This is a genomic window from Thauera mechernichensis (assembly GCF_029588855.1).
GTDB lineage: Bacteria > Pseudomonadota > Gammaproteobacteria > Burkholderiales > Rhodocyclaceae > Thauera > Thauera mechernichensis.
Map to the genome: position 1 here is coordinate 1 of NZ_JARQZE010000002.1, position 57,671 is coordinate 57,671.

40 protein-coding genes are annotated in these 57,671 nt (G+C 66.8%); 25 read left to right on the forward strand and 15 right to left on the reverse strand.

Translation table 11 applies throughout. The features are described from left to right. Window positions 1–277, reverse strand: a 277-nt coding sequence (locus P7F68_RS02915) for a transposase (protein ID WP_277830576.1), incomplete at its 3' end; no start/stop codon positions are given. A 217-nt stretch (window positions 278–494) separates the two neighbouring features. Between P7F68_RS02915 and P7F68_RS02920 the strand changes: the two genes are divergently transcribed. The 19 genes from P7F68_RS02920 to P7F68_RS03010 all read left to right on the forward strand — a co-directional run bounded on the left by P7F68_RS02920 (window position 495) and on the right by P7F68_RS03010 (window position 18,900). Beyond that, entirely contained in the window at window positions 495–1,928 is a 1,434-nt protein-coding gene (locus P7F68_RS02920) for a hypothetical protein (RefSeq protein WP_277830579.1), read from the forward strand. A 71-nt stretch (window positions 1,929–1,999) separates the two neighbouring features. After that, window positions 2,000–2,662, forward strand: coding sequence for a hypothetical protein (locus P7F68_RS02925; RefSeq protein ID WP_277830581.1), 663 nt, complete (start codon window positions 2,000–2,002; stop codon window positions 2,660–2,662). Window positions 2,663–2,806: 144 nt separating this feature from the next. Beyond that, window positions 2,807–4,075 (forward strand): transposase, encoded by a 1,269-nt coding sequence (locus tag P7F68_RS02930; protein WP_277830582.1) that lies wholly within the window; start codon window positions 2,807–2,809, stop codon window positions 4,073–4,075. 249 nt (window positions 4,076–4,324) lie between these two features. Continuing rightward, on the forward strand, window positions 4,325–5,374 hold the full coding sequence (locus P7F68_RS02935; protein WP_277830584.1) for a serine hydrolase domain-containing protein: 1,050 nt from the start codon (window positions 4,325–4,327) through the stop codon (window positions 5,372–5,374). Between the two features lie 169 nt (window positions 5,375–5,543). Then, on the forward strand, window positions 5,544–5,834 hold the full coding sequence (locus tag P7F68_RS02940) for a transposase (RefSeq protein WP_277830587.1): 291 nt from the start codon (window positions 5,544–5,546) through the stop codon (window positions 5,832–5,834). Further along, entirely contained in the window at window positions 5,831–6,217 is a 387-nt protein-coding gene (locus P7F68_RS02945; RefSeq protein WP_277830589.1) for a VOC family protein, read from the forward strand. The genes P7F68_RS02940 and P7F68_RS02945 overlap by 4 nt, the downstream gene beginning before the upstream one ends. 90 nt (window positions 6,218–6,307) lie before the next feature. Continuing rightward, entirely contained in the window at window positions 6,308–6,688 is a 381-nt protein-coding gene (locus P7F68_RS02950) for a hypothetical protein (RefSeq protein WP_004248678.1), read from the forward strand. A gap of 120 nt (window positions 6,689–6,808) precedes the next feature. Beyond that, window positions 6,809–7,387: an NAD(P)H-dependent oxidoreductase gene (locus P7F68_RS02955; protein WP_277830593.1), complete on the forward strand. Its 579-nt coding sequence runs from the start codon at window positions 6,809–6,811 to the stop codon at window positions 7,385–7,387. A gap of 98 nt (window positions 7,388–7,485) precedes the next feature. Beyond that, on the forward strand, window positions 7,486–8,232 hold the full coding sequence (locus P7F68_RS02960; RefSeq protein ID WP_277831211.1) for an SAM-dependent methyltransferase: 747 nt from the start codon (window positions 7,486–7,488) through the stop codon (window positions 8,230–8,232). A gap of 148 nt (window positions 8,233–8,380) precedes the next feature. Continuing rightward, entirely contained in the window at window positions 8,381–8,821 is a 441-nt protein-coding gene (locus tag P7F68_RS02965; RefSeq protein ID WP_277830595.1) for a hypothetical protein, read from the forward strand. A gap of 450 nt (window positions 8,822–9,271) precedes the next feature. Beyond that, window positions 9,272–10,063, forward strand: coding sequence for a class I SAM-dependent methyltransferase (locus tag P7F68_RS02970; protein ID WP_277830597.1), 792 nt, complete (start codon window positions 9,272–9,274; stop codon window positions 10,061–10,063). Between the two features lie 56 nt (window positions 10,064–10,119). After that, window positions 10,120–10,638, forward strand: coding sequence for a CIA30 family protein (locus tag P7F68_RS02975; protein ID WP_004248667.1), 519 nt, complete (start codon window positions 10,120–10,122; stop codon window positions 10,636–10,638). Window positions 10,639–10,786: 148 nt separating this feature from the next. Continuing rightward, the gene (locus P7F68_RS02980; RefSeq protein WP_277830601.1) at window positions 10,787–12,097 is read left to right on the forward strand and encodes a molybdopterin-binding domain-containing protein; all 1,311 of its coding nucleotides are present in this window, start codon (window positions 10,787–10,789) and stop codon (window positions 12,095–12,097) included. Next, window positions 12,094–13,770, forward strand: a complete 1,677-nt coding sequence (locus P7F68_RS02985; RefSeq protein WP_277830603.1) for a formylmethanofuran dehydrogenase subunit A — start codon at window positions 12,094–12,096, stop codon at window positions 13,768–13,770. Before P7F68_RS02980 ends, P7F68_RS02985 begins: the two co-directional genes overlap by 4 nt. Continuing rightward, window positions 13,767–14,744: a formylmethanofuran--tetrahydromethanopterin N-formyltransferase gene (fhcD, locus tag P7F68_RS02990; protein ID WP_277830605.1), complete on the forward strand. Its 978-nt coding sequence runs from the start codon at window positions 13,767–13,769 to the stop codon at window positions 14,742–14,744. The genes P7F68_RS02985 and fhcD overlap by 4 nt, the downstream gene beginning before the upstream one ends. Continuing rightward, window positions 14,741–15,604: a formylmethanofuran dehydrogenase subunit C gene (locus tag P7F68_RS02995; protein ID WP_277830607.1), complete on the forward strand. Its 864-nt coding sequence runs from the start codon at window positions 14,741–14,743 to the stop codon at window positions 15,602–15,604. Before fhcD ends, P7F68_RS02995 begins: the two co-directional genes overlap by 4 nt. Before the next feature lie 45 nt (window positions 15,605–15,649). After that, window positions 15,650–16,183 (forward strand): formaldehyde-activating enzyme, encoded by a 534-nt coding sequence (gene fae / locus P7F68_RS03000; protein ID WP_002923488.1) that lies wholly within the window; start codon window positions 15,650–15,652, stop codon window positions 16,181–16,183. 10 nt (window positions 16,184–16,193) lie between these two features. Further along, window positions 16,194–18,161, forward strand: coding sequence for an aminodeoxychorismate synthase component I (pabB, locus tag P7F68_RS03005; protein ID WP_277830614.1), 1,968 nt, complete (start codon window positions 16,194–16,196; stop codon window positions 18,159–18,161). Next, on the forward strand, window positions 18,124–18,900 hold the full coding sequence (locus tag P7F68_RS03010; RefSeq protein ID WP_277830616.1) for an HAD family hydrolase: 777 nt from the start codon (window positions 18,124–18,126) through the stop codon (window positions 18,898–18,900). The genes pabB and P7F68_RS03010 overlap by 38 nt, the downstream gene beginning before the upstream one ends. Window positions 18,901–18,909: 9 nt before the next feature. Here the strand turns inward: P7F68_RS03010 and P7F68_RS03015 are convergent, their stop codons facing one another. From P7F68_RS03015 to P7F68_RS03035, 5 genes are all read right to left on the reverse strand, one after another. Next, window positions 18,910–20,565 carry a ShlB/FhaC/HecB family hemolysin secretion/activation protein gene (locus P7F68_RS03015; RefSeq protein ID WP_277830618.1) on the reverse strand — a complete coding sequence of 552 codons (1,656 nt, stop codon included), beginning with the start codon at window positions 20,563–20,565 and terminating at the stop codon, window positions 18,910–18,912. Between the two features lie 41 nt (window positions 20,566–20,606). After that, window positions 20,607–36,653, reverse strand: a complete 16,047-nt coding sequence (locus tag P7F68_RS03020) for a leukotoxin LktA family filamentous adhesin (protein WP_277830620.1) — start codon at window positions 36,651–36,653, stop codon at window positions 20,607–20,609. Window positions 36,654–36,870: 217 nt separating this feature from the next. Beyond that, window positions 36,871–39,720: a formate dehydrogenase subunit alpha gene (gene fdhF, locus P7F68_RS03025; RefSeq protein WP_277830622.1), complete on the reverse strand. Its 2,850-nt coding sequence runs from the start codon at window positions 39,718–39,720 to the stop codon at window positions 36,871–36,873. Beyond that, a complete protein-coding gene (locus P7F68_RS03030) occupies window positions 39,717–41,474 on the reverse strand; it encodes an NADH-ubiquinone oxidoreductase-F iron-sulfur binding region domain-containing protein (RefSeq protein WP_277830625.1) in 1,758 nt (585 codons plus the stop codon). Before P7F68_RS03030 ends, fdhF begins: the two co-directional genes overlap by 4 nt. Window positions 41,475–41,514: 40 nt before the next feature. After that, complete coding sequence (locus P7F68_RS03035; protein ID WP_277830627.1) at window positions 41,515–41,847, reverse strand: hypothetical protein; 333 nt, start codon at window positions 41,845–41,847, stop codon at window positions 41,515–41,517. A gap of 284 nt (window positions 41,848–42,131) precedes the next feature. Between P7F68_RS03035 and P7F68_RS03040 the strand changes: the two genes are divergently transcribed. Continuing rightward, window positions 42,132–44,180: a sigma-54-dependent Fis family transcriptional regulator gene (locus tag P7F68_RS03040; protein WP_277830628.1), complete on the forward strand. Its 2,049-nt coding sequence runs from the start codon at window positions 42,132–42,134 to the stop codon at window positions 44,178–44,180. Window positions 44,181–44,213: 33 nt separating this feature from the next. Here the strand turns inward: P7F68_RS03040 and P7F68_RS03045 are convergent, their stop codons facing one another. Continuing rightward, window positions 44,214–44,783, reverse strand: a complete 570-nt coding sequence (locus P7F68_RS03045; RefSeq protein ID WP_277830630.1) for a cytochrome b — start codon at window positions 44,781–44,783, stop codon at window positions 44,214–44,216. A 58-nt stretch (window positions 44,784–44,841) separates the two neighbouring features. Continuing rightward, complete coding sequence (locus tag P7F68_RS03050; RefSeq protein ID WP_277830632.1) at window positions 44,842–45,369, reverse strand: DUF302 domain-containing protein; 528 nt, start codon at window positions 45,367–45,369, stop codon at window positions 44,842–44,844. Window positions 45,370–45,435: 66 nt separating this feature from the next. On the opposite strand from P7F68_RS03050, the gene P7F68_RS03055 reads away from it, so the two are divergent. Further along, window positions 45,436–45,894, forward strand: coding sequence for a tetratricopeptide repeat protein (locus P7F68_RS03055; RefSeq protein WP_277830634.1), 459 nt, complete (start codon window positions 45,436–45,438; stop codon window positions 45,892–45,894). A 10-nt stretch (window positions 45,895–45,904) separates the two neighbouring features. On the opposite strand, the gene P7F68_RS03060 is transcribed toward P7F68_RS03055, so the two are convergent. Continuing rightward, entirely contained in the window at window positions 45,905–46,858 is a 954-nt protein-coding gene (locus P7F68_RS03060; protein ID WP_277830636.1) for a quinoprotein relay system zinc metallohydrolase 1, read from the reverse strand. Then, complete coding sequence (locus tag P7F68_RS03065) at window positions 46,855–47,652, reverse strand: quinoprotein dehydrogenase-associated SoxYZ-like carrier (protein WP_277830638.1); 798 nt, start codon at window positions 47,650–47,652, stop codon at window positions 46,855–46,857. Before P7F68_RS03065 ends, P7F68_RS03060 begins: the two co-directional genes overlap by 4 nt. A gap of 373 nt (window positions 47,653–48,025) precedes the next feature. On the opposite strand from P7F68_RS03065, the gene P7F68_RS03070 reads away from it, so the two are divergent. Continuing rightward, window positions 48,026–49,819: a methanol/ethanol family PQQ-dependent dehydrogenase gene (locus tag P7F68_RS03070; protein ID WP_002935949.1), complete on the forward strand. Its 1,794-nt coding sequence runs from the start codon at window positions 48,026–48,028 to the stop codon at window positions 49,817–49,819. Window positions 49,820–49,941: 122 nt separating this feature from the next. On the opposite strand, the gene P7F68_RS03075 is transcribed toward P7F68_RS03070, so the two are convergent. From P7F68_RS03075 to P7F68_RS03085, 3 genes are all read right to left on the reverse strand, one after another. Further along, a complete protein-coding gene (locus P7F68_RS03075; protein WP_277830642.1) occupies window positions 49,942–50,397 on the reverse strand; it encodes a c-type cytochrome in 456 nt (151 codons plus the stop codon). After that, entirely contained in the window at window positions 50,379–50,984 is a 606-nt protein-coding gene (locus P7F68_RS03080; protein WP_002923542.1) for a pentapeptide repeat-containing protein, read from the reverse strand. The genes P7F68_RS03075 and P7F68_RS03080 overlap by 19 nt, the downstream gene beginning before the upstream one ends. Before the next feature lie 72 nt (window positions 50,985–51,056). After that, a complete protein-coding gene (locus P7F68_RS03085) occupies window positions 51,057–52,952 on the reverse strand; it encodes a methanol/ethanol family PQQ-dependent dehydrogenase (protein ID WP_277830644.1) in 1,896 nt (631 codons plus the stop codon). A gap of 182 nt (window positions 52,953–53,134) precedes the next feature. Here P7F68_RS03085 and P7F68_RS03090 point away from each other — a divergent pair, with 182 nt between their 5' ends. From P7F68_RS03090 to P7F68_RS03100, 3 genes are all read left to right on the forward strand, one after another. Further along, on the forward strand, window positions 53,135–54,460 hold the full coding sequence (locus P7F68_RS03090) for a sensor histidine kinase (RefSeq protein ID WP_277830645.1): 1,326 nt from the start codon (window positions 53,135–53,137) through the stop codon (window positions 54,458–54,460). Then, a complete protein-coding gene (locus tag P7F68_RS03095) occupies window positions 54,435–55,082 on the forward strand; it encodes a response regulator (protein ID WP_232431436.1) in 648 nt (215 codons plus the stop codon). Before P7F68_RS03090 ends, P7F68_RS03095 begins: the two co-directional genes overlap by 26 nt. Before the next feature lie 189 nt (window positions 55,083–55,271). Beyond that, window positions 55,272–56,102, forward strand: a complete 831-nt coding sequence (locus P7F68_RS03100; protein WP_002935937.1) for a cache domain-containing protein — start codon at window positions 55,272–55,274, stop codon at window positions 56,100–56,102. Between the two features lie 74 nt (window positions 56,103–56,176). Here the strand turns inward: P7F68_RS03100 and P7F68_RS03105 are convergent, their stop codons facing one another. After that, entirely contained in the window at window positions 56,177–57,028 is an 852-nt protein-coding gene (locus P7F68_RS03105; RefSeq protein ID WP_277830651.1) for a substrate-binding periplasmic protein, read from the reverse strand. Further along, window positions 57,015–57,464 carry a cytochrome c-550 PedF gene (gene pedF, locus P7F68_RS03110; RefSeq protein ID WP_002923553.1) on the reverse strand — a complete coding sequence of 150 codons (450 nt, stop codon included), beginning with the start codon at window positions 57,462–57,464 and terminating at the stop codon, window positions 57,015–57,017. The genes P7F68_RS03105 and pedF overlap by 14 nt, the downstream gene beginning before the upstream one ends. Window positions 57,465–57,671: the final 207 nt, after the last annotated feature.

The following is a 57,671-nucleotide window of genomic DNA, read 5'->3' on the forward strand; positions in this document are numbered from 1 at the left end:
ACCAGCGGAACAGGATGTTGTAGTCAAGTTGTTCGCAGAACTGCCGATCCGAGCGAACCGAATACAGCGCAATCAGCAATTGCGCCTTGAGCAGACGCTCTGGCGGAATCGACGGGCGGCCGACCGAGGAGTACAGCGCGTCCAACTCCCCAGAAATTGCGCCCAGGGCACGGTCGGCCAAACGCTTCACCCGTCGCAGCGGATGATCCGCCGGCACACGCGACTCCGGCGAGAAGTAGTGGAACATCGAGGACTGGGGGTCGAGTTGGCCGCGCATCGTTGCAGGACAAGGAGTCTGGAGATACGGCTATGACAGGAAGCTTTTCGGATCGTTCACAGCCTTTTGCATCACGCTGCTAACTGGGGGTTCAACGCGGACGCCAACATAGGCCATGCCTTCGGCATTTTCATGGCCTATGTCGGTGCCCTCCGCACTTCGTGCTCCGGCGCCGGCTAACCAAGGCGTTGGGCTGCAAAACAGAATGGAGTCGCCAATGAGGGTTTCTGAATATTTCAAGTTGGGTAAGACACAAGCCTACTTGGATTTTGTCGATGTCCCAATTGATACGGATATTGAGGTATTTGTTGATCCAACTGCGCTACGCACTTTGACTTCAAGTTGGGGGTCAGAGTGCGCATCATTAGTTCAGTACTACTTTGAGGCCGTACTGAATCGTATGAAAGCAGGGAAGGATTTCGAAGCGCAACAGCTTGTAAGCTCTTTGAGCGAGAGAAACGAGTTCCATTTAGGCTTCTCTTCTGGAAAGTCACGCGGTCATGGGTTTGGCACGAAATCAGCCGAATCAGTTTGGGGTGCTTTATCGAAGAGTAAAGCGTCAAAATCCGGATTACTTAAAGATTTGGAGGATACCTGTCTACTGATAGAGGGTATTGGTAGGGATATGGTTTCGGATGCTGTGTGCAACATCATCCGCGGACCTCTGATTAAGTATACGCAAGATATTTGTTCATACTACGGTATTCCGTTAACGCCAAATGTGGTTTCAGGGCCTATCTGGAACAGTCACACAGAAACTTGGGAAAACAAGTATGTCTCCCTTCCGATTACGTCCGAAGGCAAGCTAATACTTGTGCCAAAAATCTTTGTTCGCCACCGTCTCAGCTATGAGTACAGGGAGTACTATCAGCATTACCTTCTCCCAGAAATGCAACATGACGAGATGCAAAGGAATACTGGGCTCGTTGAGTTGTTGACCGATGGAAGGAAGCGAGTAACAAAGAAAAAACTCAAAGAGCGCTACGGCGACAATAAACTTGCGGTTGTAGAACAAACGCTGAGATTTCCCCACGTACTCGATGAATACCGTGAAGCCAAAGAGCGAAGCGTCCCGCCACCTCTAGATCACGAGCAGTTTGCTGAGATCGAGACGATCGAGGCTCCAAAATGGGATGACCTTACAGCAAGGCTTCATGCAATACCGACGGGCAACGCAGCCGCAAATGAATACGAAGAACTTATCGAGGAGATATTCTCCGCCTTATTCTATCCATCTTTGTGCAACCCACGTAAGCAGCACGAAATCCACGATGGAAGAAAGCGTATTGATATTACATATACTAATGAAGCTAGGGGCGGCTTCTTTGCATGGCTATCACAACACTATCCCTGCGCATTCGTTTTCATAGAATGCAAGAACTATGGGAAAGAAGTCGGCAACCCTGAAGTAGATCAACTGTCTGGACGTTTTTCTCCAAGTAGGGGTCAAGTGGGTCTGTTGGTATGTCGCTCAGTGGATGACCCTGGGCGCCTTGCGCTTCGCTGTAAAGATACGGCAAAAGATTCTCGTGGATTCATAGTGGCTTTGACCGATGAAGATGTAATCTCATTGATCGAAAGTGCGAAGCGTGGAGTTTCGTCGCACGCTTTTCCATTGTTAGCCCGCAAATTTCACGAGCTAATTCAATGAAGCCCAACAAGTATTTCCAGCCGACCTCCGCTGCGCTCCGGCGGCTGAAATAGGCGTTGGGCGTCATAAGCATGGCTGACTTTGACCTCCAGAAGTTCCTCGATACGCCAATTGAAGCGTTCGACTTCCAGTTCATGATCGGGGACGTAAAGGACTTCTTGGAGTTCTCCGAGAGCAACATCGACTGGCAGTATCGCCGTGAGCTACAAGCCATTGCCCAGCGCAAAGACTTAGACGACTTTCCGCCTGGCTATGGTGACCACCTCGAACAGAACGCCGAGCACCGGTTTAAGGTCAGTCTGCCCCTCAGAGTTCGCTACGGCGCACTACTCGCATTCACCACATCCGTTGAGTGGGCCGTGGGCTACTTGAACAAATGCGCCGTCTCGCCGGTACCCGATGTCCGAGACGGAACGAATCTCACGGTTAAGACACTGCGTGATTTCGCCGCCCGCGCCTGCGTTGATGCCCAAGCGGTAATCGACGACTACGAGGCACTCGTTCAAATTCGAAATTGCATTGCTCACTCTGCCGGAATCGTTGATACATACCGTTTCAAGGGCGGCCTTCCGGCTGCAGCCTCTCGAATTGATGGCGTCACCTTGGCTAACTGGCATTTCTTTGGCGATCAAATCTGCATCGAGAGGGGAGCCCTTGAGCCGCACATAGATCGCGCCGCTGAGCTTGTTGTCACTCTGCATTCGGCAATGCGTGCGCGGGGGCTTCTCAAATGACGCCCAACCCGGCAGTCAACCGGACCTGTGCGAAAAGCCGCGCAGGCCAGTTACTTCTACGTTGAGGCTGTAGAAAAGGCCCGGCCATGGCGCGCATCCACAATGCCTTCGGTATAATTCGGCAACCCCTCCCGGAGATCCGCGATGCCCCGCTTCAAGACGCCCGACTATGGCCTGAAGATGATCCCGGTAGATTTTGATCGGCAGGTGATTCCGGGCAGCTTCGAGCACGCACTGTGTCACCTTGTCGATCATGAAATCGACCTGGCGGGGCTTGAGGCGCGCTACCGCAACGACAGCACCGGCGCCCCCGCTTTTGCCCCGAACGTGTTGCTCAAGATCGTGCTGCTTGGCTATTCGCGCGGCTTGGTGAGTTCGCGCGCGATTGCCGCAGCCTGCCTAGACAACGTGCTGTTCATGGCGGTTTCGGGCGACAGCGCACCGCACTTCACGACTATCGCCGGCTTTGTCGCCGAACTCGGGGACGAAGCCGCCCGGATTTTTGCCCGGGTGCTGATGATCTGCGACCGGCAAGGTTTGATCGGACGCGAGCTCTTTGCCATCGATGGGGTGAAGCTGCCCGCCAACGCGAGCAAGGCCCGGAGCGGTAACCGGGCCGACTTCATGCGCGAGGCCGACAAGATGGAGGTGGCGGTCAAACGCATCATGGCCAGCCACGCCACGGCCGACATCAAAGGCGAAGAGGCCGAGGCCGCCAAGGCGGCGCGCACCGTAGAACGACTCAAGGCCGAAGCGGCGAAGATCCGCGCCTGGCTGGACGCGCATCCTGACGAGCGACGCAGCGCCAAAGGCAAACCGCGGCTGAGCAATCGCAGTGACAACGAGTCGGCCAAGATGGCCACCGGCAAAGGCGTGATCCAGGGCTACACCGGGGTGGCCGCGGTCGATGCGAAGACCCAGATCGTCGTCGACGCCCAGGCCCACGGCACGGGCTCCGAACAGGAACTGCTCCTGCCGGTGGTCGAGGCGGTCGAACCGTTTCGTACTCTCAACACCACGCTCTGCGCCGACGCTGGCTACCACTCGGAGGCGAACCTGAAGGCGCTCGCCGAAGGCGGCGTCGACGCCTACATCTGCGACAACGACTACCGCAACCGAGACGCCCGCTATGCCGGACAGGCGAGCCACAAGGACAAACCCGATCCGCTGCGCGACCAGTGCTTGCGCACCCCCGACACGACCAAGACGCGCCAAGTCGCCTTCTTTCAGGGCAAGCGCGACAGTGAAGAGCGCTACACCGAGCGGATGAAACGACGGATCGACTCCGACACCGGCAAGCGCATGATCACCGCGCGCTTTGCCACCGTCGAGCCGGTCTTTGGCAACCTGAGAAACAACAAGCGGCTCCATCGCTTCACATTGCGCGGGCGCGCCAAGGTCGATGGGCAGTGAAAGCTCTACTGCCTGGTGCACAACATCGAGAAGTTGGCTCACCACGGGTATGCACAATGAGCGGGACACACCCCGGCGATACGCCTCTCTATGCCTGCAATGGAAGGACTTCAACGACGGAAGACGAACAAATGACCGACTCAGGCTGATCCGGACCGGAAAATGATGATCAAGGAATCGTCGGCAATCGCCGACAGGAACTGCTTGCCCGGGAATCGGGTTCTTCTACACCGTCGTTAGGCGCCTGTGATGGCAATGGAGCGATACCAGCAGCAGTTGGACGACTGGCGCGAGCGGGCGGCCGTTCCTGTCGCTGTGGCGGCTGTGCGGCTGAATGGAGCGACGATCTGGATTGGGGGATCTCGGGCGGGAGATGCAGACGATAGAACTCTGGAGCCGAGAGAATTTCGATTTCCCATATACAGCATCACGAAGTCCTTCACGGCGGTATGCGTGCTTCGGCTCGCGCAGGCCGGCCTTCTGGATGTCGATGGCCCCGTGAAACGGTGGTTGGACGAGGTGCCGGTGCCCGCTACCCTGTCCATATCCCAGCTTCTTCGGCACACGGGAGGTTTGCCTGATTACGGTGGACTTGCGGCGTACCACGAGTCAGTTCGAAGAACGCCATCGACCCCGTGGACAGATGAGCAATTTCTTAGTCGTACGATGACGAACGGGTTGTTATTCCAGCCCGGAATGGGGTGGTCCTATTCGAACGTTGGGTATCTGCTACTACGACGAATAATCGAGCGTGCGGGCGGGAGTGGCTTCCGAGATTGCATCGACCAGCACATCGTGTCACGGCTGAATCTGAGGGATACCTTCGTCGCAGAGAGCATCGATGACTGGAAGGTCTGCGTGCCAGGGTTCGGTCAGGAGGTCGCGCCCGATAAGCGGGTTGTGGATATCCGTGCTAACTACCATCCGGGCTGGTGCGCTCCGGGCGTTGCCGTGTCAACAGTCGAAGACGTCACGGAGTTCTATGACGCTCTGTTTCGCGGTGAGTTGCTGGATGCCAAGGAGCTCGAACTGATGCTTCGACTGGTGCGCGTTCCGGGTTCGCATCCGCCGGTGGTGACGCCGAGTTCGGGTATGGGTATTCTGGCCGACCCGGATGGTCCCTTTGGCCCGAGCTATGGCCACGGTGGGCGGGGGCCAGGATACAGTCTGGAAGCTTCAGTACTCCCGGACACGAAGGTGGGGCGGGTCAGTGTCGCAGTTGCCTGTAACAGCAGTATGGGGCCAGACGTATATGCTGCCCAACACGGCCTATTGCAAGTGGCGACCGCCGGCGCCTAACAGCCGCATAGAGACCGACGCTTGACCGCTCTCTCCCTTCGCTGCAGCTCCGGCCAGTCGCCGTCAAGCGCGGCTCATGCGGAGCGTTGAGGCTGTAGAAAGACCTTCCGCCCGTACGCGGGGCGCGATGCGAAAGGTATAATTCCGTATCGCTTCCCGGAGCCCAGCGATGCCCCGCTTCAAGACGCCCGCCTATGGCCTGAAGATGACTCCGGTGGATTTCGACCGGCAGGTGATTCCGGGGAGTTTCGAGCACGCGCTCTGTCACCTGATCGATCATGAGATCGATCTTGCGCCGCTGGTGGCGTGCTGCCACAACGACACCAGCGGTGCCTCGGCCTTCGCGTCAGCTGTACAGCGTCGGCAACCGCTGACCAGGACTGCTTGCCCGAAAATCGGGTTTTTCTACACCGTCGTTAGGCCTCTTCACCATTTGCTCGCAGAAGGAGAAAAACCATGAAAAGCAATCCGGTTGCGTGGTTTGAAATCTACGTTCAGGACATGCCCCGTGCGAAGGCGTTTTACGAGGCTGTGTTTCAAGGCACATTAGAAGAGCTGAAGAATCCTGACCCCAACGGCTTCCCTGAAATGGAGATGTGGGCATTTCCGATGTCAATGGAGGGGGCCGGTGCAGCAGGAGCGCTGGTGAAAATGGCCGGGTGCCCTTCTGGTGGTAGTACGTTGGTCTATTTCTCCTGCGAGGATTGTTCAATTGAGGCTGAGCGAGCGGCGGCGCATGGAGGTGAGATCTTCAAAGGCAAGATGTCTATTGGTGAGCACGGCTTTATTGCGATGGTTGTCGATACTGAAGGCAATATGATTGGCCTTCATTCAATGCAGTGAATGCGTGGTCTGACACTGCGCTCCTAGGGACGCGCCGCAAGCGACGCGACCCTGAGCTTTTGAGTTAGACACCACGGGGAGTCTCCCTGCATGACACTAAGCAATCGGGTCGTCCTAGCCCTCGCGTTCTTCGGCTCATTCTTTGTGGTGGGGGCATTCTATTGGCCGATCCCCTACGCCCAGATTTCGCTGCCCAATGCCGTGTGGGGCTTGCCCCTCGTCGTCGTCGCTGCCCTTGCTGCTCTACCACGCGTCCTTTCGAGCACTCGTTTTTGGCCCTCCGCCCTGATCGTCGGGGCCTCGGTCCCTGCAGCAGTCCTGGCTCGCGTCATCTACGATACTTCGTCGAACCCCAGCTCTCACAATCTGTGGCCGTTCGAGATGATTCTGGCCACCGGGCCTGGCCTTCTGGCGGGTGTTTCGGGTGCACTCGTGGGTGGTTTTCTGGGCAGCCGGAAGCGTTATCGGTGATCTGTCGCGTGGGTGCGCCCCGGTTTGCCATGATGATGAGCGACAGGGTCGGCGACCGCCGATGGGGACCGAATTAACGGTAATCGCGTTTTTATACACAGTCGTCAGGCTTTCATATTCATGAGCAAGCGCATTCTTGTAGTCCTTGGCCACCCAGACAACGACAGTTTTTGTGGTGCTATCGCTAATTCGTACATTGAGGGAGCCAAGGCCGCGGGTAATGAAGTTAAACTGATTTCCGTTGGTGACCTGGCTTTTGATCCAGTGCTCCACAAGGGCTACACTGCCATTCAGGAGCTTGAGCCTGATCTGGTAGCTGGACAAGCTGCAATCACCTGGGCACAGCATATCGTTTTCGTGTATCCCATCTGGTGGGGTGCTATGCCTGCTTTGCTCAAAGGCTTCATCGATCGAGTTTTTCTGCCTGGCTTCGCGTTCAAGTACCGGGAGGGGTCTCTGTTCTGGGACCGCCTGCTTTCAGGGCGCTCAGCTCACCTGCTCGTTACCATGGATACACCGCCTTGGTATTTCCGCTGGGTATATCGCATGCCAGGGCATAATCAGATGAAGCGCACCATTCTCGAGTTCAGCGGCATCAAACCTGTCGCCATTTCGAGCTTTGGCCCCATCAAGGATTCGAGCCAGGCAAAACGTGAGAAATGGCTCGCCAAAGCAAATGCATATGGCCGCCATGCGTAACATGCTGGACCAGCGAGGCGTGCCAATAATGTCGCGTCTCTTGCCAGAGTGTTAAGCCTCCACCAAATCTATCCGATCCCATGAGAGGGTTTTTGACGATGGACATTCCGCGGATATTCAATATCACGGAGCGTGCGCACCGCATCCACAATCCGTTCACACCCGAGAAGTTCGCGACTCTTGGCGCTGCATTGCGTCTGGAGCCAGGGGCGCGCGTGCTCGACCTTGGTAGCGGTTCGGGGGAAATGCTGTGCATGTGGGCGCGCGATCACGGCATTATCGGAACCGGCATCGATATGAGTTCGTTGTTCTCCGAACAGGCGAGACAACGAGCTGAAGAACTCGGTGTTGCCCATCAAGTCAGGTTCATTCACGGCGATGCGACTGGTTATGTCGCTGATGAGAAGGCCGACGTGGCCGCTTGTGTTGGTGCCACATGGATCGGCGGAGGTGTCGCTGGCACCATTGAGCTTCTGGCACGTAGCCTGCGGACCGGCGGAATCATCCTGATCGGCGAACCTTATTGGCGACAATTGCCGCCAACTGACGATATCGCGAAGCGATGTCTTGCAAGTTCGGTCTCTGATTTCCTTGTGCTTCCAGAACTGATCTCGTCTTTCGGCAAGCACGGCTACGACGTCGTTGAGATGGTTCTAGCTAACCAAGACGGTTGGGACAGATACGAGGCGGCCAAATGGCTCACGATGCGCCGATGGCTCGAGGTCAATGCCGATGACGAGTTGGCAGAAGAGGTGCGCGCACAACTGACTGCGGAGCCTGCACGCTATGCCGCTTACACCCGCGAATATCTTGGCTGGGGTGTGTTCGCGCTCATGCGACGGTAAACCTCGCATCTTTGCCGTATCGCCAGAAGGGCAGCGCCGACCTTTGCGCTTTGGGCTGTCGGCCCGAGCCAACATTCCACCGACGCTGTGCGACAAAGCTATGCGGCGCCAGTGAATTCAGACGTGAGCTCTACAAGGAACTGACTCCATGCAAAAAAACAAACTCCTGATCGCGGCAGCCATTTGTAGTGGGGTGGCTGCATTGCTGCATTTGGGTTGCATTATCTTCGGCGGTGACTGGTATAGGTTTCTTGGCGCTGGAGAACAAATGGCGCAAATGGCCGAGGCGGGGCATATTTATCCGACGATAGTTACATCGGCAATTGTTGCAGTGCTGTCAATTTGGTCGCTTTATGCTCTGTCTGGTGCAGGTGTTATTTTAAGACTCCCATTATTGCGCTTGGTGCTGTGCGTAATCGCCGCAATATATTTGATACGGGGGGTGGCTTTTATGCCGTTAATGCATGTTTTTCCAGAAAACAGCCTTGCATTCTGGGCGGTGAGCTCGGCTGTATGCGTTGTATTGGGTTTGCTTTATGTGTTGGGTATCAGGCAGTCATGGGCGTATATTAGCGAAAAGCATGCTTGACATTGCCATTGTTTATCGCAACGGTAGGCACTGGAGTTCATGCAGCGATCCGACTCGTCTTCTTCGCTGCGGCGATGCTGTTCGCGCAGACGGCCCCCGCTGCGGGGTAGAAGTGCGTGTCGGCTGATCGCATGGGCCAACGCCCAAGGCGTTTACCTTTGCCAAGTCCTTGCCGCATCCCGTCCCAAACGATGATTCTGCTAACAGTGCTTGAGCTGCCGTTGCGGGGTGCCGCCGAGAAGCTGCGCTACTCGGCTTCCTCGCTGGTTCCGTGTAGGCAGGCAAGTCCGCAATTGAAAGGGCAAGGCAAGGTTTGTAGATGGCGGTGTGCTCACGTAACAGTCGTCGGTTGTCGCCCCTCGGGACGGGGGCGATCATTCTGCCGCTTTGCGGCCAGGAACCCGCGCCTGTGCCGGGAGTTGGCGTTCGCGTAAGGAGCAGTTGATGCCCATGGATAAGCAGAAGTGGAATCCGGCGCAGTACGCTGAGGAGGCGCACTTCGTCTCGGAGCTCGGTGCTCAGGTGGTTGATCTACTGGCGCCGTGTGCGGGCGAGCGGATTCTGGATCTCGGCTGCGGAGATGGAACACTCGCGAAGGCGCTGCACGATGCTGGTTGCCGAGTGGTCGGCGTGGACGCAAGTCCCGAGATGGTCGCCGCGGCCATCAGCACGGGAGTGGATGCCCGTGTCGTCGATGGGCATGAGCTACGGTTCGATGCCGAGTTCGACGCGGTGTTTTCCAACGCTGCCTTGCACTGGATGACGCGTCCGGGCCTCGTTTTGGATGGGGTCTATCGAGCGCTGAGGCCCGGTGGTCGTTTTGTGGGGGAGTTTGGCGGCCATGGCAATGTGGCGACAATCCTGCGGGCGCTGGAAGAGGCGCTTGCCGCCAGAGGCATTGACGCTACGCCCTTGAATCCGTGGTTCTTCCCAAGGGCTGACGAGTACCACGCACTACTGACGCGTTATGGCTTCGAGCCGGTGAAGGTGCAGGTTTTTTCTCGGCCGACGCCTCTGCCAGGAGACGTGACGGGTTGGCTCGAGACCTTCGCGCAGCGCTTCATCAATAGCCTTCCGAAAGAGGCGCGCAAGGCGTTTGTCGTGGAGGTTGTCGAGCGTTGCCGGCCGGCTCTTTGCGATGGAGACGGGCGTTGGATGGCGGATTACGTCCGCTTGCGGTTTGTTGCGACCAGGCCTTTCGGAGCCAGTGCGGTGGTTAAGCCGAGCGTTTCTTCCGCTTGACGCGACGCGGCTTCGCCCTACGCTGCGATACCGATCATCGGCGCGATAATCCCACCATGCTCAAAACGCTCTTCGTCTTCGATCGCTCAGAAGCGGTCTCCGCCTGGTCCGCGATCGATGATCGTGTGATGGGGGGTGTGTCGCGCAGCGCCCTTCGTTTCGATCCGGCCGGCCATGCCGTGTTCAGCGGGCAGGTTGCGCCCGACAACAATGGCGGTTTCGCCTCGGTGCGCGCGTCGGTCACGCCGCTGCCGGCAGGGGGCATCGACGCCATTGAGCTCGTCGTGCGCGGGGACGGCCGCCGCTACAAGCTCAACCTGCGCATCGATCGCGGCTTCGACGGTGTCAATTACCAAGCCGGCTGGGTGACGCCGGCCGGTATCTGGACCCGACTGGCATTGCCCCTGGCTGACTTCCGGCCCACCTGGCGCGGGCGCGCGGTGGCCGACGCGCCGGCGCTGCGCAGTGCGTGTATCGAACAGGTGGGGCTGATGATCGCCGATGGCCAGTTCGGAGGCTTCGAGCTGGCCATCCAGGGGATCTGGGCGGCTGGCCGGGGGGCTGCTCAGTTGTGACACAGTCGGCCGCCGCGCCGCGGTGGGGGTGTGCCAGAGTTGAACGCTGCTGCGTAGCATTGCGCCGGGGCCTGGGGCGCAGGCTTGCCTTGGCGGCGGTCTGCGCCTGCCCGAGCGGGCTGGCATATCGCTTGCATGATGCGTGCGCATGAGTACGACGACCGAAACGATTCCATCCGCAGCCATGTCCGTGGCCGGCGTGCAGCCCCGGGACTGGACTTGCCCGTTCTGCAGCCTGCTGTGCGATGGCTTGGCGCTCGCGCCCGGGCCCGTGCTGCAGCTTCGCGGCGGGGATTGTGCGCGTGCGCGGGCGGGGCTGGCGGCCTTCGATCATCCGGCGGCCGCGGCGTCCTGCGTCGATGGCGTACCGCGGGGGCTGGATGCGGCGCTCGACGCGGCGGCGGCGCGGCTTGCGGCGGCGCGCTTGCCGCTGTTCGGCGGCCTGGCCACCGATGTGCAGGGCATGCGCGCGCTGTATCGCCTGGCCAACGTGCGCGGCGCCATTCTCGACCATGCCCACGGCGAGGCCATGATGCCCGCGCTGCGCATGCTGCAGGACCGTGGGCAGATGTTCACCACGCTGGCCGAGATCCGCAACCGCGCCGACCTGATCGTGTGCGTCGGCACCGATGCGCGGTCGAGCCATCCCGAGTTCTTCCGCCGCTGCGCGCCGGCCGCGGGGCGCGAGGCCGGCGGCCGGGTGGTGTTCCTGGGCGCAGGCGGGGGCATGCCTGGGGCTGCGGAGATCCCGTGGGCGAGCGCGGTCGATGCGCTGTGCGCCGAGGGCGACATCTTCGACACCGTGGCGACCCTGGCGGCGCTGGTCGACGGCCGCCGCCTTGCGGCCGTACCCGCTGCGCTCGCTGAACTCGCCGACGCCATGCGCGCCGCGCGCTACTGCGTGCTGGTCTGGGAACCGGCCCGCCTGGCGCAGCATGGCGCGCTGGTGGGCGAAGCCCTGCTGCGCGTGCTGATGAACCTCAACCGCAAGACCCGCGCCGGGGCCTTCACGCTCGGCGGCAACGACGGTGCGCAGACCGCGAATGCGGCGATGAGCTGGCTGTCCGGCCTGCCGCTGCGCTCGCGCGTGGGGCCGCAGGGCGTCGATCACGACCCCTTGCAGTACGCCACTGCCCGTCTGCTCGACGAGCGCGCGGTCGACCTGCTGCTATGGGTGGCGAGCTTCACGCCGGATCTTCCGCCGCCGCCGGCTGCGCTGCCGCGCATCGTGCTCGGCCATCCGGCGCTCGCCGCCGGCTGCGCGCAGCCGGGCACGGTGTTCATCCCGGTGGCGACGCCGGGCATCAACGCCGACGGCCATCTGCTGCGCGCCGACAGCGTGGTGTCGCTGCCACTGCATGGCGTGCGCGACGACGGCCTGGCGACCGTGGCCGAGGTGGCGCAGGCGCTGGTCGCGCGCCTTGCGAGCGGCGCGGCGGCGAAGGAGGGCGCGCGATGACGACGATCAGGCTCAAGGGCGGTCGCGTCTACGACCCCGCCAACGGCGTCGATGGCGAGGTGCGCGACATCGGCATCCGCGACGGCCGCATTGTCGTGCTGCATGCGCAGGACAAGGTGGATGCGGAGTACGACCTGACCGGCTGCGTCGTGATGGCCGGCGGCATCGACCTCCATACCCACATCGGCGGCGGCAAGGTCAACCTCGCGCGCATGATGCTGCCCGAAGACCACCGCCTGAACCGGCCGCGCGACTCGCTGCTGGAGCTCGCCTCCAACGGTTGCTGCACGCCGGGCACGCTCGAGACCGGCTACCGCTATGCGCAGATGGGCTACACCGCGGCCTTCGAGCCGGCGATGCTGGCCAGCAACGCGCGCCAGGCCCACATGGAGATGGGCGACACGCCGATCCTGGACCACGGCGCCTACGTGATGCTGGGCAACGAGGAGCTCTTCCTCGAGATGCTGGCGCGCGGCGAGGACCCGCAGCGCATCCGCGACTACGTCGGCTGGGCGATCGGCGCCAGCAAGGCCATGGGCGTCAAGGTGGTGAACCCGGGCGGCATCTCGGCCTTCAAGTTCAACCAACGCAAGCTCGACGTCGACGAGGACCATGTGCATTGGCAGGTGACGCCGCGCCAGGTGGTGCACAGCCTGGCGCGCGCGCTGTCCGAGCTGGGCGTGCCGCATCCGCTGCACATCCACGCCAGCAACCTCGGCGTGGCGGGCAACATCGAATCGACGCTTGCCACCATCGACGCGCTCGAAGGCCTGCCCGGCCACCTGACCCACATCCAGTTCCACAGCTACGGCAGGGAAGGGCCGAAGAAGTTTTCCTCGGCGGCGCGCCAGCTCGTCGAGCGCGTCAACGCCGCGCCCAACGTCAGCATCGACGTCGGCCAGATCATCTTCGGCCAGACCGTCACCGCCTCGGGCGACACCATGCGCCAGTTCGCCAACGCCGAGCTCGGCAACCCGCGCAAGTACGTCGGCGGCGACATCGAGTGCGATGCCGGCTGCGGCGTGGTGCCTTTCCGCTACCGCGAACAGAGCTATGTGAACGCGCTGCAGTGGGCGATCGGGCTGGAGATCTTCCTGCTCATGGACGACCCCTGGCGGGTGGTGCTGACCACCGACCACCCCAACGGCGGCCCCTTCACCAGCTACCCGCACCTGATCAAGCTGCTGATGGACAAGCGCTTCCGCGACGAACAGCTCGCCCGCCTGCACCCCGACGTGGCGGCGATGGCGGACCTGCGCGAGATCCGCCGCGAACGCTCGCTGTACGAGATCGCGATCATGACCCGTGCCGCGCCCGCGCGCCTGCTGGGCCTGACCGACCGCGGCCAGCTCGGTATCGGCGCTGCGGCCGACATTGCGGTGTATCGCGAGGAGGCCGACCGCGAGGCGATGTTCGCCACCCCGGAATACGTCTTCAAGGACGGGCTGCTCGTCGCGCGCAAGGGCCGCATCGAGGCGGTGCCGGTGGGCGGCACCCACTTCGTCGAGGCCGACTACGACCCGGCGATCGAGAAGACGGTCGAAGCCTGGGCCGATCGCCACGCCAGCATCAGCTACCGCCACATGAAGATCGGCACCGACGAGCTGTGCTCGTGCAGCAACGGCGGCGCGCTGCTGGCGTGCAAGGTGCACGGACGCGGGAGGCCGCTGTGAGCAGCCTGCCGCAGGAGACGACAAGCGCGATGGAGATGGCGCCCAACAGCGTGACGCGCAACGGCGTGACGATAGACGACACCTTCGCCGAGGCCTTCCCGATGAAGGCCACAAGGGTGCTGATCACCGCCCACAACGAGACCTGGGCGCGCCATGCGGCAGTCGCCATGACCGGCTTCGCGACCTCGGTGATCGCCTGCGGCTGCGAGGCCGGCATCGAGCGCATGCTGGGCGCGGACGAGACGCCGGACGGCCGGCCAGGCGCGTCGGTGCTGCTGTTCTCGATGTCGGGCAAGGAACTCGCCAAGCAGCTCGAGCGTCGCGTCGGCCAGTGCGTGCTGACCTGCCCGACCACGGCGATCTACGCCGGACTGGAGCTTGGCCAGGATCAAGGCGAAGCGATCGCGCTCGGCAGGAATCTGCGCTTCTTCGGCGACGGCTGGCAGATCTCCAAGATGATCGACGGCAAGCGCTACTGGCGGGTGCCGGTGATGGATGGCGAGTTCGTCGCCGAGGAGACCACGGCCATGGTGAAGGCGGTGGGCGGCGGCAACCTGCTGCTGCTGGCGCGCGACACCGATGCCGCGCTCGCCGGCGCCGAGGCTGCGGTGGAGGCGATGCGCGCGGTGCGCGGCGCGATCATGCCCTTCCCCGGCGGCGTGGTGCGTTCCGGCTCCAAGGTGGGCAGCAAGTATGCCACGCTGATGGCCTCGACCAACGACGCTTTCTGCCCCGCGCTGACCCCGCTCGCCAGGCGCAGCGAGCTCGACGCCGACACGCGCTGCGTGATGGAGATCGTCATCGATGGCTTGACCGAGGCCGATGTCTCCGCCGCCATGCGTGCGGGCATCGCGGCCATCGTCGCGCGCGGCGCGGCGGCCGGGGTGACGCGAATTTCCGCCGGCAACTACGGCGGCAAGCTCGGGCCCTTCCACTTCCATCTGCACACGCTGATCGGGGAGGGCGCGGCATGAGCGCGACACCAGGCTGGTGCCTGCGCCTCAAGGTGCAGCCCGAATTCCGCGTCGACTTCGGTGGCGTGCTGCCGCTGCGGCTGGCGGCGATGACGGCCGATGAGATTGCGCGCCTGCCGCTGCGCCACGGCAACGACATGCGGGCCATGGGGGCGCTGTTCGACATCATGCCGGTCGAAGGCGCAGCCGCTGCAGTGCCGGGCGGGCAGACCGAGCCGGGGCCGCAGCTGCGCCTCGAGGGTGACCTGTCGCGCGTCGACGCCATTGGCCAGGGCCTGGAGGGGGGCATGCTGCGCGTCGACGGTGACGTCGGCGACCGACTGGGCCTGGCCATGCGTGGCGGCGAGATCCGCGTGCGCGGCAGGGCTGGCGAGCTCGCCGGCTGCGAGATGGCAGGCGGGCGGATCGAGGTGGCGGGCGATGTCGGCGACTTCGCCGCCGCTGCGCGGCCCGGCAGCATGGACGGCATGCGTGGCGGCACCCTCATCGTGCACGGCAACGTGGGCGCGCGCTGTGGCGACCGCATGCGGCGCGGCACGGTGGTGCTGCATGGCGACGCCGGCGACTTCCTGGCCTCGCGCATGGTCGCCGGCACGATCGCGGTCGCCGGCCGGGTAGGTGAACACTGCGGCTACGGCATGCGGCGCGGGACGCTGGTGTTTGCCGGCCCGCAGCCTCCTGCACCGCCGACCTTCGTCGCGACGCAGCACGATATCGCCGTGTTCTGGGCCTTGCTGCGGCGCAGTCTGGCCTATCATGGCGGCCTCTTCGCCAGCCTGCCGGCGCCTGCGCCGCGCCGCCTGGTCGGCGACCTGGCGGTCGACGGCAAGGGCGAATGGCTGCTGCCGGGCAGCGGTTGATCCACCGTATTCCGATTGTCCCCAACAACCCCGTACGGAGACCCCATGAGCAAGCGCTACGTATTCCACGCCGGCGAAGCCACGGTGCTCGCTGCCGAAGGCCAGTTCACCGACGCCATGCCCGAGATCCTGATCGGGCGTACCGATGGCCCGGTCGGCCAGGCCTTCGCCAACATGATGGCGCAGAGCAAGGGCCACACCGCCATGTTCGCGATCCGCGCCTGCAACCAGATGGTGCGTCCGGTTACCATCACGGTGCCGAAGGTCACACTCAAGGACTCGGCCAACATCGAGCTCTTCGGCGGCGTGGTGCAGTCGGCCACTGCCGATGCGGTGCTCGACTGCGTGATCGAGGGCATCATCCCGCGCGCTGTGGCCGACGAGCTGTGCATCATCAGCCTGGTGTGGATCGACCCGCGCTGCGCCAAGGACCCGAACCTGGACAAGAAGGACATGTACCGCACCAACTACGAGGCGACCAAGCTGGCGATCCGGCGGGCGCTCGACGAGCAGCCGAGCCTCGACGAGCTGATCGCCAACCGCCACACCATCAAGCACGACATGGACGACTGGAGCTGAGGCGCCCGCCATGACCTGCTTTGCCTTGCTCGACGACTGCCACGCCACCGCCACCGCGCCCACCAGCCGGCTGTACACCGGCTTTGTGCGCGAGCACCGCTGCGACGACCCCGCCACGCTGGACGCGGTGTGGGCGGCGGCCGACCGCGACCTGCGTGCCGGCCTGCATGCCGTGGTGCTGGCCGACTACGAGTGGGGCGCGCGCCTGCTGCAGGCCGGCCACGAACGGCTCGCGCCCGCCGACGGCGGCAGCCTGCGCGTGCTGATGTTCGCCGAGCTGCAGCTGCTCGGCGTCGACGCCGTCGATGCCTGGCTGCTTGCGCGCGAGCAGGACGAGACGGGAGCCAGCCATGGCAACGATGGCCGCGCGCCGGCGCCCGCGGGCGTGCTCGATATCCGTCCCTCGGTCGACCACGACGCCTTCTGCGCTGCGATCGCGCGCATCCACGCTGCCATCGGCGAGGGCGAGACCTACCAGGTCAATTACACCTACAGGCTGGACTTCCGCACCTTCGGTGCGCCGGTGAGCCTTTACCGCCGGCTGCGCGCCCGCCAGGCCGTGGCCTTTGGCGCCTTCATCGCGCTGCCGCCGGGCACGGCCGGGCCCGACTACGTGCTGTCGTGCTCGCCCGAACTCTTCCTGCGCAACCGGGGCGGGTGCCTGTCGGCGCGGCCGATGAAGGGCACCGCGCCGCGTGCGCGCGAGGCCGAGGGCGACAGCGAGATTGCCCGCATGCTCGCCGGTGACACCAAGAACCGCGCCGAGAACCTGATGATCGTCGACCTGCTGCGCAACGATCTCGGCCGCATCGCGCGCACGGGCAGCGTGCGTGTGCCGGCGCTGTTTTCGGTCGAGGCCTACCCGACCGTGTTCCAGATGACCTCCACCATCGAGGCCGAGCTCCCCGACGACACCGGCTTCCCCGCGCTGCTGCGCGCGCTCTTCCCCTGCGGTTCGATCACCGGCGCGCCCAAGCACCGCACCATGCAGATCATCGCCGAGCTGGAGGACACCCCGCGCGGGCTGTACACCGGCAGCATCGGCTGGATCGACGCGCCGACGCGTCCGCACCAGGCCTGTGGCGATTTCTGCCTGTCGGTGGCGATTCGCACGCTGACGCTGCAGCGGCGCGCCGACGCGGCCCAGGGCGCCGGCTGGGACGGCCGCATGGGCGTAGGCGCGGGCATCGTCATCGATAGCCAGGCGGAGGAGGAGTTCGAGGAGTGCGCGCTCAAGGCGCGCTTCCTGACCGGGCTGGACCCGGGCGTTGGCCTGTTCGAGACCCTGTACGCGACGCGCGAGGATGGCATCCGCAATGTCGAGCGCCACCTTGCCCGCCTGGCTGCGAGTGCGGCGGCGCTCGGCTTTGCCTGCCCGCGGGCGGCGATCGTGGCTGCGCTGCGCCAGCAGGTGGCGGGGCTTGCGCCCGGCCAGCCCAGCCGCATGCGGCTGGCACTGCACAAGGACGGCCGCTTCGAGATCGTGGTGGCACCGCTCGAGGCGCTGCCGCCTGGGCCGGTCGAGGTGTTGATCGCAGCCGCACCCATCGGGGACGTGCATGGCCTGCTCGCCCACAAGACGACGCTGCGCGCGCGCTACGACGCGGGCATCCGCGCCGCGCAGGCCCGTGGCGCCTTCGATACGCTGTTCTTCGACGCCGACGGCGGCTTGACCGAGGGCGGACGCAGCAACGTCTTCCTGCGCATCGATGGCGAATGGCTCACCCCGCCCGCCGGGCGCGGCGTGCTGCCGGGCACCATGCGCGCCGCCGTGCTCGACGACCCCGAGTGGGCCGCGCGCGAACAGCCGCTGCGCGTGGAGGACCTGCTGCGTGCCGAGCGCATCGTGCTCACCAATGCGCTGCGCGGCACGCTCGATGCGTGCCTGGCGGCGGGCGAGGCCGAGCGCTGGCGAGTCCGGCAGACGACCGCGGCAGCGGATGGCGCCAAGTACCACGCGCGTGCAGACCGTGGCTGAAGGGCGCGCGCAGCGCGCACGCGGGGAGCATGACCACGAGGCCGGCGACCGCGAGGCGTCCGGTCGCAGCGCGTTCGACCTCGCCCTGTTCGATCTCGATTTCACCCTCATCCCGTCGGACAGCGGCTTGCGCTGGGCGCGCTTCATGGTGGCGGAGGGCGTGCTGCCGGGCGGCAGCGACGAGGCCTACCTGAACGTGTGCCGAAGCTACGTCGCCGGCCGGATCGACATCGAGACACTGCATGCCTTCGCCGCGCGCACGCTGCTGGCCGTGGACGCGGATGCGATTCCAGGCCTGCAGGCGCGCTTCGAGGCGGCGGTGCGCGCCGAACTGCCGGCGGCGGCGCGCGACCTGGTGGCGCAGCACCTCGAGGTCGGCGAACTGTGCTGCATCGTCACCACGACCAATGAGATCGTGGCGCGTCCCTACGCCCGCGCCTTCGGCATCCCCAACCTGCTGGCGAGTGTGCCGGCATGCGAGGACGGTCGCTTCTGCGGGGCCTACGTCGGCGCGCTGTGCCATGGCGCAGGCAAGGTCGCGCGTGTCGAAGACTGGTTGCGCGGCAGTGCGGCGCAGGGGGGCGTATCGCGTCCGCGGCGCAGCATTTTCTATTCGGACTCGGCCAGCGACCTGCCCTTGCTGGAGTGGGCGGACGAGGCGGTGGCGGTCCGCCCCGATGCCCGTCTGCGCGCCCACGCCGAACTGCGCGGCTGGCGCATCATCGACGCGCCAGCCTGAGCCGCAGGTTCAGAAGAACTGCGCCACGAGCATGAAGTGCAGCTCGTGGCGACCGTCCTCTCCAGGCACGCGGTTGAAGGCGCGCGCATAAGTGAGGCGGGCGTCGACGCGCTCGCCAAGTGCGGCGCGCACGCCCCAGCCGGCGCTGCCGAGGTGGCGGTGGCGCGGCTCGCTGGAGCTGGGCGCCCGGTAGGGCGTCACCCGGCCGTGGTCGGCAAAGAAGAAACCGGTGGCGCGCAGGGCAGGGCGATTGCCCTCGGCGGCGAGCGCGATGAGCGGGTGATGGAGCTCCAGGTTGGCGATGAAGCCGCGGTCGCCCGACCAGGCGCCGGACTTGTAGCCGCGCACGCTGTATTCGCCGCCGAGCTGCAGCTGCTCGCCCGAAGGCAGCGGCCCGTCGCTGCTGTGCTGGTAGTTCAGGCTGCCCTGCAAGGACCAGTTGGGCGTGATGGCCTGGATGCGGCGCAGGAAGGCGCGGCCGAGCGTGTAGTGCTCGCGCTCGAAGCCGCGCGCGCGCCCGGCGCTCAGGTGGTAGGTCGCGATCCAGTAGCCGTGGTCGTCGGCGGCCTGGTGCTCGATCCCCACGCTGCCGTCGCGGGTGCGCGTCTTCTGCAGGAAGACGTCGCTGATCCAGTTCTTGGTCTCGCGGTGCTTGGTGCCGATGACGAGGTCGGTACGCGAGCGCTCGCCGAGATGGACAGGCTGGCGCAAGGCGGCGACGAAGCCGGCGGAGCGGCCGGTGATGTCGAGTTCGCGCAGCGGCCCCTTCTTGATCTCGACCTCGTCGCTGTAGGCCGCCACGCTCAGCCTGCCGCCGCTGGCGTTGACCGGGAAGGCGTAGCCGAGCGAGTAGCTTTCCTGCCCGCTGGCCCGGACGAAGCCCAGGCTGAGTTCGTCGCGAAAACCGAGCAGGCTGCGGTTGGTGTATTGCACACCGGAGCGCCACAGGCCCGAGCCTTCGCTGCCGCCATTGTCGAGGGTCAGGCGCAGCAGGTGGCGCGGGGGCTCCTCGACCAGGATGCGCAGATCCGAGGTGCCGAAGCGCGTGCCGGCGGCCAGCTCGGCGCGCAGCTGCGCGTCCTGGGTGCGGTTGAAGCGGCGCAGGTCCTGCTCCAGCACGGGCAGGTCGACGAGCGCGCCCGGGGTGAGGCCGATGCGGCGGGTGATGAAGGCTGCATCGGTGCTGCTGTTGCCGTCCACGCCGATGTCGCCGACGCGACCCTCGACCAGGCGGATGTCGACCACACCGTCGGAGACGTCCTGCGGCGGGATGACGGCGCGTGCGGTGACGATCCTGCGTTCGCGGTAGTGCGCGTTGATGCGGTCGACCAGTTCGAGCAGGTCGGCGAAAGCGATCTCGCGGCCGACATAGGGCGCCGCCAGTTCAGCCAGTTCGGCCTCGGTGAGGATCTCCGAGGGCGTGAAGCGGATCTCACCGACGGCGAAGCGCACCGGGGGTGCAGCCGGGCGCGGGGCTTCGGGCGGCAAGGCCTCGCGCACCGGGTCGGTGACCTCCTGGCGCTGGAGTTGCTCGAGCTGCCGCCTGCGCTCGTCCTCGTCGATGCGGCGCTGCTGCAGGGCGCCGGGGTCCGCTTGAGGCGGCAGGATCTGCGCCAGGGCAGGCGACGCCCAGAGCGTTGCTGCCAGGATCAGCACGGGTTTCATGGCTGCGAGTTCTCCACAGGATGGCATTTGTCGGTGCAGCTTCATTGCGTCTCCGTGTCAGTCGCGACCGGGTTGGCGTCGACGCTGACCAGGCTTTCTTCCTCGTCCTCGCGCGGTGCCCCTGCAGCGGGCGGCGCGAGATGGAACTCGGCCAGTACGCGCTCGGTGTATTCGACCACGCTCAGCTGCGGACCGTCGGGGCCGAGCACCTCGTGCGAGGCACGGCGGTCGATCACGAAGCTGTCGGTGGCGATCAGGTTGCGGTCAAGCTTGAGGGCGAAGGCCGGGCCGCCGGAGTAGAGCTGCGCATCGTAGCCCTGCAGGCGGAAGTTGTGCTGGTCGATCAGCAGGCGGGTCTGCGGATTGGTGACGACGACGCGGTCGCCGACCTGGAACTGATCCACCTGCAGCGTGCCGACCGGTATGTCGATCCTGCCCGTGAGGGCGGCGACGCGGTCGAAGTGGAAGCCGCCCAGCCCGCTCAGCGTCAGGTCCATGGCCGAGGCCATCCCGCCGCCGTAGCCACCGATCGCGCCGAAGATGGGGGCGCTACCGCTGGCGAAGACCTGGGCGACGATACGGTCTGCACTCAGACGCAGGTCGCGACCGACTTCGAGGCGATCGACGTCGATGCGGTCGCGTGCGCCGATCGAGACCTCCGTCGCCCGCAGCTCGCCGATGCCGACACTGCCTGAAGGGACGTCGACATCGAGGCTGCGGGCGTCGATCGAGCCGAACTCGGCGTCTCCATTCATGGCGCTGAGCTCGACGTCGCGTCCGCTGATGGCGCCCACGCGCAGGTCGCCGTCATCGGCAGCGAGCTTCACGTCTTCGCTCAGGCTCGTGACAGACTGGGCGCTGATCGAACCGGCGGCGCGGATGTCGATCTCGCCCTCGGCGGTCACGTCGCCCATGATCAGGGAGCCCGGCGAGTCGATGTGGATGAGCCCGCCCGCACTGGCGTTGAAGTTGAGTACGTCGATGTCGAGCGGGTTGCCGCCGATCTGGCCACCCGCACGGATGGTGAGCGTCGCCCCGGGGGCGGTGTTGGCGATGATGTCCAGACGGGTGTCGCCGCCGTCATACACGCTGCCGCCGGCGGTGATCAGGATCGCGCTCTCGGTGGGGTTGCCGGTGAAGATGCCGGTGATGACGGCGTCGCCATCGGTGCGCAGGTCGATCGTGCCGACATCGACGCGCATCTGCGCTGCGTGGATGCCGTCGCCGGCGTCCTGCATGAGCAGGTCGCGTGCCTTCAGGAACACGCCCAGCGTCGTCGCATGCACGTCGGCGAACGGGGTCAGCACCATCTGCGCGCCGGCGACGAGGCTGATCGGGCCCGGGCCGCTGACGCGGCCGTCGATGAACATGAAGGTGGCCGAGGACAGCGCGACCGCGTCGCCCGAGCGCACGGCGCCGATGTTGAAGAACTTGCCGAGCGTGCCGTTGAGATGGACGCCGTTGCCGAAGCCCTCCGTGCTTGCAGAGATGCGGCCGTCCTCGTCGGAGAGCGCGACGTCGAGCGGGTTGTCCGCGCTGCCGATCTCGCCGCCGCTGGCGTTGAGACTGACGTTGCGGGCCAGGATGTTGAGATCGGGGTCGAGCGGATTCTCGGTGAGCTGGAAGTCCAGGATCGAGCCTGAAGCGTCCAGGCGCACGTCGCCGATCGAGAACACGGTGTCGACGAACAGGCCGGACGAGGCCGCCAGCCAGATGTCGGAGCCGGCGCGTGCGATCAGTCCGGTACCGTCGCTGAGCTGGATGCCGAGCGGCGTCAGGAACAGCTTGTCGCCGTCGAGGGTGCCGCCGATGCCTCCGCTTGCCGCCTCGAGGATGATGCGTCCGCCACTGTTGATGTGGACTGCGCCGGCGCCGGAGTCGATGCCATGCAATGCGCCGGCGACCTTGATGCGGACCTCGTCGCCGGCGCTGACCTGGCCGATGCGCAGGCTGCCCTCGGAGCCGATGAAGACCTTGCCGGCGGCGGTGGCGTGGAGCGTGGCGGGATCGTCCAGGTCGCGGTTGGCGACGTTGAGCGGTTGCGGCTGGCGGATGGTGACGAAGCGCGGGTTGTCCTCGTCGTCGACGATCGCGTCACCGCGTTCCACGGCGGCGAGTGCTGCCTTTTGCGCCTTGGTCAGGGTGTCGATGCCCGCGATGGTGTCGATGACCTGGTCCGGGCCGTAGCGGCCGATGTCGTCGCCGGCGACCAGGGTGACCGTGCGGCCGACGACATTGGGTGCCTTGATGGTGGTGACGGTGTCGGTGATCTCCTTGAGCAGCCCGGCGCCGACCGATAGCAGCAACTGTGCGTCGGTCCATTCGGAGCCGCGGGTGATCGCGGTGATCTCCTCCGCGCTGAGGCGGCTGCGGTAGTCGAAGTCCTCGTCGAAGGTGCTGGTGTAGCTGCCCACCTCCTCGTGCAGGGCGCGGTATTGCTGGGTGCGCTTGTCGGCGAAGGCGGCGATGTCGGCCGCGTCCATGCCGGTGTCGCGCAAGGCCTGCTCCTCGGTGGCGGTCAGCGCGTATTCGAACGTCGGGTCGTAGCTGGCTCCGCCATCGGCCTGGCGGACGCGGAACTGCCAGTACAGCCGGTAGTTGTTGCTGCGTCCGTTGGCGTAAGCTTCGACCGCTTCCTGCGCCTTGGCGTCGGAGCCGCGCGCAGCGCCGGTGATGGGGTCGTTCGGCTGCTGGCGCAGGCGCATTTCGTCCCACAGCGCAGCGAGCTCGTCCTCCGTGCGGGTGTCGACCGTGGCGAAGGGGTTGTTGTCGATCACGCTGCCGGTGGTGGTGATGCGCACGTCACCGCCGAGCGATTCCACGCCCACCACCAGCAGGTCGCCGGTGTAGATGTGCGCGGCCAGCGGATCGGCCAGGTTGGCGATGTTGATGTCGCCGCGCGCCTGTGCCGAGAGGCCGTGGCGGGCGAGCACGGCGGCGTCCTCGCTCGTCGTGTAGCCGCTGCGGATGCGCAGCGGATCGCCGCCCAGTGCGTCGAGACGGCCGATGCTGCCGTTGGCGCTGCTGAGGTCGATGCGGCGGGCCTGCACGAGGGCGCTCGCGTCGCGGCCGACGATGTCGCCCGCAGACTCGAGGACCACCTTGTCGGTCGCTGCCGAGCCGATGGTGCCGACCCTGAGGTCGCCGATCGTCTGCTCGAGGTAGATCGACCCGCTCGTGGTGCCGGCATTGACGACGCCGCCCTCGGACTGGCGGATGCGCAGGGCCTGGTCGGGTGTGCCGTCCGCGTGCAGGCTGCCGATCCCGGTGCCCGCCGACAGGTCGATACTGTGTCCGCCCAATACCGCGGACGGCCCGTTCTGGGTCAGGCTGCCGGCGCTGCTGACCGTGGTGTTGCCACCGCGGTTGTTGACGCTGCCGTTGAACACGACGTCGCCGACCGAACTGATGTCGACGCGTCCCTCGTCGAAGCCGATGTACTCGATGCCGATGCGGTAGTCGCCGCGCACGCTGTCGGTGGTGGTGTACTTCTTGCCGGTGGTGACGCTGAACTCCTGGTAGTAGCGCGCCGAGATGCACAGCGACCACCAGTTGCACTCGCGCCAGCTGCGGCCCGGCGTGAGCACGCTGCTGACCGTCTCTTCCTGCGTGCGCGGGCCGCCGGGGAGGTAGTGGTAGTCGGCCGCCGGATCGACGACGAGGAAGGCGTCGGTGAGCAGCGGGTCCTTGGTGCGCTCGATCGAGCGCAGGCGATAGCCGTCGAGCGCCTTGCCGCTGAGGATTGCGGTGCCGAACCAGCCGGTCTGCGAGTAACGATACTCGTCGATGCGCACCTCGTCGTAGCCGGTGGTGACCACGTAGCGCAGGCCGCTGACCGGGTCGTACCCCTGGGTGCCGGTGCGCGCCTCGCCGTCCGCGCGGGTGCGCGAAACCGGCTCGCTCAGGATCGGCGCCCCGGTCGCCGGGTCGATGCCGCGGATGTCGGTGATGTTGATGCGCCCCTTCACGCCGAGGCCGGCATCGAGTGTGTTGACCAGCAGGGTCTTGCCGGTCTCGTTGTCGATCTTGATGCGGCCGTAGCCGTCGAGCACGCGCAGGCGGCCGCCGCCCGACTGGCTGGTGCTGAAGATCTGGCCGAAGAGCTCGATGTAGCCGCCCTGCACCTGCACGCCCGACAGCTCGAGCCTGTCGTGCAGTGCGTTGTAGCGCACCGTGATCGACTCCCAGGCGTCCCACTCGGCGCTGCCGAGCCCGGCGACCGTGGCGCCGCTGACCGTGTAGTACTCGCTGCCGGTGCTGGTCCGGCCCTCGAGAACCTGCAAGGCGTAGTCGTCGCGCGCGTCGGCGAAGCTGCCGGTGCCGCCGCCGGGCAGGCTCACGGTGGCGCCTTCGGGGATGCGTACGCCCCATTCGGCGATGCCGCTCTGGATGGTGCCGTTGATGTTGAGGTAGCGCGCCGCGATCAGCACGCTGCCATTGGCGATGATGCCGCCCGCCGGCTCCGTCGCGGGGCGTTCGATGCTGTCCACGTTGGCCGGGAAGGGGTCGGTTGAGACGCCCGGGATGACCTTCAGCGGTTCGCCCGCGGCGTGCCAGGCGCCGTCGGTGTAGCTCTGCACGAAGTCGCCATTGCGCGTCTTGACCTCGACACGGTCGGCGCGGATGGTCGCGGTTTCGACCGGTGTGACCAGGCTGCCGTCCGGCTTGCGCTTCTGCTCGAGGCGGATGCTGCCGGCGGCGCTGTCGATCTTGACCAGGCCGCGCAGGTTGCTGATGTCGCCGCGCAGGATGATGTCGGGTGCGAGCGGGCGGATGCCGTCGGCGCGCATCGCATCCTTCTCGGCTTCGCTGATGTCGAGCGGCGAGAACAGGCTCTTCACCAGGATCACCGGCTCGCCGGCGCCGCTCGTTTCCGCGGTCGTGATTGACGAGAAGGCGGCCGTGCCCGCGCCGCGGTTGATGCGAGCGATGTCGGCGTTGGAATTGACCTCGACGCCATTGAAGAACAACTTGCCGCCTTCATTCGGCGCGATCGTCATGTTGCCGAGGATGAGGACATTCGGCCCGTAGTTGGTGATGGTGATGCTGGCGTCGCCCGGGGCGTCGAGCACGCCGGTCCCGGTCAGGCGGTTGCCGCGCACGTCGATGTTGCCGAGCTTGGCCACGCTGTCGCTGATCTTGAGCACGCGCGCGATCGGGCCAGCCAGGGGTTCGTTGCTGAACGCCCCGGCGGTGATGTCGCGATCGAGATCCGTGATCTGCGCGTTGAGGTCGGTCAGCCTGGCGTCCAGGTTGGGGTAGGCCGCGACGATGCTGCCCAGCTCCGCGGGGATGCCGACGTCGCGGCGCGTCTCCTTGGTCGTGATCTGCCCTTCGCGAACGGTGATCTGCCCTTCGCGGTCGGCGATCAGGCCGTTCAGCCGGGTAATCTCGGCTGCGTCGTCGGTGTCGTCGGGGTCCAGGCCAACCAGGTCAGCCTCGAATCCGGTGATCTCAGCGTTCAGGTCGGTGATCTCAGCCTCGAGAGCGGTGATCTCGGCCGGAATCTCCGCGAGCTCAGTGTTCAGGGCGCTGCGTCGATCGACCTGGGCGTTCAGCTCGGTGAGTGTGTCCTGCATCGCGCTGAGCGATTGCTGGGCGACTTCGAGCGGGCTTTCCGGCGGCACGCTGCTGAAACCCGGCTGGCTGGGGTCGCGTGGGAAGCCCATCTCGTCGAGTTTGCGTTCGAGGAAGCGGACTTCGGAGCGGTAGGCTTCGGCGGCGATTGCCGCGTCCGAGCTGGGGTTGCCCACCGAGTACTGGCGGATGAGCTCCTCGAGCATCGCGATGCGGTCGAGGATGTCGGTTGCCAGGCCGATGAAGTCGCGGTCGAGCACCGAGATCCCGTCGGTATGGGTTTCGCTGCCGTCGAGCGCAATGGTCAGCCACTGTTCGCGATTGATGCCGACCTCCACACGGCCGTCGACATGCACGCTGCTGTCCTGGTTGACCACCGAGCGCCCGGTGCGGGTCTCGAAGCTGACGTCGTCGCCGCCGAAGAGGTTGCTGAACCAGCTCGCGATCGCCGCCAGGGTCTCGCGGTAGATGTCCTTGCCGATGCCCACGCCCGAGGCGGTGTTCGAGCCGCGGTCGGCATGCAGTGAGGCGTGGCGTACCGACAGGATCTCGGCGCCAGCGGCGACCGAGAGGTGGCTGCCGGCGTTGACGAAGGCGTCGGCGACGGGGTCGCGATTGACCGGGATCGCCGTGTTGTTATAGACGTCGGTGCGTGCCCTGGCCGATGCGCTGCTCCCGGCGCCGTTGGTGGCAGCGCCTGCGGACAGCTTGATGTCGTTGCCCGACTTCAGGGTGGCGTCGCCGATGGTGACGCGGTTGCTGCCGATGTAGCTCGACACGCTGCTGCCTTCGGGCGCGACGCCGACGAGGCCATAGACGTCCACCGCGGACTGGGTGGACAGGCTGGCCACGGTACGGCTGCCGAGGGCGATGTTCCAGGCGCTCTCGATGTGGGCGCCGTTGGCCACATCGACTGCGGCCAGGGGGGTCTGGCCCGTGGCGCACACGATGCGCCCGGCCGGGCACACGGTGATGATCTCGGATTCCCCGCTGGCCGCGGAGACCGCACCGCCCGAGGTCATCGTGACCCGATCCGAAGCATTGATGTGGTTCGCGGCGTCGATGGCGACGCCCGCGACCAGGGCCGCCGGATCGCGCGGCGTGATGTTCGCGCTCGCGCCTACCCTGGCGCGGGTGTCGGCGAGCAGGCGCGTCTGGCTGCCGGCTGCGGGGAAGTCGGCCAGGCCGCCCGAGCTCGATTCGACGTTCCAGGCCGGGCGCGAGATGCCCGACCCGGCCAGCAGGCCGGCAGGGGCGCCCTTGGTGAGCGTGGTTGCCGCATTGAGTTCGACACGGTCGCCCTTGACCCTGGCGTTGTCGCCGATTTCGGCGAGCGTCCTGCCGAAGGCGAAGTTCTCCGCGTTGGCGCCGCTGACGCCGATCAGCGAGGCGTTGAGGTTGCGCATCCAGCTGTCGAAGGACAGCGCCTGGGTCGCGTCGATCCTGAGCGTGCCGACTTCGAGCATGCGTGCATCGGCCGGATGGCTGGCGCTGTAGCGGCTGCCGATACGGGCGATGGTGGTGCCGACGGTCGAAGTGTAGGACGCGGAGAAGGGCACCGACACCAGGCCGCCCGCGCCAGCCACGCCATGCGCATGGTTGGTGCTGTTGCCGTTGGCCAGCACCTGCAGCGTGCCGGCGCTTACGCCGACGCGGTCGCCGAGCGTGGCCTGGCTGAGCGTGCTGGAACTGGCCGTGGCCTTGTTCGCCCCTATGGCGACGAAGCCGACCGAGACACCGGAGACGTGCGCCAGCTGGGCGCTGGTGTTGTCCGTCTGCACGGTGGCGATGCCGGTCACCGTGAGCAGGCTGTCGTCGCCCACGCCAGCGCGCACCTGGCCGCTGTTGCTGGCGAAGGACTGCGAGGCGTTGGCGCCGACCAGCAGGCCGCCCGCCGCACCCGAGGCACTGGAATAGGCCGAGCGCGCGATGCCGCCGGGCAGGCGCTGGCGCGCCATCAGGCTGAGGCTGGCGGACTCGATGCGGCTGCCGCCACCCACGGTGGCATCGACCTGCGGCGACACGCGTGCGCGTGCGATCGAGGCGCCGACGGCGCCGCCGAGGCTGACGTTGATCCCGGTTGCGCTGGCATGGGCCGCGGTGGCAGCGTCCGCGTCGATGAGCACATCGTCACTCACCTTGATGCGGGCGTCGGTGCCGGTGCTGGCGCCCACTGCCGTCTCGATGGTGGCGGTGGCGACCGTGCCGCTCGCCGCCAGCCCAAGCCCACCCTTGGCCGCGAGGGCCTCGGCGGACACCTCGTGGTGGGCGTCCGCAGTGATTTCCAGGCGGCCGACGCTGCGCCCCGCGGTCTGGCCGACGCGGACCTCGTTGCCGACCTTGGCTTGCGTGCGGCCGGTGATCTCGGCGGTGGTCACCGAGGCGCCGGCCGCGATCAGGCCGACGCTTGCACCTGCGGTCTCGGCGCTCAGCTTGCGCGTATCGTCGGCATCGACGCGCACGCTGCCAGCCTGCTCCACGATCACGCCTTGCTCGAAGCGGGCCTCGACATGCGCACCGGACTTGAGCACGGCGACGGCAGCGTCCACTGCCAGGATGCCGCCGGTGCCGGCAAAGGCGAGCGAATCCAGATCCTCGTCGAGCGCGGCGGATACCGACACCGTGCCGGCATCCCCTGCATTGAGCGTGCTGCCGGTGTCGACGAAGGCCGTGGTGTGGCTGCGGAAGCTGGTCACGCCAACCCCTGCGCCCAGGCCGATGGCGCCTATTGCCAGACCGCCGTTGAGCATGTCGAAGCGCACATGCTGGCGCGCATCGACATCGATATTGCGGCCGGCCTCCAGCGTGCTGCGCTTGCCGACGAAGGCTGCGGTGCCCGCGGGCAGCAGCCGGGTCTCGGTGGCGGTGAAGCTTGCGCTGGCCGCCGTGTCGGCGCGCTCGGTGGCGACCCGCGTCGATGCGTTGCGGATGCGGCTGTCGCTGTAGCCGTTGAGCACGTTGCTGATGCTGCCGTTGGTGGCCTGGCCGTCGACGTAGCTGCCGGCGTTGCCATCGTCGGTCTGCAGGCGGCGCTGGGCGTCCTCGTCCAGCCCGCTGCCCACCGAATACACGCCGACCGCCCCGGCGAGCGCGCCGAGCCCGCCGGCGGCGCTCACCACGTAGGTGTCGATGTCGGTCTTTGCGAGCGCGTTGACGTCGATGTCGCGGCGGGCCTTGACCGTGGCATCGTCGCCGATGAAGGCCGTGGTGTCGTTGCGGATGATGCCGACATCCACGGCGCCGGCGATCCCCACCGCACCGACGCCGAGGGCGCCCGACACGTTGAAGAGGCGCAGATCGTTGCGCGCGCTGACGTTGACGTCCTGGTCGTCGTGCGCTGCGCCAGCCTGGGTGTTGATCTGTGCGCCGTTGCCAATGTAGGCCAGGGTGTCCGAGTCGACCGTCGCCACCGAGGCGGCGCCGGCGAAGCCCACATACAGCCCGCCTGCACCTGCCGCGGAGACGGTGAACAGGTTCTCGTGCGAGCGTGCCTGGACCTGTACGCCGCGCATCGCGGTGGTGAGATCGACCCCGTCGCCCGAGTAGGCGGTGAGGGCTGTGCTGCCCTGGCCGCGGCCATCGACGACTGCGCGGTTGCCGATCCAGGCGCGTGTGTCCTTGTCGATCAGGGTGATGCCGACGCCGGCGCCGATGCCACCGCCACCGATGCCGAGCGCGACGGTGCCGGCGACCAGGGTGGTCGCGGTGTCGTCGTCGGCCTTGACCACGACGTTGCCGCCAGCCTCCACGACGGCATCATCGCCGATCGAGGCCCAGGTCTGGTTGTCGAAGCTCAGCACCGACACGCTGCCGGCAACGCCGACGGTGCCCGATGCGCCCAGGCTGGCGCTCACCGAGACGACCTCCTGCACCGAGTTGGCTGCGACCTCGACGTCGCGCGCGGCCTTGACGGTACTGTGGTCGGTGATGGTGGCGTGGGTGGCGTGCTTCATCACCGCCACATCGGCACCCACCCCCACACCCACCGTGCCCGAGGCGGCCAGGGCGCCGGCAATGCCAAGGTGGAAGCTGTCGTTGCCGGCGGCGACCAGCACCGATTGCGCGCTGTCGGCGCCGCTGTTGTCCGCATTGATGCTGACGCCGCTGCGGGGCGTGCCCGGGGCGACGTCGATGCTGCCGATCGAGGCGCGGGTGTCGGTACTGTGCACCGAGACCTCGCCCGACAGCGTCACCGCCCCGGTGCCTGCTGCGGCGCCAGTGACGGCGAAGCCCTTGATGTCGTCCCGGTTGACCGCGGTGACCGCCAGGCCGCGGTGGTCGCGTAGCTGCGAGGCGCTGCTGCGGGTGCTGCCGAGCGCAGCACTGCCGCCCGCCAGGCTGTCCTTGCCGTTGCTGGGTGTGATCCCGGGCGCGGCGACTTCGCCCGCGCCGGCGCTGGTGGCGGCGTATGAGACACCGAAGCTGCCGCTCGCCACCTGCGTGGGGGCCGCCTTGCCGAGCGCGGTGGCCGATGCGCCGTCGTCGATCCAGGCATGGGTGGTCTTGTCCACCACGGCCACCGCCGCCCCGGCACCGACTGCGGCGGTGCCGGCCGCACCGATGGCGCCGGCGAGCAGGTCGAGGTCGCTGTCCGATTCGGCGGCGATGACGAGGTTGCCTTCGGAGTGCAACGCGCTGCCGGCCCCGGCCGAGGCCAGGGTGGCGACATCGAGCACCAACACCGAGGCCGAGCCCTGCACCCCGGCGGTGCCGCCGGCGCTGACGCCGACGCCGATGGAGCGGATCTTCTCCGTGCTGACGGCGGTGATGTCGAGCGCGGCGCCGGTACGTGCGATCACGCCTTCACCCAGCCAGGCTGCGGTTTCCTTGTCGATGACCACGACGTCGGCGGCACCGCCGACGCCTGCCGTGCCACCAATGCCGACGGTGCCGACGATGGACAGCAGTTCGGTGTGTGCGCTCGCGCCGACCGCAAGCGCGCGCGTGCCCAGGGCAGCGCCGTCCAGGCCTGCGTTGATGCGCGCATCCTTGCCGATCCAGGCCTGCGTCACCGGGTTGTAGACATTGACTGCAGCCGAGCCGGCGACACCCGCCGTGCCGCCGCCGGCGCCGCCGACCACCACCGAAGTCACGTCCTGAGTGGCGCCTGCGGCCACCGTGATGAGACCGGCAGCGGCGAGGTTGGCGTCCTGTCCGGCCCAGGCCTGCGTGACATTGTCGATGAGGAAGGTGCCTGCAGAGGCGCCCACGCCGGCTGTGCCGCCGATGCCGGCAACCCCGGCCACGCCGAGTGCGTCGAAAGTGTTGGCGGCCTCGATCCGGATGTCGCCGTTGCTGCGCAGCCAGCTGCCGTTGCCCGCGCTGGCCTCGACCGTGTTGTCGGAGAGGATCAGGCTGAGTACGCCGCTCACCCCCGCGGTGCCGGCAGCGCCCGCGCTGGCGGCGATGACCGCGAGGTCCATGGTGCTGGAGGCGTCGATGGCGATCGACGACGATTGCTCGATACGCGCAGCGGCGCCCAGTGCGGCGCGCGTCACGCCTTCGTTGGCGATGTCTGCGCTGGCCACGCCGACGCCCACCTTGCCTGCGGCGGAGATGCCGCCGGCGAAGGCTTTCGCGGTCGAGGCGTTGCTGGCGATCAGGTCGACCGCGCCGGTGGTCGCTACGCGTGCGTCGGCGTCGATGCCGGCCTCGGTCGTGTCCTCGAACACGTTGACCGAGAAGGCGCCGGTGACGGCGACCTGGTTGCTGCCTGCGCCCGCGATGGTCTCCGTGTAGTAGTTGTTCTGCCCGAGCAGCAACTGCAGGTTGGCCTCGGTGAAGCGGTCCTCGAGGCCCTCGAGCGACCAGTTGAAGGCGGCAGGGCCGGTGATGGCGTGATTGCGCCCTGCCACCTCCAGGCTCATCGCGGCAATCTCGGCCTCGCGGCCGATCCAGGCGCGGTAGGTGTTGTCCGATACCAGGACCGCGATCGAGGCGCCGACGCCGACCTTGCCGGCGAGCGCGGCGCTCCAGGCCTTGGCGGCCAGCTTGCTGGTGTTGTCTGCACTCACCCGCACGTTGCCGACTCGCGTGCCGCCGTCGATGTCGCCGATGCGGACCTCGTCACCGATCGATGCCTCGGTGGTCGATTCCGAGTTGGCGACCGCGAGCGCACCGGCGATGCCGACCTTCTCCGCGCCTGCGCCCGCCACGCCCTCGGCGGCGAGCTTGTAGGCGAAGCCGGGCGAGGTGTTCTGTGCCGACGTTGCGCTGACCTCGATGTTGCCGGCGCGCACGATCTGGCTGCCGGCGCCGATCGCGGCCTGGGTGTCGTTGCGGGTGATGGCCAGCCCGACGCCCACGCCGATGCCGACCTTGGCGCTGTCCTGGAGCTTGGTCACGTCGAGCGTGTTGCCCAGCCCGCGGGCGCTGAAGTCGCTGCTGCTGGTCGCGCTCAGTGTGAGGTCGCCGCCAAGCTCGAGACGGCGACCGGCGGCAACGGTCGCGCGCGCGTCGTCGTCGAGCACGAGCACGCCGGCCGCAGCCGCGATGGCGACCTTGCTGCCGCTGCCCGTGGTTTCGGTGCCTTGCTGGGCGCTTTCGTTGTCCTTTAGCGTGCTGGTGGTGGCGGCCTTGTCGCGCTCGGTCGCGGTGGTCTCGTCTTCCGCCTTGCCACCGGCGGCGCTGGCCTTGGCGATGGCCTCGTAGCTGCGTGTGCTGGTGGCGGTGATGTCCACCTTGCCGTCGTCGCCGCTGGTCGTGGTGACGAGATCGCGCGCCAGGCTGGCGAGCGTGTGCGTGGTGCTGAGGATGATCGCGCCCGAGGCGCCGACGCCGACCTTGTCGGATTTGACGTCACCGGTGGCGGTGGCCTCGTGCTCGCCTGCCGAGCTGGCACGGATCTCGACCGGTCCGGTTGCGGTGATCTGCGCGCCGGCTTCGACGATGGCCTCGGTCTTGAGCTTGAGGTCGGACAGCGCCACGACTGCGTCCAGCGCCACGCTGCCTTCGGCGCCTGCTTCGGCTTCGGCCTTGCTGTCGCTGCGCGCATCGGCGACGACCTGCAGCTTGTCGAGGTCGATCAGCTGGGCGCCGTTGCGCACCCGTGCGCGCACCAGGTCCTCGCGGAACAGGTTGAGGGCGACCGAGGCGCCGACGCCGAGCTTGCCGCCCGAGGCGGGCTCGTCGGGCAGCGCCGTGGCGCTGGTCTCGGACGCGCTCTCGGCGCGCAGCTCGATGTCGTGGCCGTCGGCGTCGAGCTCGGCGCCGCCATGGATCTCGGCCGTGCTGCGGGTGTCGATGAGGTTGAGGGCGAGGGCGCCGGCAATGCCGACCTTGCCGGCACCGGCGCCGGCCTTGGCCGAACTCGAGAAGCTGTTCACGGTGTCGCTGTCGACCGCGGTCATCAGCGCGCGTACCGCGATGCCCTCTGCGCGGACCTGGGCGTCGCCGATCCAGGCCGCGGTGTGGCTGGTGACGCTGTTGATCGCGACCGCAGCGCCGATGCCTACCGTCGTGGTGCTGCCGGCGGCGCTGCCGTCGGCGCTCGCGCTGGCGTCGGTGTTGCCGGATGCTTCGACTTCCAGCGCCCCGGCCGCGCTCACATCGACCCCGTCAGCGATCGTGGCGGAGGTGCTGACCCGCGCTGAATTGACTGCCACTGCGGCGGCCACCGAGATCTTGCCTTCGCTGGTCTCGGCCGAGTCGGGCGCCTGGGTCTTGCTGTCGCTGCCGTCCTTCTGCTTGTCCTGAGCGAAGCCTGCCTGGCGGCCGATCTCCTGGTCAACGCCGTCCTCGGGCGTGTCGTCGTCGCCGCCGTCCTTCTTCTCTTCCTTGCCGCCCTTGGCGCTGGCGGTGGCGTCGGCCGAGCTCGAATGCCGGCTCTCGGCAGCGACGCGGATCGTGCTGCCCGCGTGCAGGTCGCGCCCGACACTGGCGCTGACCGTCTCCGCGACCACGTTGACGGCAACACCGATGCCGATCGCCGCCTTCTCGCCGGTCGCCGAGCCCTTGGCGACGGTTTCGGTGGTGCTGGCGTGGCGCGCCTCGACGCTCACCGCGCCACTCGCATGCACCGCTTCGCCGCTGCCGATGCCGGCCAGCGTCTTGTTGTCGGCGACTGTGACCGCAGCGACCGGGGTGGCGGCAATGCCGCCCTCGGCGCCGGCCTCGGCCTCGGTACGGGCCGAGTAGTCACCCTCCGCCTTGACGTCGAGGGCGGCGGCATTGCGCAGGCGGGCGCCGTCTGCAAGCTGGGCGCGACTTTCGTTGCTGACGACGTTGACCGCGACCGAAGCGCCGACCCCCACCGTGTCACCGCTCGCGGTGGCATCCTCGGCCGGGGTGGCGCTGGCGTTCGAGGTGCTGCGGTTCTCGGCGTCAATGGCGACGTTGCCGTTCTTCGCGTCTACGTCGCCCGCTGCGGAGATCGTTGCGGTGGTGAGGTTGTCGATGACGTTGATGGCCAATGCGCCGGCAACGCCGACGTCGCTCGCACCTGCGCCCGAGGTGGCCGTCGAGGTAAAGAGGTTGGTGTCGTCGCCTGCCGGCGTGCGCGCACTGGCCTCGATCCCGGCGGCCTCCACCTGCTGGGCGACGCGCGCCTCGTTGGAGACGCGGGCGAGGTTCAGCGCCACGCCGACACCGACGCCGACACTGCCACCGGCGCTGCTGCCGTCGGCCTCGACCTCGGCCTGGGTCAGCGCCGTGCCCGCCACCGTCAGTGCGCCGTCGCTCTGCAGCGGACGGCTGGCGTCGACGGCGGCCAGCGTGTGGCTCTCGAGGTCGCTCACCGCGACCGCTGCAGCCACGGTGACGCCGCCATCGGCGGTGGCGGCATCGTCCTTGTAGGTTTCCAGCGTCTCCTCGGTCTTGCTCTCTTCCGCGCCCTTTTCGGTGGCGCCGCCTGCCGCGGCCTTGGCCGAGGTGGCGACGAGGGTGGTTGAGGCCGCACGCACGCCGACGCCGGTTTTCCCGGACAGCCTGGCATTGTCGGCTGCACGGGTGCGGGTGGTGCTGCGCACGACGGTGACCGCGACGGCGCCGCCCACCGCCGTGTCGCCGCTGGCGGAGGCGTCGACAGCGGCATCCACCCGGGTGTTGTTGGTGGCGCTGAGATCGCTGCGGCCCAGCGTACTGCCCACCTCGCTGTCGCCCAGCACATCGACCGTGGCGGTGGTGTTGCTCGTCACCACGGCGACGCCTGCGTCGCCCGGCAGTTCGCCGAAGTCGGGCAGGCCCGGCCGTGCGCTCAGTTCGGCGTCGACACGGGCGGACAGCTCGGTGCCGGCGGTGCCGCTGAGCCGGCTGTTGCCGGCCACCTTCACGGTGGCGGCAACATCGACGTCGACCACCGCGAGGGGAACGAAGTCCGGTGTCGCCACCGTGGCGACGGCTTCTGCGCGCACGGCCAGCATGCCGCTCGCCTCGAGCGTGGCGTCGTTGAGCTCGGCTTCGGCCGCGACCGTCTTGGTGACGACGGGGGAGAGGCTGCTGTCATGCTCGGCCTTCGCCGTGGCCGTGATGTCGCGGCCGGTGACGGTGGCACCCTGGATGCCGACCCGGGCCCGGGTGTCGCTCACCACGTCGAGCAGTCCGCCGCTGGCGGCGGCCTGCACGTTGACGTCGCCGCCGGCATGGCCGGCGCCGCCTGCGGCAAGCACGCGGGCGCCGCTGCCGAGCGTGACCGAGCGTGCCTCCAGGCTGATGTCGCTCGACGCACCCACCGAGGTGCCGCTGCGAAGGGTGGCGTCGCTGCCGTCGGCGACCCGGCGTGTCGACAGGGTGCCGGTGACGCTGATGTCGTCGTCGCCGACGATCAGGATGCGACCGTCGTGGACGGCCACGGTGCTGGCAGCGTCGAGGCCGTGAACATTGACGACGTCCTTGAAGTCGGGGTCGGTGCCGCTGAAGCGGGCGCCGGTGAACACCTTGCCGCCCACGACCACCGAGCCCGCGCTCACGGCGACCTGTTCGATGGCGTTGACCGTGCCGTCGATGCGCACCTGTGCGTCGCGGTTGCGCGGCGCGGTGCCGGCCACGAGCTGGGCCGAGCTTGCCTCTGCGCCGCCCGCGGCGCTGAAGAACTCATCCACGAACTGCTGGCTGGGCGTGGATACGTGCAGGCTGCCCACATTGACCACGCCGGTGTTGCTGACGATGAAGCCGTGCGGGTTGGCGAAGTAGACCTTGCCGCCGATCTTGCCGTCCTTGATTGCGTTGAGCATGCCGCCGATCGTTGTCGTCTGGTCGCGGACGAGGTTGATGAGCGCGGCCGCGGTGTCGGGCACGTGCAGGTTGGCGACCTGGCCTTCGCCAACGTTGAACCGGCTGAAGGAGTTGAGTGCGTTGCCGTTGCCGAGCACCGTGCCGGTGTGGATGTTGACCACTGCGGCGCCCGCGTCGGGCATTACGGTGGTGAGGGTGCGGCCGTCGGGGACGATGGCCTGCGCCCAGGCCATGCAGGGCGATAGCCCATGGGCGACGATCAGTGCGCAGGTGACGTGGAAGACAATTTCCTTCGGGCGCGGCAAATCCGCGGCACCCATGTGCTGCTGTCCGTTGCGCATCGTCGTGACTCCCTCAGCCCCGCTCCGTTGCGGGTGTTGGTGGACCACGTCTCGACGCAGGTGCAGCGTGGCGGCCGAAGGCCTGCGGGACGTGATTACCCTTCAATCATAGGAACGATTTCACGATTTGCATCAAAATTTGTCAGCCTGAAACCCAGAAGAAAAGGCCGATCGAAGGGGCCTGCCCGCTGTCGATCGGCCCTCGCATTGTGCCGGCTCAGACCCGTGCAGACTTGCATGCCGAGAGCCTGCACGCCGCGTACTTGAACTCCGGAATTTTCCCGTAGGGATCGAGCGCGGGGTTGGTCAGCATGTTGGCTGCCGCTTCCACGTAGCAGAAGGGCACGAAGACCATGCCCTCGGGCATCAGCGGGTCTGTGCGCGCGGTGAGCGTGATGCTGCCGCGGCGGGTCTCGATGGCGAGCGGTTCGCCGGGTTCGAGGCCGAGGCGGGCGAGCTCGCCGGGGGCGAGCGTTGCCACGGCGGCCGGCTCGAGTGCGTCGAGCACGGCGGCGCGTCGGGTCATGGAGCCGGTGTGCCAGTGTTCGAGCTGGCGGCCGGTGATGAGCACGGTGGGCCAGGCGTCGTCGATCGGCTCGTCGGGCGGCAGTGGCACGGTGGGGCGGAAGCGGGCGCGGCCGCTGGCGGTGGGGAAGCGGTCGCCGAAGACCACGTCCAGGCCGGGGGCGTCGTCGGCGGGGCAGGGGTAGGTGACGGATTGCTCCGCGTCCAGCCGCTCCCAGCTGATGTGGTCGAGCGAGTGCATGCCGCGTTTCATCTCGGCGAAGACGTCGCGCGGGTGGGTGTAGTGCCAGTCGAGGCCAAGGCGGCGGGCGATTTCCTGGATGATCCACCAGTCGGGGCGGGCGTCTCCGGGCAGGGGCACGGCGGCGCGGCCCATCTGTACCTGGCGGTTGGTGTTGGTGACGGTGCCGTCCTTTTCGGCCCAGGCCGAGGCCGGCAGGATGACGTCGGCGAACTGTGCGGTTTCGGTGACGAAGAGGTCCTGCACGACCAGATGCTCCAGCATGGCCAGCGCGCCGCGCGCATGGGCGAGGTCGGGGTCGGACATGGCCGGGTTTTCGCCCTGGATGTACATGCCGCGGATGGTGCCGGCATGGATGGCGTGCATGATCTCGACCACGGTGAGGCCGGGCTTGTCATGCAGCGGCGTGTTCCACAGTTCCTCGAAGGCGGCGCGGATCTGCGCATTGCCCACGGGCTGGTAGTCGGGGAAGACCATCGGGATGAGGCCGGCGTCCGATGCCCCCTGCACGTTGTTCTGGCCGCGCAGCGGGTGCAGGCCGGTGCCGGGGCGGCCGATGTGGCCGGTGGCAAGCGCGAGCGAGATCAGGCCGCGGGCGTTGTCGGTGCCGTGGGTGTGCTGCGAGATGCCCATGCCCCAGAAGATCATCGCGCGCTCGGCCTTGGCGTACAGGCGGGCGATGTCGCGGATCTCTTCGGCAGCGACGCCGCAGGCGGGCGACATGGCCTCGGGTGTCATCGGTGCGACGTGGGCCTTGAGCGCCTCGAAGCCTTCGGTGTGGGCGGCGATGTAGTCCTCGTCGTAGAGCTGTTCGGTGACGATGACGTTGAGCATGGCGTTGAACAGCGACACGTCGCTGCCCGGGGTGAAGCGCACCATGCGGTGGGCGTAGGCGCCCATGGTGATGCCGCGCGGGTCGAGCACGATGAGCTTGGTGCCGCGCTTGGCCGCCTGCTTGAAATAGGTGGCGGCCACCGGGTGGTTAACCGTCGGGTTGCAGCCGGTGAGGATGACGACGTCGGCCTGCTGTGCCTGCATGAAGGAGGCGGTGACCGCGCCAGAGCCGATGCATTCGATCAGCGCGGCGACCGAGCTGGCGTGGCATAGCCGCGTGCAGTGGTCGACATGATTGGAGCGGAAACCGGTGCGCACCAGCTTCTGGAACAGCCAGGCTTCCTCGTTCGAGCACTTGGCGCTGCCGAAGCCGGCGAGCGCGTCGGGGCCGTGGGTGTCGCGCAGGCGGCGCAGGCCGGCAGCGGCAAGGTCCAGCGCCTCGTCCCAGCTCGCCGCGCGGAAGTGGCTGAATGGCTTGGCAGGGTCGAAGTCCGGGTCGAGGCCCTTCGGTACGCCTTCGCGGCGGATCAGCGGCACGGTGAGGCGGGAGGGGTGGTTGGGGTAGTCGAAGCCGAAGCGACCCTTTACGCACAGGCGGTTCTCGTTCGACGGCCCGTTGCGGCCTTCGACGAAGACGATCCTGTCCTGCTTGACGTGGTAGGTGAGCTGGCAGCCGACGCCGCAATAAGGGCAGACCGAATCCACCTTGCGGTCGGCGCAGGCGGAGTCGCCGCGGCCGTTCGCGTCGACGATGCGGGCGGGCATCAGCGCGCCGGTGGGGCAGGCCTGCACGCATTCGCCACAGGCCACGCAGGTGCTGTCGCCCATCGGGTCGTCGAAGTCGAACACGACCTTCGAGGCTGCGCCACGGTGGGCGAGGCCGATGACGTCATTCACCTGCACCTCGCGGCAGGCGCGCACGCACAGGTTGCAGGCGATGCAGGCGTCAAGATTCACGTGCATCGCGGTGTGCGAGGTGTCGGGCGGCGTCGGCGCCGTGCGGCGCTGCGGCAGCTGTCTGTGCAGCGTGTCGGGCGCATCGATGTCGAGCGCCATCAGGTCGACCATCTCCCAGAAGTGGCTGGCGCGGTCGGGGCTGTCGGCGCGCGGCGGCTGGTCGGCGAGCAGCAGCGCCATGACGCCTTCGCGCGCAGTGCGTGCCCGTTCCGAGCTTGCGCTTCGTACCACCATGCCTGGCATGGCCTGGCGGATACAGCTCGCGGCCAGGGTGCGCTCGCCCTCGATCTCGACCATGCAGGCGCGGCAGTTGCCGTCGGCGCGATAGCCGGGTGCGTCCTTGAAGCACAGGTGCGGGATGCGTTCGCTCGCGCGCTTGGCGACCTGCCACAGCGTCTCGCCCGAAAAAGCCTGCACGCGGACGCCGTCGAGGGTGATCTCGAAGGCGTCCAGCGTGGCAGTCAAGGAGGAAACGGGAGCGCCGGAGGGCGACGAGGCAAGTGTGCTCATGAAGCGGATTCCGTATTGACGGCCGCGGGCCGCAGGCGGATGCCTTGTTCTGCCAGTTCGGCCGGGAAGAAGCGCAGCAGGCTGGTGACCGGGTTGGGCGCGGCCTGGCCGAGGCCGCAGATCGAGGCGTCCTGCATGACCTGGGCAAGGCGCTGGAGCTGCTCGGTGTCCCAATCGTCGCGTTCGAGCAGGCCGAGCATCTTCTCGGTGCCCACGCGACAGGGCGTGCATTGGCCACAGGACTCGTCGGCGAAGAAGGCCATCAGGTTCTTCGCCACCGCACGCAGGTCGTCCTGGTCCGAAATCACCACGATGGCGGCCGAGCCGATGAAGCAGCCGTGTGGCTGCAGGGTGTCGAAGTCGAGCGGGATGTCGGCCTTGCTCGCCGGCAGGATGCCGCCGGAGGCCCCGCCGGGCAGGTAGGCCAGCAGGCGGTGGCCTGCGAGCATGCCGCCGCAGTATTCGTCGATGAGCTCCTGAAGCGTGATTCCCGCCGGTGCCAGATGCACGCCGGGCTTCATCACCCGCCCCGACACCGAGAAGCTGCGCAGGCCCTTGCGGCCGTGGCGGCCCTGGCTGGCGAACCAGTCGGCACCGTGCTGCCACAGCAGCGGGATCCAGTACACGGTCTCGACGTTGTTCACCAGCGTCGGACGGTCGAACAGGCCTTTTTGCGCGACGAAGGGCGGGCGGTGGCGCGGCTTGCCTGGCTTGCCCTCGAGTGATTCGATGAGTGCCGATTCCTCGCCGCAGATGTAGGCGCCGGCGCCGCGGCGCAGCACGATGTAGCCCGGTTCGGCGAAGCCGGCGGCCTCGGCCTCGGCGATCGCCGCGCGCAGTACCGCGTGCAGGCCGGGGTATTCGTCGCGCAGGTAGATGTAGAGCGCAGCGGCATCGACCGCCCACGCGCTAACGAGCGCGCCTTCCAGAAAACGATGGGGCGCCTGTTCCAGGTAATGGCGGTCCTTGAAGGTGCCGGGCTCGCCCTCGTCGGCGTTGATCACCATGTAGCGTGGCGCAGGCTCGGCGCGCACGAAGGCCCATTTCCTGAAGGTGGGAAAGCCGGCGCCGCCGAGACCGCGCAAGCCGGCGTGCTCGAGCATGGCGCCGAGCTGGTCGACCGACACCGCCCCGTCTCTGGCCTTGGCGAGCAGTGCGTATCCGCCCTCGCGGCGGTAGGCCTCGAGCCCCTGCCATGCGATGGGCGCGGGGTGAAGATCGCCCCCGGCGAGCTGGGCGAGCACTGCGCCCGGTGTCGTGTTGCCTAGATGGCGATGGCCGACCTCAACGACCGGTGCGCTGTCGCAGCGGCCCATGCAGGGGGCCCGCAGCACGCGCACCTGCGCGGGGTCGAGGTCGCGCGCGAGTGCGGCATGCAGCGCCTGCGCACCGGCAAGCTGGCATGGGAGCGAATCGCACACGCGGATCGTGACGGCGGGGGGCGGAAGCGCCTCGTCACGGACGATGTCGAAGTGGGCGTAGAAGGAAGCGGTCTCGTAGACCGCGGCCATCGGCAACCCCATCCAGTGGCTGAGCGCACGCAGGTGAGCCATCGACAGATGTCCGAACGCGTCCTGGATGGCGTGCAGGTGCTCGATGAGCATGTCCCGGCTTCTGCCGCCTGCGCCCAGCAGGGCCTCGATGTCGTGCAGTGCGTCAGCTGCGAGCTGGCGGCCACGTTGTGTGCCGCGGGTGCGCTTGCCTGGTGCCGCGGAGGGTGTGGGGGCTGGGCCGGAAGGATGCGGGCGAGTCATCGTCGTGGGTCGGTCCTGGTAGGGCGCTGGCCGGGTGTGTTCAGCGGCCAAGGATGCGTTCGAGCAAGCTGGCGAACCAGCCCTTGGGTTCGACGTTGGCGCTTGCCCGGGCTGGCGGTGGGGCGCTTGTGCCCTGGGGCGCCTGCGCTGTGGGGGATTCTGCAGCACTTGGCTGGCGGCGGACAGGTTCGGGGCGAACGCTTGCGGGGGCTGGGCCGCCGGTGCTGCGCACGGCGAGCCGTGCGGCGAGCAACTGCTGGTAGTGGCGCCTCAGCACCGAGTCCTGCGGTGGTGTGCTGAGCCCCGCGATGGCGGCAAGTTGGTCGTGGTGGCGGCGCAGGATCGAGTCGGTCGGTGCGGGGCAAGCGCTCATGATCGGATACCTCCTGGTGGGGTGGTCGCATTCACGTCCGAGCCGAACCTGCGTGCGGCGAGCAGCGCTGACGTGTTTCACAGGCGAGGGTTTGCAAGCCCTGTGCCAGGCGCCCGATCGCCTTGGCATGCGGCCGCCCGGCCTGCCGATGCGGGATAGCCCCGATTGATCCGTCGGACCGCTCATCTACATTTGCTTCAATGTTGGGCAGGTGCTACTTTTTTGAACATAACAATGCATTGCACCCGTTCAACAACGATACGGGGCATCCGGAGGAAGACACGATGAGCGCTATGCCGCGGACGAAAGTGGCGCGCGAGGATCGGGCTGCTGTCGCTCGTGAGCATTTTTTCGAGCGTGGCGTGGTGCCCGACAAGTACCTGTCGCCGCTGATCCTGCGCTCGTGGGAACGCTGTCGCGACGTGGGCCTGGACCACCGCGACGGCGGCTCGATCGAAGTGGCGAGCCGGGCGCAGCTGGAGGAGTCGCGCAACCAGAGTGCGCACATGCTCGAACTCGCGAGCGGCGTCATGGAGCATGTGTTCGAGCAGATCCGCTCCTCGGGCAGCATGGTCATCCTTGCCGACCTGGATGGCATGATCATCCACAGCCTGGGCGATGCGGCCTTCGTCGATCGCGCGCAGCGCGTCGCCTTGCAGCCCGGCGCGTGCTGGAGCGAGGCGCGGCTCGGTACCAACGGCATGGGTACGGCGCTGCTCGAAAAGGCGCCGGTCGAGATTCTCGGCTCCGAGCACTATCTCGACCGCAACATCTTCCTGGCCTGTTGCGCGTCGCCCGTGTTCGACGCCCATGGCCGCATGGCCGGTGTGTTCGACATCTCGGGCGACTACCGCAACCCGCAGCGCCATACGCTCGGGCTCGTCCGCCTGTCGGTCCAGCTGCTGGAAAAGCGCCTGTTCGAGGCCGAGTTCGGCAAGGACATCCTGATTGCCTGCCATCCGCGGCCGGAGTACGTGGGCAGCCTGCAGGAGGGCCTTGTTGCGCTCAGTCCGGACGGCACCATCCTGGGGGCCAATCCGGCGGCGCGGGAATGGTTTGCCTCGCAGTCACATGATGCTGCGGGCGGCAGCTTCAATGAGCTCTTCCGGCTCGGTTTCGGTGCGATCATCGATCGTTTGCAGTCAAGCGGCAATGCCCTGGTCCGCCTCGGTACACGCAATGGCGGCGAGCTGTACGTGCAGTTGCGCAGCATCAGGCCGCTCGCGCTGGCGGGAGCGGGCGACGTGGCCGCCGATGGTGGCCAGCCAAGGACTGAGCAACGCTTGCGCGCCCAGGCCGGGGCAGCGCCGGCGGCGCGTGCGGCCGAGCGCAGCGAGGCGGCAGGGCCGACGCTCGAGTCGCTGGCGACCGGCGACGAGCGCCTGCAGCGGGCGATCGACCGCGCCCGGCGGATTGGCGGCAAGGACATTCCGCTGCTGATCCAGGGCGAGTCCGGTGTCGGCAAGGAGTTGTTTGCGCGCGCTTTCCACAACTCGAGCGCGAGAGCGGACGGCCCCTTCGTACCGCTCAACTGCGCGGCCATTCCCGAGCACCTGATCGAGTCCGAGCTGTTCGGCTACGTTGGCGGTGCGTTCACCGGCGCGCGGCGCGAGGGCGCGGTTGGCAAGGTGCAGCAGGCCCATGGGGGGACGCTGTTCCTGGACGAGATCGGTGACATGCCGCTGGCCATGCAGACGCGTTTGCTGCGCGTGCTGCAGGAACGCAGCGTCACCCCGGTCGGGGGCATGAAGGCGATTCCGGTCGATATCTCGCTGGTTTGCGCGACTCACCGCGTGCTGCGTGATGCGGTGGCGAATGGTGAGTTTCGCGAGGATCTGTACTACCGCGTCAATGGCCTGACGGTGACCTTGCCGCCGCTGCGCGAGCGTAGCGATGTCGGCACGTTGGTTGACCGCTTGCTGCGTGCCGAGGCGCAGGACTCGGGGCGCGAGGCGATCTCGATCAGCGCCGAGGTGCGGCGCTTCTTCGAGACCTACCCTTGGCCGGGCAACATCAGGCAGCTGCACAGCGTGATCCGGGTCTCGGCGGCGCTGCTGGAGGATGATGAGGACGAGATCGAGTCGGTTCATCTGCCCGAGGAGCTGTTCGGACCCGAGCCGTTCGTTCCCACCCAGCATGGCGGCGCGTCACCTGCGCCGAGCGAGGGCGTGTTGCCGCCGAGCGAGCCCGGTGTTGCGCGCAGCCTGGATGAACTCGAGCTCGAAGCGATCGCCAAGGTCATGCAGGAAGTCAAGGGCAATGTCTCGGCCGCTGCACGCCGGCTGGGCGTGAGCCGCAACACGCTTTATCGCAAGCTCGGGCGCATGAGCTGAAGTTCGGTGTCGGCCAGCCGGCTTTTTGCCATCTCATTCCGCGTCGGCCGAGCGCTCGGGGACGGGATGCCGGAACCACATGCGCCTCAATACACCCTCGCCGTGAACGGCGTGCTTGATGACGGCTGCCACATGAAGGGCGACCAGGGCGGCAAGCAGGTTCGTGGTCCAGATATGGACGATCTTCAGGAATTGGTAGGCCTCGCGATTTTCGGGACCCCATGAGGGCAGCGAGAAGAGCCCGAAGAAGTCTATTCCCCAGCGTGAGAAGTTCGTTCCCACATATCCGCTCAACGCCGAGCCCAGCAACAGCAGGTACATCGCAAGGTGGCCCCAGGCAGCCGCGCGGTGCTGCCAGGGCGGGAGCGTTGCCGGCAGCGGCGGTGGCGAGAACCGCCTGCGCTGCATCGTCAGCAACAGGATCATGATGAGCGCAAGCAGGCCGAACGACTTGTGAAGGTTGAAGAAGTAGGCGCGCTCGGGTGTCCTCTGCGGGATGTCGACCATGTACCAGCCCAGTGCCGCAGCGGCGATGACGAGAAGGGCGAGTAGCCAGTGCGATGCCACGAAGGGATTCGGATAGGTCTTGTTCATGGTGTTCATTCCGGGACGATCCTCTCTGGTGTGCGTGTTCGACGCCAAGGACGCTGCTTGCGAAGGCTCACTCCTGCCCTAGCAGTCGAGCAGTGCGTGAGACGATGCGCTGCATGAGCGCGCGCGCGGCGTCTCCGCCTGCGCCGTGCAGCGAAGGCGGGCGGTAAGCAAGGACGGCCGCGGCCTCGCCCTCTCGCAAGGTGTATACGGCGATCGACAGTGGGCAGAGCGCGATGTGCTCCCTTGCCTCGGTCACCAGCGCAGCGGCGACCGGCGCGCTGCAGAAGGTGAGGATCTCGGCCTCTGCATAGAGTCCGTGTGCGTGGCCGAGGTCGGCCGCGGTGCGATCGAGCATGCGGGCGAAATGACTCTCGACCGGCCGTGCAATGCCCTCGTTGGCGATGGCTTCGGCGAGTGCATCTCGTGCATCGGCGAACTCGACAGCAACGAAATGGCGGGTGACGATACCCTCGGCATTGCCGTCTGCGCATGCGGCCAGGCCCGGGGTGAGCACGGCAAGCGCCATGGCAAGGCGTGCGACCCGGAGCAGGCTTGCTGTGGCGCTGGCAGGCGGCGAGTTGTGCAGGTCGGGCAAGTTCTTGCTCCAGGTGCGTTTGTTGCTTCTGACGGATGTGGCCTTCTTCGCCCGGAGACGAAGTAAATGCGTTCAAGAACCAGTCTTGCCCTGGCGCTGCTGCTCCAGTCCTCTGTCGTACAAGCGATCGGGGAGGCAGAGCTTGCCGAACTCGTCGAGCGTCCGAGCATCGGCCTTTACAAGGCCTATGCCGAGTTCAAGATGGCCGACTACGACAGCGCGCGCCGCATCTGGCAGGCGCTCGCCGAGCGCGGCGTGGCCGAGGCCTGGTTCAATCTCGGTATCCTGGCCGAGGACGGACTGGGCGAACCGAAGGATGCTGCGCTTGCACTGGAGCGCTATCGGCGTGGTGCCGAGGCGGGTTCGGTGAAGGCGCAGTACCGCCTGGGGTTGCTGCATCTCGACGGCCGCCTTGTTGCAGCCGACCTCGAGCAGGCCCGGCATTGGCTTTCCCTTGCGGCAGGCGCGGGAGACGCGGAGGCTGCGCGCAGGCTCGAAGCGCTCGACGCCGGCCATGCGCGTTGACGCCGGCGCCTCAGTCGCGCCGGCCGCCGCTCAGGGCGGCCTGTTCCGCTGCCGGGAACAGGTGCACCACGGAGCGGCGGAACTCGGTGTCGACGAGGGCAAGCTGGGCAAAGCGGGCGGGGATGTCGAGCGCGAAGACTTCGGTCATGTCCATTCCGGCCTCGGCCGCATCGCGCATCGTGCCGGCCAGCCATTCGAGGTAGTCGCGGGTCTCGTGCACGGGGGCGAGGCTGGCGCTGACGTCGCCGTGGCCGGGCACCCAAAGGCGGGCTGGCAGGCGCGCAAGCTGCTCTAGCGCGTCGATCCAGCGCGGAATGTCGGCATGTGGCGTGGTCGGGGCGCGGCCATTGAACAGCAGGTCGGCGGCGTACACTGTGCCGCTGTCGTGGTCGACCACGACGAGGTCCGCCGCCGTGTGCCCGCCGAGGGCGAGGAACTCGACATCACGCCCGCCGATGTCTTGCCTGCCCGCGCTCAGGGCGCGGGTGGGAATGACCACTTCGGTGTCGCGCATCCAGTCGCCATTGAGACGATACATGTTGTCGTTGAAGCCTTCGCCCTCGCTGCGGATGCCGGCGATCGTCTCGGGCAGTGCAGCGAGCGTGTCCTGCGGGAAGGCCTGGTTGCCGAGGAAGTGGTCCGGGTGGTGGTGGGTGTTGAGCGTGAGCACGACGGGTAGCGGCGTCACCGCGCGGATGGCAGCCAGCATCTGTTCGCCATAGCGCCGCGACGGGCCGGTATCGATGACGATGACCCCGCTGCGGCCGACGATGAAGCCGGTGTTGACGATGTTGCCGCCGTTGTCGAAGGAGAAGTCCTCGCGCAGGCCGACGATGACGTAGGCGCCGGGGGCGATCTCCTGTGCGACGAGGCCGTAGTCTAAGCTGCTGCGCTGCTGGGCAGCGAGCGGCAGCGCGATGAGCAGGGCCAGCAGCAGGCCGGCGAACGAAAGAGGGTGCCTCATCGTGTCACCCATGCATCGATGCGATTGCCGTTGTTGTCGCGGCCGCTCACGTGGAGCCTTCCGCCGCTTGCCGCCTCGGCCAGGTCGATGGTGAAGCTGGGGTTCTCGGACACCGGCTCGAGCGGCTGTATGCGGCTGAGGATGCGGCCGTTTTCGTCGCTGATCACGATGTCCTCGATGTGGAAGGCCGGAATGCCGGCCGCGAGCCCGGTGTCCATGGGGTGGATGACGCGCATGCGCAGGCGCTCGCCGCCATCGATGCGGGCCCACAACCGGCCGCTGACCTCGTTGAGACGTTCCTGCCATTCCGGCGAGCCGGAGCCGACCGAGGGCAGGGTGCAGCCGCCGCCGGTTGCAGTGACCCAGGCGCCGCCCACCCGCCAGACGCCGTCCACCGTGCGCGCCGCGACCCTCACCGGGGAGGATTGCTGCAGCTTGAGGCGGAAGCCGAGCCGCGCCTGCGCCGCACCGGGCTCGAAGCGCAAGGCCTTGAGAATCGGGTTGAAGTCGGCGAAGACGATCATCTCTTCCACGCCGGGCAGCGCGCTGGCATCGACCGTGATCGGCACATTGAGCGAATCTTCTGCCACCAGCGGGCCGCTGACGCTGATGCGCGGGTCGAACACGACCTCCTGTCCGTCGAAGAAGGCCTTTGCCATGTCTCCCCAGCGTGGTGAGTTGAGCGGGTCAATCGCCGTCTGCTCGCCTGCGGGGGCGGCGACAGCGTATGGCAGGCCGGGTGCGAACGTACCTGCCCACAACAGGCCGGCAAGAACAAGGGTGTGGCGGATCATGCGGTCTCCTCGTTGCACGGGTGCGGTGCCGGAAGGTGTCCGGGCCGCCCCGTTGCGTGTTTTGTGCCTGTCGGGCAGCAAACGTCATGCCAAGCTCCGCTCATGTCGTCGGGGGCGGTTGATCTGGCGTTTTGCCGCAGCGCTGCTCCAGCCGGCTGCGTGCAGGGCTGTTCCGAAGCGCAACGATTGTGCCCAAGTGTTACATCCGGCGTTGCTGCCTGGGCAGGCGCTGGAACACCGGAGCGCGTGATTTGGAGCCTCCCCGATGCTGGCATGGCGATTGCAGTTGTCCATGTGTCCGGTTCGGGTCCGTGCCGGAGAAGAAGTGGATCAATAAACCATACGTCCGAGAGACACCAAGGAGGAGTCGATGATGAGCAAAATCAAGCGCCAGCGTGCCCTACCCGTGATGCTGACCGCGCTGACCGTGGCGCTGGCGGGCATCGGTAGCGCACAGGCCAAGGGCGTGACCGACGAGGACATCCTGAAGGATGCGGAGTTGACCCACCAGATCGTCACGCACGGCCTGGGTACCAAGGGTCAGCGCTACAGCCCGCTCAAGCAGATCAATCCCGAGACGGTGCGCAATCTGGTGCCGACCTGGGCTTTCTCCTTCGGTGGCGAGAAGCAGCGCGGCCAGCAGTCGCAGCCGCTGATCCATGACGGCAAGATGTTCGTCACCGGGTCGTACAGCCGGATCTACGCGCTCGACGTCAAGACCGGCGCGAAGCTGTGGAAGTACGAGCACCGTCTGCCCGAAGGCATCATGCCCTGCTGCGACGTGATCAACCGCGGTGCGGCGATCTATGGCGACCTGGTGATCTTCGGCACGCTCGACGCCCAGCTCGTGGCGCTCAACAAGGACACTGGCCGTGTGGTCTGGCGCGAGAAGATCGACGACTACAAGGCCGGCTACTCGATGACCGCGGCGCCGCAGATCGTCAAGGGCAAGCTGATCACCGGCGTGTCGGGCGGCGAGTTCGGCGTGATGGGACGCGTCGAGGCCCGTGACCCGCTCACCGGCAAGATGATCTGGATGCGTCCGGTGGTCGAGGGCCACATGGGCTACACCTACGACAAGGATGGCAAGGCGATCGAGAACGGGGTGTCGGGCACGGTCAACGCGACCTGGCCGGGCGATCTGTGGAAGACCGGTGGCGCCGCCACCTGGCAGGCGGCCTACTACGACCCTGACGTCAACCTGATCTTCATGGGTACCGGTAACCCGGCGCCGTGGAACTCGTGGCTGCGTCCGGGCGACAACCTCTACTCTGCGGCGACGGTGGCCATCAACCCCGATACCGGCAAGATCGTCTGGCATTACCAGAGCACCCCGCACGACGGCTGGGACTATGACGGTGTGAACGAATTCATCTCGTTCGAGTACAACGACCCGAAGACTGGCAAGCTGGTCAAGGCGGGCGGCAAGGCCGACCGCAACGGCTTCTTCTTCGTCAATGATCGCGCCACCGGCAAGCTGCTCAATGCCTTCCCCTTCGTGACCCAGATCGACTGGGCCAAGGGCATCGACATGGAGACCGGTCGCCCGATCTGGAACGACGAGAAGCGCCCCGGCAACCCCTTCCTGGATAGCGTGAAGGATGCCGGCAAGGGCGAGGTGGTGTTCAACGCGCCGTCCTTCCTGGGTGGCAAGAACCAGATGCCGATGGCGTTCAGCCCGGACACCGGCCTGTTCTATGTGCCCTCCAACGAGTGGGGCATGGACATCTGGAACGAGCCGGTGAGCTACAAGCGCGGCGCTGCCTACCTGGGCGCAGGCTTCACCATCAAGCCGCTGTACGAGGACTACATTGGCGCCATGCGCGCGGTCGATCCGGTGAACGGCAAGATCGTGTGGGAAGTGAAGAACAACGCGCCGCTGTGGGGCGGTGTGCTGACCACCGGCGGCAACCTGGTGTTCTACGGCACGCCCGAGGGCTACCTGAAGGCGGTCAACGCCAAGACCGGCGAGGAAGTCTGGCAGTTCCAGACGGGCTCTGGCGTGATCGCCCCTCCGGTCACCTGGGACGACAACGGCGAGCAGTACGTCGCCGTGGTGTCGGGCTGGGGCGGCGCCGTGCCGCTGTGGGGTGGTGACGTTGCCAAGCGTGTGAACTTCCTCGAGCAGGGTGGCATGGTCTGGGTGTTCAAGCTGCACAAGAACTGAGCTGTAGGCCGTTTCCCATTGCCGGTGAGAAGCCCGGCGGCGCAAGCCGCCGGGCTTTTGCCGTGAACGCTGCGGCGGACGGACTTGGGAGCGTTGCCCAGTCGTCGCATGGGTTGCGGGCGTCATCGCGGGCGCGTCTCGATGAAGGCCTGGATTGCCCACGCCTCTTCGGTGGAGATCAGGTCCTTCCAGGCCGGCATGTGACGGATGCCGAGCCTGAGCTTGCCTTCCTCGACCGTCTTCAGGAAATAGACGTCTGCGTCCAGATGGCAGCGCTGCTGGAGCCCGGGGTCCGTCAAGCGCCGGCAGGTACGGCCGATGTTGCGCAGGTCGGCGGCCGGCCCGGGCTTGGTGGCGCCTTCGCCATGACAGCTCGCGCAATGCCGAGCGTAGTGCTTCTCGCCGCTGGCGATTGCCTCTGCCTGACCGCGCAGGGGGTTGATGCGCTCGGCCTTGGGCTCGTCCGCGGCCTGCCGTTGCGGCGGCGTCGCGCAGGCGGCCAGGGCCGCGACCGAGAGGGTGGCGATCAATCGGAGCGTGTGCGCCCAGCCGCCTGTCTTCACCAGTCGTGCGGGCATTTGTTGCACCCCTTCATGTAGGTTTCGTTGAAATTGGTGAAGCGTGTCAACGCGCCGTCGAGGTCGGCGTCGTCCAGTTCGGCGCTCTGGAACTTGGCCTCCTGAAGATCGGCGCCGACCAGGCGTGCGCCGCGGAAGCGTGCGTGGTTGGCGCGCGCGATCTCGAGTCGCGCGGCGCTCAGGTCGGCATTGGTGAAGTCGGAGCGCATCAGCCGTGCCGCTTCGAGATCGGCGCCCACGAAGCGCGCACCGACGAAGGAGGCGACCGGGGCGTTCACCTTGTTGAGGCGGGCGCCGCTGAGATCTGCGCCATCGAGGTTCGCGCCCGCGAGATTGGCGCCGCGCAGATCGGCGCGGACCAGATTGGCTCCGCGCAGGTCTGCGCCGGCAAGATTGCGCCCGACCAGGTCGGCATGGCGCAGGTCCGCACCCGGGCAGCGGGTGTAGGGCCAGATGCCGCAGCCATTGATCTCGTGGACCGGTTCCGGTTCGGCCTGAGCGCTCGATGACATGAGGGCGCCCGGCAGCACCGCACAGCCGAGAAGCAAGCGCAGGGCGTGCCGATAGCAGGTGTGGAACGTGTTCATGGTGTGTTCATCCGTGAGGTGTCGCGGGCCAGGGAGGAGGCTGGCCCGCGACCGGTCTGCCGCTTCAGTGCCTCAGCGGCTTGCCACCTGCTTGGGCAGCTTGAACACCCAGACGCTGCCGCCCTGCGTGACCTGCTTGGTGAGCTCGGCCATGTCGCCGCCCCAGAGCGGAACGGCGCCGCCGTAGCCGGACTGGATCGCGATGTACTGCTCGCCGTCCATCTCCCAGGTGATCGGGCTGGAGACGATGCCCGAGCCGGTCTGGAACTTCCACAGCTCCTTGCCGCTACGCTTGTCGAAGGCCTTCACATAGCCGTCGGAGGTGCCGGTGAAGAGGAGGCCGCCGCCGGTGGTGAGCGTTCCGGCCCAGAGCGGGAAGGTTTCCTTGTGCTCCCAGGCGATCTTGCCGGTCAGCGGGTCGATGGCGCGCAGGATGCCGACGTGGTCGTCGAACAGGCGCTTGATGCGGAAGCCTTGGCCAAGGTAGGCCGAGCCGGCCTTGTAGTGCACCTTTTCGGTCCAGTAGTCCATCGCCCAGTGGTTGCCGGGGATGTAGAACAGGCCGCTGTCGGGGCTGTAGGCCATGGGGTTCCAGTTCTTGCCGCCGAGGAAGGGGGGCGAAACGAACACGGTCTCGCCCTTTTCCTGGCCCTCTGCGACCGGCGGCGGGCGATTGCCCTTTTCGATCGGCTTGCCGGTGCTCAGGTCGAAGCCCGAGGCCCAGGTGATGCCGTCGACGAACGGCCAGGCGTTGATGAGGGCGGTGGGCTTGTTCGGGTGGTCGGCTCGGGCCGCGAGTTTCTCGCGGTCGGTGACGAAGAAGAAGCCGTTGCGGTCCGCATGCGCGCCGGCCTTGACTTGCTTGCCGGTCTTCGGGTCCTTGTATTCGAAGAGGATGATCTCGTTGTTGCCGGAGAAGTCCCAGGCGTCGTTCGGGGTGTGCTGATAGAAGCCCTTGAGTTCGCCGGTGGCCGCATCGACGTAGGCCTGGCCGGAGGTAAACAGGCTGTCCCAGTTGCGCGGGTCGTCGCCCGGGGGGGTGCGCGCCCAGGTGTTCCAGGGTGCCGGGTTGCCGGCGCCGATCACGATGGTGTTGGTGTCGACATCGAAGCTTGCGCTCTGCCAGGGGGCACCGCCGCCATGGCTCCAGGCTTCGACCTTGCCAGTCTCGCGCGTCGGGTCGTTGGGCCAGGAGGGGGCCTTCGGGTCGCCGGTCGGCGTGCTGGGCTTGCCGTTCAGCGTGCCCATGTGGCCTTCGACCATCGGGCGCTTCCAGATCTCCTCGCCAGTGTCCGGGTCGCGGGCGTAGACGTGGCCGATTACGCCGAACTCGTCGCCCGAGTCGCCGTGGATCAGCATGACGCGACCGGACTCTTTGTCACGCGCGATCGTGGGCGCGCCGGTCATGGTGTAGCCGACCTTGTGGTCGCCGAACTTCTTGCGCCAGGCGACCTTGCCGGTCTTCTTGTCGAGCGCGACGATCGCCGCATCGAGGGTGCCGAAGAAGATCTTGTCGCCGAAGATGACTGCGCCCCGGTTGACGACGTCGCAGCAGGGGCGGATGTCGTCGGGCAGGCGGTGCTCGTAGCTCCACAGTTGCCTGCCGGTGCGGGCATCGATCGCGAACAGGCGGGAGTACGAGGCGGTGACGTAGAGCACGCCGTCATGCACCAGGGCCTGGGCTTCCTGGCCGCGCTGCTTTTCGCCGCCGAAGGAGAACGACCACGCCGGTACCAGGCCGGCGACGTTCTTGGTGTTGACGTGGGTCAGCGGCGAATAGCGCTGGGCCTTCAGGCCGAGCCCGTAGGTGAGCACGTCGCTCGTCGTCTCGTGGTCGCGGACGATGTCGTCCCAGGTGACGGTGCTTGCTGCCAGGCTCGACGCCGGAAAGGCGACGGCGAGCGAGGCCGCGAGAGCGGCCGTCCGCAGCGGGCGCAGGACGGGGGTTGGAAAATGCGTGCGAGTCATTTGTTGGCGTCTCCTGTTTTATTGCTATGTGGCGCAGACCGCCTGCGCCATTGCGGAGCCAAGTCTGCGGGCCGGGGGCGTCGATGGCCCGGGCGGTCTTCCCGATGAAGCCGGGAGTTTTTCCCGAGCTGGCATGTGACTTGCGTAGCCCGAGGCAGCTAAGGAGCATGGGAGAAGGCGGAATGGATCTGCGGGCGAGGCTGGTTGGCGGCTTGGTCGGGTACTTCGTGCTCTTGATCGTGCTGGCCTGCGTGCTGATCGCGCTCGCATTGCGTGAGGACGTCCTCGAGGAGGTGGACGCTTCGTCCCGACTCGTCGACCTGATGCTCGCGATGTCCGATGCCGGCGAGCATCGCCTGGCGCGCGTGGAGTCCCTGATTGCCGAGGGCGGCATGAGACATCTGGCGGTCACGCTCGAGCGCGACGGAGAGCCTGTTGCGCAGGAGGCGGCGGCTGGAGGCGTGCCGCGCTGGCTTGCAGCTGTCCTTCCGCACGCGGTGTTCGACCTTGCCGAACAGCGCATCCGGATCGACGGTGCGACGGTGGTCATCAAGCCCGATCCGGCGAGCGAGACGAGCGAGATCCTTGCAGAGTCTGCGCGCATGCTCGGGCTCTTCGTGCTGTTCGTGTTCGTGGCCGGTTTCGCCGCCTGGCGCACCGTCGGTGTGGCCCTGCGTCCGGGGGTGGAGCTGGAGCGAGGGCTGGTTGGCCTGCTCGATGAGACTCCGCGCACGCTGCCGGCCTTCGAGCTGCGCGAGTTCGACCGTATCGCGCGAACGATGGAGTCGATCGCGCACGAACTGGCACTGGCGCGCGAGGCCGAGCGGCAGATGGGGCGACGGCTGATCCAGGTCCAGGAGGCGGAGCGCCGGGCATTGGCGCGCGAGCTGCATGACGAGATCGGCCAGACCCTGGCGGCGCTTGGTCTTGCAGCGGCCTACATCGAGCGCCATGCGGGGACGGCTGAGCGCGAGGCGATCGCCGACTGCGGGCGTGAGATCCGCGAGGGCGTGGCGACGGTCTCGGGCCAAGTGTCGGGCATCCTCAAGCGCCTGCGGCCGCATGGCCTCGATGAGCTTGGCCTGCTGGAAGCGCTCAACGACCTGCTCGATTTCTGGCAGGGGCGTCAGGGTACTGCGGCGATTTTCGCCCGGTTGCCGACAGCGCTGCCGGCCCTGCCCGAGGCGGCGGCGCTGTCCATCTATCGCACGGTGCAGGAGGCGCTGACCAATGCGCATCGGCATGGAGAGGCGACGCATGTGGATGTCGAGCTTGCCGTCGCCGGCGCCTTCGTGGCGCTGCGCATCGAGGACGATGGCCGCGGCTGCACCGAGGAGCAGCTGTCGAGGTCATCGGGTGGAGTGCTTGGCATGAGAGAGCGCGCACGCATCGCCGGTGGCGAGCTGGTATTCGAGAAGGGGCGTGCAGGCGGGCTCGCGTTGCGTCTGCGGCTGCCTGTCGCTGGATTGGAGGAGGGGAGACATGATCCGATTGATGTTGCTGGATGACCACGCGCTGGTGCGCACGGGGTATCGGCGGATGTTCGATGCCGAGCCCGACATGAAGGTGGTCTGCGATGTGTCCGGGGCGGATGAGGCTTGCGCCTGCCTGCGGACGCACGAGATCGATGTCGCGCTGGTCGATCTGAGCCTGCGCGGTGCGAGCGGTATCGATGCGATTGCGCGCATCCTCCAGCGCGATCGCAGTGTTCGCGTGCTGGTGCTGTCGATGTACGACGAGCCCGGCTTCGTGCGCCAGGCGATCCGTGCCGGTGCGCTCGGCTACCTGACCAAAAATTGCGCCCCGGATGAGCTGATGGCCGCCGTGCGCGCGGTGCATTCGGGACGGCGCGTCCTTGCCGAGGGGCTGGCGCACTCGACCATGACCGCAGCCTTTGATTCGGAGGTGATGCTCGAGCGCCTTACGCCGCGGGAGTTCGAGGTGCTGCGCTTCGTAGCCAGTGGCGACCCGGTTGCAAGCATTGCCGAGTCGATGCACCTGAGCCAGAAGACCGTGCTCAACCATCTGTCGGCAGTCCGCCAGAAACTTGGCGCCGAGAACGACTTCAGGCTGCTCCACCTTGCCGTGAGGCATGGCCTGGTGAGTCTGGGAGAGCAGTTGCGGGCCTGACCGATACGTGCCGAACCGCAACAGATGCTCCATGCCGGATGCTCCACATGCCCGGTGTGAAGCCTCGCTGAGGCGTCTGCCCGCGGGCCTGTTTCTTGCAATTTGGCAATCGGGATTGTTGCCCCTTGAATATCCGCACCTTGCAAGGATGGAATGATGAAGATGAATGACCCAAGGATCTCTCGGTTGATGGTGGCGGTATTGTGTGCCGCCGGTGTCACAACGGCCGTCCACGCAGGCGAACGCGCGACGCCGCGCGAGGCGCGGGCGATGTTCGAGCAGGCGGTCGGCTACATGGAGCAGAACGGCGCCGAGGCAGCCTTCGCGGCCTTCAATGACCGCACGGGCAAGTTCGTGCGCAAGGATCTCTATGTCTTCGTGATCGACGACAAGGGGGTCTATCACGCCAGTGGTGCTGCGCCCGAGGCGCTGGTGGGGCTGACCGTGCTCAACACCACCGACGCGGCCGGTAACCCCCTGTTCCGCGAGATGATCGACACCACGCGGGTGAACCAGGAAGGGACGGTGCGCTACATGTGGCTGAACAGGGTGACCAACAAGGTCGAGCCCAAGGTGAGCTACGTGCGCAAGGTGGGCAACTACGTCGTCGGCGTTGGCTACTCCGCACCGCGCGCCGGTGCAGACGATGCCCGCGCGATGCTGGAGCGTGCGGCCAAGCTGGCCAAGGAACAAGGCCATGCGCGTGCGGCAGCAGCCTTCAACGACCGGCGTGGCGAGTTCGTGAAGAACGATCTCTACGTGTTCATGATCAACATGGACAGCGGTCGCTTCGAGGCCATGGGCATGAATCCGGCCCTGTCGGACACCGATGCACTGGGCTTGCATGATGCAGCCGGCAATGCCTTGGTGGCGGAGATGATCTCCAAGCTCAAGGATGCCGAAGAGGCGACGGTCGATTACGTCTGGCGCAATCCGGTGACCAATGCGGTGGAAAACAAGCGCTCGTATGTGCGCCGTGAAGGCCGTTCGCTGATCGGCGTCGGGCACTACATCGAGTAAGTCGAACAGATGCTCCGCTGCGGAGCATTTGTTCCGCAGCGGAGCAATGGAGCAGGGGCCGATAGGCCCGCTGTTCAGGGCAGGCGGTGGGTGAGGCCGTGGTCGGCGAAGATTCTGGCCAGCGTTCCCGAGCGCTGCAGTTCGGCCAGTGCGTTCGACAGGGCGTCGGCAAGCTGGCCGCTGTCCTTCTTCACGGCCATGCCCAGCGGCCATGGCCTGATGCGCAGTTCGGGCATCCCGAGGGGGTCGAGCGCGATGTCGCCGCCGCCGCCGATGGCGCCCTCGAGTTCGGTACGCGTGCCCATTGCAGCCGCAATCTCGCCGCGGCGCATGGCCTCGACTGCTGCGGCGAGGCTGGGGAAGTGCACGATGTTGGGCTGCAGGCGGCCATCCAGGATGTGGAGCAGGAAGTCGCTCGAGTGGGTGTCGAGTTCGACGCCGATCTTCTCCGTAGTGAAGACTTCGAAAGTCTCAGCGACCGAATTCGACGGCTGCGGTACGCGCTCGGGCAGGCGCGCCATCGCCAGCGTCTCGAGATGGTAGGGGCCGAAGATGCGTACCTGCGGGTTGATGGTCGCGAAGTGGTTGTCGACCGGTACGTGCAGCATCACGTCGCCCGGCTTGGTGCCGAGATAGTGCCCGCGCCACACCATGTTGCGCAGGTCGTCCTTCATGTCCTCGTCGGCCGGGAACTCGACGATCTGCGGCTGCAGGCCGAGGTGCTCGGCAAGCGCACGACCGAGCGCGATGTCGACACCCTTGCCTGCAGCCGAATAGGGCGGGAAGTTTGCGTAAACCGCCACCCTCAGGGTGCCGGGCTGCTGCAGTTCGAGCTCGGCAGCTGCCGCGGTGGCGGGCGGGATCAGGCCCGCGAGGGCCAGGGCCCCCGCGGCGCGCAGAAAGCGTCGGCGCTCATTGTTGCTCATAGACCGTCTCCAGCCAGGCACGGATGGCCCACATGGCTTCCTGCGACAGGATACCTTCGAACGGCGGCATGTATACCGCACCGTTGCGAGTGACGCCGTTGCGGACCTTGCCGATGTAGAACTCGTCCATGTAGTCGTCGTGCTCGAGGTAGCGCAGGTCGGGCGCGATGCCGCCCGATACCGCGCCCAGGCCGTGACAGCGCGCGCAGTTCTGGTTGAAGGCCGAGTCTCCGATGCGGATCGCGTCGGCGTTGCCGCGGTAGGGGTTCTTCTCGACCCATTGTTCGCCCAGTTGCGGCAATGAACTGGTATCGACCGCCTGCGGCACCACGTCGCCATGTGCGTGTGCCAGCGTTGCCGCGGCAACGATGCCAAGGCTTGCCGCGCCAAGTGCGAAACGGTTGATCAGTGTCTCCTTCAAGGTACGTGTCTTCACCTTGTGTATCCTCTTGTGCGTGGTTCGATTGGGTGCGTGTTTCCGGTGCCTCCGGACAAGCCTTGCACTGCAATCGCCGTGCCACCCAATGCTCGAAGGGGTCTGAGCTAGGAGTCTGGACGGCTTGTGGGGTGAGGTCGGCTGCGAGGTGCTGGCAGGCTTTGTGCTTACATTCGGGCAAACGGAGCAGTCGATTTGTTTCGAAGC

Bases quoted from the DNA above. Each gene is read 5' to 3' on its own strand.
- P7F68_RS02920 (WP_277830579.1), top strand. From the start codon at position 495: ATGAGGGTTTCTGAATATTTCAAGTTGGGTAAGACACAAGCCTACTTG.
- P7F68_RS02925 (WP_277830581.1), top strand. From the start codon at position 2,000: ATGGCTGACTTTGACCTCCAGAAGTTCCTCGATACGCCAATTGAAGCG.
- P7F68_RS02930 (WP_277830582.1), top strand. From the start codon at position 2,807: ATGCCCCGCTTCAAGACGCCCGACTATGGCCTGAAGATGATCCCGGTA.
- P7F68_RS02935 (WP_277830584.1), top strand. From the start codon at position 4,325: ATGGCAATGGAGCGATACCAGCAGCAGTTGGACGACTGGCGCGAGCGG.
- P7F68_RS02940 (WP_277830587.1), top strand. From the start codon at position 5,544: ATGCCCCGCTTCAAGACGCCCGCCTATGGCCTGAAGATGACTCCGGTG.
- P7F68_RS02945 (WP_277830589.1), top strand. From the start codon at position 5,831: ATGAAAAGCAATCCGGTTGCGTGGTTTGAAATCTACGTTCAGGACATG.
- P7F68_RS02950 (WP_004248678.1), top strand. From the start codon at position 6,308: ATGACACTAAGCAATCGGGTCGTCCTAGCCCTCGCGTTCTTCGGCTCA.
- P7F68_RS02955 (WP_277830593.1), top strand. From the start codon at position 6,809: ATGAGCAAGCGCATTCTTGTAGTCCTTGGCCACCCAGACAACGACAGT.
- P7F68_RS02960 (WP_277831211.1), top strand. From the start codon at position 7,486: ATGGACATTCCGCGGATATTCAATATCACGGAGCGTGCGCACCGCATC.
- P7F68_RS02965 (WP_277830595.1), top strand. From the start codon at position 8,381: ATGCAAAAAAACAAACTCCTGATCGCGGCAGCCATTTGTAGTGGGGTG.
- P7F68_RS02970 (WP_277830597.1), top strand. From the start codon at position 9,272: ATGGATAAGCAGAAGTGGAATCCGGCGCAGTACGCTGAGGAGGCGCAC.
- P7F68_RS02975 (WP_004248667.1), top strand. From the start codon at position 10,120: ATGCTCAAAACGCTCTTCGTCTTCGATCGCTCAGAAGCGGTCTCCGCC.
- P7F68_RS02980 (WP_277830601.1), top strand. From the start codon at position 10,787: ATGAGTACGACGACCGAAACGATTCCATCCGCAGCCATGTCCGTGGCC.
- P7F68_RS02985 (WP_277830603.1), top strand. From the start codon at position 12,094: ATGACGACGATCAGGCTCAAGGGCGGTCGCGTCTACGACCCCGCCAAC.
- P7F68_RS02995 (WP_277830607.1), top strand. From the start codon at position 14,741: ATGAGCGCGACACCAGGCTGGTGCCTGCGCCTCAAGGTGCAGCCCGAA.
- fae (WP_002923488.1), top strand. From the start codon at position 15,650: ATGAGCAAGCGCTACGTATTCCACGCCGGCGAAGCCACGGTGCTCGCT.
- pabB (WP_277830614.1), top strand. From the start codon at position 16,194: ATGACCTGCTTTGCCTTGCTCGACGACTGCCACGCCACCGCCACCGCG.
- P7F68_RS03010 (WP_277830616.1), top strand. From the start codon at position 18,124: ATGGCGCCAAGTACCACGCGCGTGCAGACCGTGGCTGAAGGGCGCGCG.
- P7F68_RS03015 (WP_277830618.1), bottom strand. From the start codon at position 20,565: ATGAAACCCGTGCTGATCCTGGCAGCAACGCTCTGGGCGTCGCCTGCC.
- P7F68_RS03020 (WP_277830620.1), bottom strand. From the start codon at position 36,653: ATGCGCAACGGACAGCAGCACATGGGTGCCGCGGATTTGCCGCGCCCG.
- fdhF (WP_277830622.1), bottom strand. From the start codon at position 39,720: ATGAGCACACTTGCCTCGTCGCCCTCCGGCGCTCCCGTTTCCTCCTTG.
- P7F68_RS03030 (WP_277830625.1), bottom strand. From the start codon at position 41,474: ATGACTCGCCCGCATCCTTCCGGCCCAGCCCCCACACCCTCCGCGGCA.
- P7F68_RS03035 (WP_277830627.1), bottom strand. From the start codon at position 41,847: ATGAGCGCTTGCCCCGCACCGACCGACTCGATCCTGCGCCGCCACCAC.
- P7F68_RS03040 (WP_277830628.1), top strand. From the start codon at position 42,132: ATGAGCGCTATGCCGCGGACGAAAGTGGCGCGCGAGGATCGGGCTGCT.
- P7F68_RS03045 (WP_277830630.1), bottom strand. From the start codon at position 44,783: ATGAACACCATGAACAAGACCTATCCGAATCCCTTCGTGGCATCGCAC.
- P7F68_RS03055 (WP_277830634.1), top strand. From the start codon at position 45,436: ATGCGTTCAAGAACCAGTCTTGCCCTGGCGCTGCTGCTCCAGTCCTCT.
- P7F68_RS03060 (WP_277830636.1), bottom strand. From the start codon at position 46,858: ATGAGGCACCCTCTTTCGTTCGCCGGCCTGCTGCTGGCCCTGCTCATC.
- P7F68_RS03065 (WP_277830638.1), bottom strand. From the start codon at position 47,652: ATGATCCGCCACACCCTTGTTCTTGCCGGCCTGTTGTGGGCAGGTACG.
- P7F68_RS03070 (WP_002935949.1), top strand. From the start codon at position 48,026: ATGAGCAAAATCAAGCGCCAGCGTGCCCTACCCGTGATGCTGACCGCG.
- P7F68_RS03075 (WP_277830642.1), bottom strand. From the start codon at position 50,397: ATGCCCGCACGACTGGTGAAGACAGGCGGCTGGGCGCACACGCTCCGA.
- P7F68_RS03080 (WP_002923542.1), bottom strand. From the start codon at position 50,984: ATGAACACGTTCCACACCTGCTATCGGCACGCCCTGCGCTTGCTTCTC.
- P7F68_RS03085 (WP_277830644.1), bottom strand. From the start codon at position 52,952: ATGACTCGCACGCATTTTCCAACCCCCGTCCTGCGCCCGCTGCGGACG.
- P7F68_RS03090 (WP_277830645.1), top strand. From the start codon at position 53,135: ATGGATCTGCGGGCGAGGCTGGTTGGCGGCTTGGTCGGGTACTTCGTG.
- P7F68_RS03095 (WP_232431436.1), top strand. From the start codon at position 54,435: ATGATCCGATTGATGTTGCTGGATGACCACGCGCTGGTGCGCACGGGG.
- P7F68_RS03100 (WP_002935937.1), top strand. From the start codon at position 55,272: ATGGTGGCGGTATTGTGTGCCGCCGGTGTCACAACGGCCGTCCACGCA.
- P7F68_RS03105 (WP_277830651.1), bottom strand. From the start codon at position 57,028: ATGAGCAACAATGAGCGCCGACGCTTTCTGCGCGCCGCGGGGGCCCTG.